This is a genomic window from Pseudoalteromonas sp. SWXJZ94C, assembly GCF_015864385.1.
Taxonomy (GTDB): domain Bacteria; phylum Pseudomonadota; class Gammaproteobacteria; order Enterobacterales; family Alteromonadaceae; genus Pseudoalteromonas.
The window spans coordinates 1-57,671 of record NZ_JADYXF010000015.1; the positions used below are offsets into that span (position 1 = coordinate 1).

Sequence of the window (57,671 nt, forward strand, 5' to 3'; positions counted from 1 at the left end):
CAGGTTCAATTCCAAAGAAATTAAGGGCAATGCGAGAACGAGTGAAACGTTATATTCTTCCAGAAAAAAGAAAACGGCCCAAAAGTAGGACCGTTCGGATTTCAAAAACTCGGTACACCATTAAGTCAAAGCATGCTTAACTGAATGGTGTTAACTGTAAAGTGGCTTTTTATTATCAAATCCAAGTCTAAATTAACCCAATCAAAATTAATTAAAACTTAAGTTGTTAGAGGGGTATTTATATATCTTTATTGACTACCCATCGCTAGTCACTACCCACATAAACAGGACCTATTTAAAAACCCAACATATTGCTACAAATTGAACCTCGAAAGACAAAACAACCCTCAAGTTATAGGTTTACATTCATTTTTAAATTATCCTTTACTCATTTCAACTCTATTTTTTGTATAATTTTTTTGCCTCGCTTAAAAGTAAGAAAGTGCTCTGTGTGTGTCTTTCAAGATAGATTGGCGTTATAAAGCATGCTAAATTAGCTGAAATTTATAAATGGAGAAAACAGTTGGGATTTTTATACGAATACGGTTTGTTCTTAGCTAAAACGCTTACTTTTGTCATTGCTATAGCGACTATTTTAATTTTAGTAGTAGGCGCTGCTGTTAAACCAAAAGCTAAAAAAGGTGAGATACAGATAGACGATATATCTAAGCAATTAAAAGATATTAAAGAAAGTTTTTTACTAAGTACCTTGGGTAAAAAAGAGCTCAAAGAACATCAAAAACAGTTAAAAGCACAAAGTAAAAAAACTGAAAAAGATGAACCTAAATCTCGATTATATGTAATTGATTTTATTGGCAGTATGGATGCTCATGAAGTAGAGAGCTTGAGAGAAGAAATTACGGCTATCATTTCAATAGCAGATCCTAGTAAAGATAAAGTACTCATTCGCTTAGAAAGTGGCGGTGGTGTAGTGCATGGATATGGTCTTGCAGCTTCTCAATTACAGCGTATTAAAAATGCTGGCATACCTTTGAGTGTATCAATAGATAAAGTGGCTGCAAGTGGCGGTTATATGATGGCGTGTGTTGCTGATGAAATACTAGCCGCACCTTTTGCTATTGTAGGCTCTATTGGTGTTATTGCTCAAATACCTAACTTTAATAAAATATTAAAGAAAAACGATGTGGAATTTGAACAAATAACTGCGGGTGAGTTTAAACGAACTCTTACTTTATTTGGTGAGAACACAGATAAAGCACGCGAAAAGTTTCGTGAAGAAATTGAGCAAACGCATGACTTATTTAAAACATTTGTGAGCAGTCAACGTCCTAGTTTAGATATTGATTTAGTAGCAACTGGTGAGCATTGGTTTGCAACTCAAGCGATTGAAAAAGGTTTAGTTGATATTATTAAAACGAGTGATGATGCTTTATTAGAGCAGCAACATGAGCGTCAAATTTATAAAATCAAATACAAAGTTAAAAAGGGACTAAGTGATAAATTAGCACTTGGTTTAAGCAGTGGAGTAAATAAAGTAGGTATTAGTTTACTTTCTAAGTTTAAAGCGCTTAATCCTTAACCCTTAATTTTTGACATAAAAAAACCTTGATGCTAACCATCAAGGTTTTTTTGTAACTAAAAAGAGAAGGTAGTTAGTCGAGTGACTTGTGGTAGTCTTCTAAATCTTTAGCTGCGTTAGGGTCGTTAAATACAGTTTCATCTAATTCCCCTTCAGACTTCGCTACAACACATGTAACCATACAATCACCAGTAATATTGACTGCTGTACGGGTCATATCAAGTAGTCTATCTACACCTATTATTATAGAGATACCTTCAACCGGTAAACCAACCTGATTAAGTACCATTGCGAGCATAATTAAACCAACTCCCGGTACTCCTGCGGTACCTACTGAGGCTAGTGTTGCTGTTAAAATTACCGTCAGATAGTCAGTCACACTAAGATCAATTCCATACACTTGGGCAATAAATACGGTAGCAACACCTTGCATAATAGCGGTGCCATCCATATTAATAGTTGCTCCCAAAGGGATGGTGAATGATGCTACAGAATTACTCGCACCTAATTTTTTAGTCGCTGTTTCGAGTGTAATAGGCATAGTGGCGCTGGAGCTTGATGTGCTAAAACCAAATAAACAGGCATGCTTCATCTTAGTTAAAAACTTTACAGGGCTTAGACCTGTAAATATTTTTAATAAAATACTGTAGTTAACAAACGCATGGATAAATAACGCAGCAACAACGACTAAAAAATACTGGATAAGCTTCACAATCAATTCAATCTCAATTGTAGTGAATAACTTAGCCATTAAGAAAAACACACCGTACGGTGCAATATTCATTAATAGAGTAACTAACTTTAAGATTACAGTATTCAAGTCTTCAAAAACTGCAGCTATGCGATTACCCGCTTTACCACTAAGCGCCATAGCTACACCAAATAAAAGTGCAAAAACAATTACTTGTAACATATTTCCTTTAGCCATAGCTTCAAATGGGTTAGTCGGAAACATAGCAATAATGACACTTGCGAGAGAAGGGGCTACTTTTTCGTCATAAACATTGTTTGTAGGTAATGGCACACCGTCACCAGGGCTAAACAATAACGCTAAACTTATTGCAACGGTAATCGCAATTGCTGTTGTTATTAAATACAAACCAATAGATTTACCACCTAAACGACCTAGTTTTTTTGGGTCGCTAAGACTACATGTACCGCAAACAAGTGAAACAAAAACAAGCGGCACAACTAACATTTTTAAACTATTGATAAATATTTCACCACCTACATGGAAAATACCATCTACAAAAAAGGCTTTAATTGGCAAAGAGAATAACCCAAGTGGAATTAGATAATCGTCTTCACCAGCTAAAATAGCCTGAAATATAGAGCCTACTAAAATACCTAGCACCATACCTATCATGATGCGAGTAGTTAAACCCATTGAACTAATTTTAGACATATACCTTAATCTGCTTTTATAATTTTTCCATAGACTACCAGTCTGGAAATATTTATACAGAAAAAGTTAGCATTTATTTAAAATTATTTTATAGAAAAAAGTAACAAAAAACTGAGATTTTAGACTAAGTTATAGGTTAATATTAGGTAAATAACGTTTGGTTAATAATAACAACACTAGGGAGAGGTTAATGCCTTTAACGCGACTGCTCAGTATTTCATTACTTAGTTTTTTACTCACAGCTTGTGGCGGCGGGGGGTCAATTGAAAAAGATGGCACCATTGGCGGCGATACAGGTACGGATACAGATGTTAGTACTTCTATTACTTTAGAGCTTACACTCGTTGATCAATTTGGATTGGTATTTACCGATTCGAATCCTGTAAGTAAAGATAATAAAGGGGTTGTGACTGCAACTCTAACAAGCGATGGTGAACCTTTAACGTCACAGTTAGTTACTTTTACAACTGAATTTACAGGTAAAATAACGCCTGAATTAGGTACTGCGCTTACAAATGAAACAGGGCAGGCTGTTGTTAGTTTAAGCAGCGGTGATTTTAAAGGTGCAGGAGAAATCACTGCTACTTATATTGGTGATGATTCAACTGTTATAAAAACTCTAGGTTTTATATCAAACGGTGACGACGCCTCAACTGAAGAAGCTGTCGTGGATGTAGATATTAAATTGCTCCAAGGTTGTGCTGATGGTTGGGATAATGACAGAAACCTTGTATCACTTGAGCAAACTTACTCTGCTTCTGGTTGTACTGTTGTTAATCAATTCTCTTCAGACGAATTAATTGATGTGCTAGTTAAAGTGACAGACACGAGCTCTGGTGATGGTTTCGTTGGTATTATTAGTGAAATTTCTACAGACTTAGGCAGTTTATTACCTGTATCTGGTAAAGCTTTAACAGATAACTTTGGTTTTGCAATACTTAAACTTCAACCTGGTGCTAACAGCGGTGCTGGCGAAATTACAGCAACATCTAAGCTAACATCTAGCCAAAAAGCATTTGAAATTTCTACAGCAGAGTTACAAGTTAACATCAGCAATGGTTTATTCAATGTATTAGATGCTAATGGGAATCCAATCGCCGGTGAGTATCAGCCTTTAGCTGCAGGCGCAACTACTGTAATTACAGTTGAAATACTAGACAGTAACTCTGAGCTTGTTGTATCAGCTTTAGACGTTGAATTTACTTCTAATTGTACACAAGCTGGTTTATCTGTAATGGATGCCACAGCAAAAAGCATAAGCGGTATAGCGACTGCAACATACCGTACAGATGGTTGTAGTGCATCATTGGGCGATACTGTTACTGCAACAGTATTAACGGGTGGTACACCGGTTATTAAATCTATAAATATTCCGGTATCAATTGCCGAAGTTGAATCAATAGAATTTATAGATGCAACACAAAATGTTATTGCACTTAAAGGGACTGGCGGTCAAACCCGCTCTGAAACGTCTGAAATTACCTTTAAATTAAAAGATAAAATTGGTAAATCTGTTGTTAGTAGCAGAATGGATTTTCGTTTAAGTTCGACTAATGGCGGAATAAGCTTATCGCACTCGAGTGTGTTTACAGATGCTGAAGGTTTAGCGCGTGTACAAGTAAATGCAGGCTTTGTTCCAATGGCTGTTCGAGTACAAGCTTGTTACATTCCTGAAAGTCAAATTCCTGAAAATCAAAATGATGATGTTACTTGTTGGCAAGATGTTTATTTAGAGTGTCAAAAAGATGCAGCAGATAGAAGTGACAATGTATCGTGTCCTGTAGGGGAACTTTCTTTAGTATCACTTGATGAGCAAGTCATTACGGTTTCTGATTTAGTATCGATTAGCTCAGGTCTTCCTGACGGTAACAGTTTTACTGCAGGTGCAGAGACGATTAATATTGAAGCACTTGACTATATTGGTGATATTAATGAGATTTCAGTTTACTTAGCTGATCACTTTAATAATCCTGTGCCAGATGGAACAGCTGTTTATTTGACTACTGAGGGTGGTACTGTTGGTACTTTAGATGGTACGGCATTTAATGCACAGCTTGAATGTAATACTGTTGATGGTGCATGTAATGCACAATGGCGTAATCAAAATCCTAAACCATTTACTGAAGCTAAGTGGGGTAACCAAATTGATTCCATAAACCCTAAAACAAACCTAATAAATTGTGACTTGTATTTCAACACCGCAGCACCTTGTATTAATGGGATTCTTAGCGCAGCAGACGATGTTGTTAACGGTGTACCTTTAGGAGGTCGTGTAACGGTGCTTGCTACTGCCAAAGGCCAAGAGTCATTTATTGATATAAATGGCAATGGGCGCTTTGACACCAATGAATACTACAGTGGCTATGACTTACCTGAAGCGTTTGTAGATCATAATGAAAATGGGTTTTATGATGGTTTAGCGGGTATTTATGATCCAGTTACAGCAACCGTTACTAAAGACGCTAGCTTTTGCCAAGAAGGCAGTTTGACTGACCCTTGTAGTCCTACAAATACGAATGGTGGTCACTTTGAAGAGAACTTTGATATTGACTTGAATGGTATGCATACTTTAGCTGATGGCAAGTACAATGGCCTATTGTGTACAGAAGCGGCAACTAATCCTCCAGCAAATGCAACATTTGCAAGTTTATGTACAAAAGACTTGATTGATATTAGAGAGTCATTTCAAATCATACTCTCAGGCAGTACGGTCTATAGTCGTTTTGTGGTTACTAAACAGGAACTTACTAATAAATTCCCTAATACTTCTACTCTAAATATAGAAAGCTGTAACGATGTTATAAGCGTTGCTACAGATGAAGATGGAGTCAGTACTGAAACATTAATTTTAGGATTAGAGCCTTCTGATACAGATGATTTTTGTGACGTTAACTTAATCGATATAAGTTCAGGTGTTGGGTCTAATGCTTTAGATAGCTTAACATTCGGTATTTATTACTCTGATAGATATAACAATCCAATTCCATCGGGGACAACGTTATCTATGTCGACGGCTAATGGTAAATTTGATGGGCGTAGTGACTATACTATGCTTGAAACTAGTTCTACTCGTGCTCTTTATGAGGAGTTAACGATTAGTCGTGAGACAGATCCAAACGATGCAAATACAGGTTTGTTAAGCGTTATATTCGAAACGCCTAAAGGGGTTCAGACTTCTGCAACAATAACTATTAGAGATGATGGTTAAGGTTTTTTGTTGTAATATTTTAAAAAATGCCAACCTTTAGGTTGGCATTTTTGTTTCTGTTCTATATATTCCACATCAATTATTCTAAAAACACTTGTTTGGCTAAATTAGCAACAAAAATTGTTCGTTTATTCAGTAAATACTGAAAAGTTTGAATTAAAAGCTTGTAACAACTAGTGTTTGTAGATATACCTATAAATATTCGCGCCGCTTATGTCGGCAAAACACATTTTTAATATTTGGTTAGAAATAGGCAACTATGGGCAAATCGCTAGTAATTGTAGAGTCACCTGCTAAGGCTAAAACAATTAATAAATATTTAGGTAATGACTTCATCGTAAAGTCCAGTATTGGACATGTACGAGATTTACCTACTTCAGGTTCGAGCAAAAACAAAGTGCCGGCAACTAAAACGCCTGCAGAAGTTCGTAAAATGGAACCTGAAGAAAAAGCAGCGTATAAAAAGCAACGAGATTATACCAATTTAGTCGCGAGAATGGGTATCGACCCTAATCAAGGCTGGGATCCGCATTACGAAATACTGCCAGGTAAAGAAAAAGTTGTTCAAGAATTGCAAAAATTGGCAGAAAATGCAGACCAAATATATCTCGCAACGGATTTGGATAGAGAAGGGGAAGCAATAGCTTGGCACCTTCAAGAAATCATTGGTGGAGAGCCTGAAAAGTATAAGCGTGTAGTTTTCAACGAAATTACTAAAAATGCTATACAGCAAGCATTCGAAACACCCGGTGAGCTAAATACCGATATGGTGTTTGCTCAACAAACACGACGCTTTTTAGACCGTGTTGTTGGTTTTATGGTATCGCCATTACTGTGGGCAAAGGTAGCGCGTGGACTTTCTGCAGGTCGAGTTCAATCGGTAGCTGTGCGTTTATTGGTTGAACGTGAGCGCGAAATTAAAGCTTTTATCCCAGAAGAGTTCTGGGATATTCATGCTGATGTTAAAAATACCGAGTCAGAGTTACGCTTAGAAGTAACCAAACAAGCTGACAAGCCATTTAAGCCAGTAAATGAAGCTCAGGCTAGTGCAGCGGTAAAAAGCCTTGAGAATGCAGAATACAAAGTTATAAGCGTTGAAGAAAAACCAAGTAAAAGTCGCCCAAGTGCACCTTTAATTACTTCAACCATGCAACAAGCAGCGAGCACGCGTTTAGGTTATGGCGTTAAAAAAACCATGATGTTAGCTCAGCGTTTGTATGAAGGTGGCTATATTACTTATATGCGTACTGACTCAACTAATCTGTCAAAAGATGCCGTTGCTATGTGTCGCGAATATGTAACAGAGCAATTTGGTGAAAATTACTTACCTAAAGATCCAATTAGTTATAGTTCTAAAGGTAATGCCCAAGAGGCGCATGAAGCTATTCGCCCATCTAGTGTTTCCGTGCTTTCTGGTCACATTGAAGGCGTAGATGCGGATGCTAAAAAGTTATACGAGCTTATTTGGCGCCAGTTTGTAGCGTGTCAAATGGTTCCTGCTGAATACGATTTAACAACATTAACTGTTGCGGCTAACGACTTTCAGCTTAAAGCGAAAGGACGTGTACTTCGTTTTGATGGTTGGACTAAAGTTCAGCCGGCAGTTCGCAAAAAGAACGAAGAAGATCAATCACTACCACCTGTTACATTAGGTGAGACATTGACGCTTGTAGAGCTAGACCCTAAACAACACTTTACCAAGCCGCCTGCGCGCTTTAGTGAAGCGAGTTTAGTAAAAGAGCTTGAAAAACGTGGTATTGGTCGTCCTTCAACGTATGCATCTATTATTTCTACCATTCAAGACCGTGGGTATGTGCGTGTAGAAAACCGACGTTTTTTTGCCGAAAAAATGGGTGAAATTGTTACTGACCGTTTAGTTGAGAACTTCACTGATTTAATGAACTTTGATTTTACAGCTAAGATGGAAGGTCGCTTAGATGACATCGCCGAAGGTGAGCGTGTTTGGACTGAAGTACTTGATAAGTTTTATGCTGATTTTTCAACACAACTAAATGTCGCTAAAGACGAACCAGATCAAGGCGGCATGCGTCTTAATGAAATGGTTGAAACAGACATTGAATGCCCTACATGTAGTCGTAAAATGGGTATTCGTACCGCATCTACGGGTGTGTTTTTAGGTTGTACAGGTTATAACCTGCCGCCTAAAGAGCGTTGCACGACAACAATGAACTTAGTATCGGGCGACGAAGCAGTTGCAGCTGATGTTGAAGATGTTGAAACCGAAATATTAATGCAAATGAAGCGTTGTCCAATTTGTGAAACAGCAATGGATTCCTACCTAATTGACGAAACGCGTAAACTACATGTATGTGGTAATAATCCAGCATGTAAAGGTCACGTTGTCGAAGAGGGCACCTTTAAAATTAAAGGTTACGATGGGCCAATTATCGAATGTGATAAATGTGGCGCTGATATGGAATTAAAGTCTGGTCGCTTTGGTAAATACTTTGGCTGTAATAACGACGAGTGTAAAAACACTCGTAAGTTACTCAAAAGTGGTGAAGCAGCTCCACCAAAAGAAGATCCAGTTCACATTACAGAATTAGAATGTGAGAAATCAGATGCGTATTTTGTATTACGTGATGGTGCTGCAGGTATATTCTTAGCCGCTAATACTTTTCCTAAATCACGTGAAACTCGTGCACCTAAAGTTGAAGAGTTGAAGCGTTTTAGAGAGCGTATATCGTCTAAGTTTTATTACTTAGCAGACGCGCCAGTAAAAGACCCTGATGGTAACCTTGCTGTTGTTCGTTATAGCCGTAAAAATAAGTCTCAATATGTAATGACTGAAGTTGACGGTAAAGCAACGGGCTGGACTGCACACTATGAAGCAGGTAAATGGGTAGAAGAGGCGAAGAAAAAAGCGGCGCCTAAAAAGAAAGCAGCTGCTAAAAAAGCCCCCGCTAAAGCAAAACCTAAGGCGAAAGCTAAAGCTAAAAAAGAAGATGAATAAGCAGGTAACTGCCTATTTATAACTTTTTATAAGTTATAAAAAAACCGGAACGCACATCTTGTGTCGATTCCGGTTTTTTTGTATCTATTCTATATGTACTTCGCAATGGCTTTGTTAGCCGTACATACAAATATAATTAAATTTTTACAGAAGATACTTTTTTATAGCCTTCTGATTCAAGCTCATCATTTACGCACTTTAATACATATGCATTTAGCTCTTGGTTGCTTACGTCGTCATCTTTAGCCCAGTTAACACACATTTCTGTGTATTCTTTTATTGTTTCGGCTGAAGCGTTTGTTGCATCGTCTGCTACTGCATAAGTTGCAGATACTGCAAATAAAGGTGCTACGATTAATGCTAGCAATGCTTTGTTCATTCGTTTATTCCTAAAAAAATGTTGTGACGACCGAATTACGCTGTTTAAGTTGGAGCGTAAAACAATAGTGCCCAATACAGAACCGTTCTGTTGGTATGCTGATTTTTAAACGAATTTGAAATAAAAGATAACGAAATATTTTTATCGTGAAGATGAGTAATTTACTTACCTGTATTCTCACACTATTGTGTAAAAATGGTTTATAAGCTAAGGTCGCTTTTTTAAACGAGAAGATGAACCAATGTCATCACCCATACCGAATAAAACCCCTCGCCAAGCTAATAAAATAGAGCATGCATTAGAGTCGTTTATTTTTAAAGGACGATGGCTTCTTGCTCCATTTTTTGTTGGTTTATTATTTGCAATTATTCTATTGTTAATAAAGTTTTTTAAACAACTTTATTTGATGGGCATCGCGACATTTACAGCAACAAATCAAGAATTACTCGTTGGTATTTTAACTTTAGTTGACACTGCATTATTAGCAGGGTTGCTACTTATTATTATATTTAGTGGTTACGAAAATTTTGTTTCTAAACTTAATGTGGATAACCACGAAGACAAACCATCTTGGATGGGGAAAGTTGGATTTTCAGGACTGAAAATGAAACTGATAAGCGCTATAGTGGCTATTTCAGCTGTTGAGTTATTAAAAGTATTTATAAACTCTGGGGCACTTTCAAGTGATGAGCTACTTTGGAAAGTTATTATCCATGTTACATTTGTTATGTCTGGCGTTTTATTTGCGTTAACTGACTATTTAAATAGTAAAACTCAAAGTCATTAAAATTATAAACAATAACTAAAAGCCCAAGTAATTTACTTAGGCTTTTAGAGGGTGCTGCTCTTTCAGGAATGTAATTTGTTCAATCTAGGGCGCGATTTTATCGCGGCATGTGGTTTGTAACCTAGTGAGCCCGATAACTGCCCCTGAGTTATCCTATTGGCTTACATGCATGAACGAATAAGTAAACACCGTAAATTTCCTCGTCTTGCTCACGCACTTTACTTACATTTTTGTAGGTAATAAAGAGTCAACCCCTTTAAGTCGAGGCCAAGAGGAGAGCATGTTTGGTATTAATCCCGCGTTATCGCCTAATAATGGGAATCTCCCTACCTTGCCTAAATACCATACAAGCAGCTGAAAATTCAACCTCGAAAGATAAACATACCCTAGTTTTAGCTAGTAATTTTAAAGTGGAACCTTAATCTATTGAAGCTATTAACATTGCGAGTAAAAGCATGCATAAGGCTCAAAAGTGATTTGATTATTACTAAATTTAGCATTGTGATGGCTAAGCTCGGTGTGTTCTTTAGTAATTGATAATGCCATATTAATTACTAATTGTTGGGAGCTAAGATTAAACATACAAAGCATTTTTTGTGCACCAAGTGTTCTATAAAAAGCAAGTATGGGTTCTGGCGTATCAATAAATTCAATATCACCTTCGATTAATGTAGGTTGTTTTTTTCGCCATATCATAAACTCGCGGTATGCATTCAGAATTGAATTACTGTCGGTTGTTTGAAGTGCTACAGATTGGTGCTTATGCGCGTCATCTATTGGTAACCAAGGCTTTGTTTCACTAAATCCGGCATATTGCGTGTCTATTTGCTCCCAAGGCATCGGTGTTCTACAGCCATCACGACCTTTAAAGCTGGGCCAAAAAGTTATTCCGTATGGGTCTTGTAAATCATCAAAGGCAACATTTGCTTCACCTAGACCTAGCTCTTCTCCTTGATACATACAGACGCTGCCACGTAGAGAAGCAAGTAGGGCGGTTAACATTTTACATTGCTTAGGGTTAATTTCGTCGTTTTCACTCCAGCGGCTTGCCACACGTTCTACATCGTGGTTACTAAAAGCCCAACACGGCCAGCCCTCAAGCATATGCTGTTCTAGGGTTTGAACCGTACTTCTAATGTACTCACTTGAGCAATCATTTGTTAAAAGTTCAAAACTGTAACCCATATGAAGTTTATCACCGCCTTGCGTATATTCGGCCATCGTGGCTAATGAATCCTCTGATGATATTTCGCCTAACGATACCGTACCAGGGTATTTATTAAGTAATGAACGAATATCTTGCATAAACTCAATATTTTCTGGCTGAGTATTATTGTGATAATGATACTGAAATGCATATGGGTTATCTTCGCTAAAACCTCGACCTTGGCGTTTTTCTTTTGGTTTTGCCGGATTATCGCGAAGTTGTGCGTCGTGGTAGCAAAAATTAATGGCGTCAAGTCTAAATCCATCCACTCCTTTTTTAAGCCAAAATTCTACATTATCAAGTACAGCTTGCCTAACATCCCGGTTGTGGAAATTAAGATCTGGTTGCTCGGTTAAAAAATTATGTAAATAGTATTGCCCGCGCCGAGGCTCCCATTGCCAAGCTCCACCACCAAAAATAGAAAGCCAATTATTTGGAGCTGTTCCATCTTCTTTAGCATCGGCCCATACATACCAATCAGCTTTATCGTTTGTTAAATTATTACGGCTATCTAAAAACCATTGATGTTGATCAGATGTATGGCTTAATACCTGATCAATAATTATTTTAATATTACGATCATGTGCCTGGCTTATAAGCTCATCAAAATCGTTTAAATCGCCAAATAACGGGTCAATATCGCGATAATCGCTAATATCGTAGCCAAAATCCTTCATTGGTGATTTAAAAAATGGTGAAATCCAAATAGCATCAACGCCTAAGCTTTTAATGTAATCAATACGATTAATTATCCCTTTTAAATCTCCAATACCATCGTTGTTGCTATCTTGAAAGCTACGCGGATAAACCTGATAAATAACCGCACCTTTGTACCACTGCTTTTGGACCATGCTTTTTTCCATCATTCCACACCGTATTTGTTTATTTTCTTGTGATTATGGATTAATCACCTTATTTGCAAAAAGCATACGTGAAGCTTGTGAAACTGTAAAAAGCCTGCATACGTATGCATTAAAATAAATACAATAAAATGATTAAAAATAAATACTTAGAACATCTTTATGATAATTAATTAATTCGATAATAGTTTACCAATTTAAAGTTTCAGTATTTCATTGCTAAAAAAAGAACATAACAGATTGTAATAAAAGGGGAATATATTTGAAGCTTTACACAAAATGGTCTGACCAATTAAGCATCTAGTTTATTTGGAATGTCTTACATTTAAAATAGTAGCGTTAGTTCATTTCATTTTGTTTACATATGAGCAAGTGAGCTATAAATATTATAATGAAGTAATTTAATCAGTGGTTGCTAATGCTTAGTTAAAATTAATTTTAAAAGCAATAAAATCAGTTGCTTAATTATAATTTTTTGATGTCAACGTTAATGTGAAAGCATGCTATTACTGTTGAATACGTATGCATAAATTTGTTAATAAAATAAACAAGGCGTTAATATTCATCCTGACAACAAAATTAACTCGCCTTGTTTGGCTATCACTCAAACATTAATCGCGAGTATCACAATATGGGTAACGGGAAAACATTATGTCTATGTTCAAACCAAGTATATTAACTTTGGCATTAACAGCTGCAGGCTTATCATGCTTTGCTACACAAGCTGCTCAAGAAGATACAATAAAAAAAGATGAATTAGAGGTTATTGAAGTTAAAGGCTTTCGTGGCAGTGTAGTTGAATCAATCAACACTAAACGCTTTTCTACACAAGTTGTTGAGTCTATATCAGCTGAAGATATTGGTAAACTACCAGACTCTTCGATTGCAGAGTCTATTGCGCGTTTACCTGGTTTAACAGCTCAGCGCCTTGATGGTCGAGCGAGCCGAGTAACGATTCGTGGTTTTGGCGAAAACGAAAGTGGCACTACATTTAACGGTCGCGAACAGGTATCGATTAGTGATAACCGTGGTGTTGAGTTCGATCTTTACCCATCAGAAATAATGAGTGGCGTAACTGTTTATAAAACGCCAAGCGCAAATATAGACGCTGAAGGTATTGCTGGTGTTATTAACATGCAAACAGTTAAACCTTTAAGTAAAGGTGAGCGTGTTATACAGGTTAATGGCCAATATGAGCAAACTAGTTTTGAAAAACTAAACCCCGATGGTAACGATGATGGTTTCCGTGGCACCATTTCTTATATCGATCAGTTTGCTGACGATACCATTGGTGTAGCAATTGCTTTAAATACGATGAGCTCTCCAAATCAAGAAAAACGCTGGAACTCATGGGGGTACCCAGAGTTTACAAATAACGGAAATGATTATTCAATATTAGGTGGTGCAAAACCTTACGTGCGTTCATCCACACTTGAACGTGACTCTGCAATGCTTGTATTAGAAGCAGCCCCTAACGATAAGCTACATATGACGTTTGATGCATTATATGTAGATTTCACTGATGAAAAAATACTTCGAGGTATAGAGATCCCATTTGCTTGGGGACAAGGTGTCATTGATCCTACAAGTATTGAAGTTGATGAAGCATCTGGCTTTATTACAAGCGCGACCTCACAAGGGCAGCGTGTTGTTGTTCGTAATGATTATGAAGAACGTAAAGCTGAGTTAACTGCATTTGGCTTTAATACTAAATATGATATTGATGATTCATGGTCTATAGAATTTGATGCAAGCTACTCACAAGTAGATCGTAAAATTTGGAGTATTGAGAGTTATTCAGGTACAGGACGTGGTGACTCACGTGGTGTTGCTGATAACTTAGGTTATATATTTAACGGCGGTAATACAGGGGCTACATTTTCACATGAACTTGATTACAGTGATTATAGCTTAATTCAGTTAGGTGGTCCGCTTTCGTGGGGTGCAAGTTCTGCACTTAATGATAAATACGGTATAACGGGTACTGAGTACGAAAATCAAGCGCAAGATGGTTTTATCAACGCGCCTACAATTGATGATGAACTAACAACGCTCAAATTTGCCGCATCTAAAGTACTTGAAAATGATTACTTAAGTTCGATTGAATTTGGCTTATCGTATCGTGAACGTGAAAAATCTAAGAGCTCTGAAGGTTACTTTATGACGCTATCTGGTTTCTCCCTAAACAATCCGGGTATGCTTGGCGTACCTGAACAATACCGTAATGGCAGTGTTGATTTAGGCTTTATTGGCATGGGCGCTATGATTGCTTATGACACCAATGGTCTTGTTGATGACGGTTACTACGATTTACTCGCAGAGAGCTTTACTAACCCAAGCCATGCAACTAAATCTTGGACAGTTAAAGAAGAAGTTACCTCAGCTTTTATTCAAGCAAATATAAATGCAGAAGTTAATGGGTTAGCGCTGACAGGTAATGTAGGCGTTCGTTATATTCAAAGTGAGCAATCGTCGCAAGGTAATGCGTTTGGTTCTGTTAATGGTTTAGTTTTAACATCACCAACAGATATTAGTCACGATTACTCAAATGTATTGCCTAGCTTAAACTTGTCATTAGCACTTGATGATCAGCAAACAGTTCGTTTTGGTGCAGCTAAAACTATTTCTCGCCCACGGTTAGATGAAATGAATGCGTCAGTTAACGCTTCATATAACCAAACACCAGACGAGAATGGTAACTACTGGTCTGTATCGGGGGGAAATCCAGAGCTTGAAGCGAAAGAAGCGACAGGTTACGACCTTACTTACGAAAACTATTTTAGTGATGAAGGCTACTTCTCAACTGCATTTTTCTATAAAGATTTAACACAGTGGATTTTTGACGGCACGTATGAAATTGACATGACGGGTGTTGAAGACCCTTCAACAGGTCAGTTACCAGCAACTTCAGCGGGTACTGGTAGCGGTAAAGTAAACGGTGGCGGAGGGGATCTTTGGGGCTATGAGTTATCGCTTGCGTTACCTTTTAAAATATTTCACCCGTCACTTGAAGGGTTCGGCATTATTGCTAGTCATACTGGTATAGAGTCAGATATTGAAGATCAAAACGGCAATGAATATGAGCTACCTGGGCTTTCAGATAAAATTCAAAGCTTAACTGTTTACTATGAAATGCATGGTCTGCAATTACGTACGAGTATGCGTAAACGTAGTGCGTTTAAAGGCGATGTGTATGGTCTTGGTTTTAATACTGATCAAGTTGATATTTTAGGTGAAACAATTTGGGACGTTCAAGCCGGTTATGATTTCAGCGAAGCTGGTATTACAAGCCTTGAAGGTTTATCTGTGCACTTCCAAGTACAAAATTTAACGGAAGAACCATTTACGTCGCTTTCTGGAGACAATGCTCTACAAGTTCGTGATTACCAAGATTATGGACGTACCTACTTATTGGGCTTTAGTTACAAGCTTTAATAAAATTGTGTATATAAGCTCTTGTAAATTACTACAAGGGCTTTCTTATCGTTACTTTACCTAACCGATTAATCATATTCGATTTAATAAAAACGTGGATAATAATATGAAACCAGTAAAACACGTCGTAATAGCCGGTGGTGGTACTGCAGGTTGGATAACTGCAGCATTGCTTAATAAAGTGTTAGGGAAAGTAATTAATATCACATTAATAGAATCATCTGCTATTGGTACTGTGGGTGTGGGGGAAGCGACTATCCCTCCTATTTTGCAACTTAATAATGCACTAGGTATTAACGAGCAAGAGTTTATAAACGCGACTAACGCGACAATTAAACTAGGTATTGAGTTTGAAAACTGGGAAAAAACATCGCACAGTTATATGCATGCTTTTGGTGCAATTGGAAAAGACTTCCCGTTTTGTGACTTCTATAATTTTTGGCTAAAAGGGCAAATACAGGGCAGTAAAGATGAACTCTGGGATTTTTCATTAAATTATCAGGCGGCAAAAAATCATAAATTTTCCCCTATTAACAGTATTCCTAATACACAATTGCCAGGCATTAGTTATGCGTATCATTTTGATGCAACCCTGTATGCTGAGTTTTTAAAACGTCTTGCTATAAAGCGCGGTGTAAATCATATAGATGCCAAAATAGGTAATATCACACAATGCCCAACAACAGGTAATGTAAAAGCAATCAGACTTGATGATAGCAAGCAAATAACAGGGGATTTATTTATAGATTGCACAGGGTTGTGCGCACTATTAATTGGGCAAACGCTAAATACAGGGTTTATTGATTGGTCACATTATTTACCGTGCGACAGGGCAGTTGCGGTGCAAACAAAATCAAACGACGAGTTAAAACCTTATACCCGCTCAATTGCGCATAATTCAGGCTGGCAGTGGCAAATTCCGTTGCAAAGTCGAATAGGCAACGGCTTAGTATATTGCAGTCGTTATTTATCTGATGATGATGCAAAGCAGTTGTTACTTAATAACTTACCAAGTGACCCAATAACAGAGCCTCGATTAATTAAATTCAAAACAGGACGTCGAATCAAACAATGGCACAAAAATGTAGTTGCGATTGGTTTATCGAGTGGCTTTTTAGAACCACTGGAATCTACAAGCATTCATTTAATTCAAACCGCAGTTACACGGCTCATTAAATTATTTCCGCATGATGAAATAAGTGATGTATTAGTGGATGAATTTAATAAACAAAGTGTGGCTGAAATAGAGCATATTCGCGATTTTATTATATTGCATTACAAACTAACTAAGCGGGAAGATTCTCTATTTTGGCGACAATGCATGCAAATGAGTGTCCCGGACTCATTGACCCATAAACTTAATTTATTCAAGCAAACCGGTAAGATAATACGCGAAAACGATGAGTTATTTGCTGAAATTGCATGGCAACAAGTGATGATTGGGCAAGGCTTAATACCTAGTGATTATTGCACTATTGTTGACTCCCTAACGGAAGAGCAGTTAATTGATTTATTCATTAACTTAAAAACCTTAATAAATTCGACCGTTGAAAAACTTTCGACTCACAAAGAGTTTATAAGCAGTATTAAAAGGGCATGATAATGAGACTTATAAAACAAATACTTTTACTGTTTTTATGTACTCTATCGAGCACTTCTTATGGACTGAGTGTCGAGCCATCGAATTGGTGGGTGGGCATGAAAAAAAACACAATAACTTTAATGTTACATGAGCCAAATATTGCAAATACCCAGTTTAAGCTTTTACCTTATAAAGAGGTTGAATTAACCAAAATTACGCGTACCAGAAATCCTAATTACATATTTTTACATGTAACCATAAGCGATAAAGCCCAAACGGGTTCTTTAAAATTTAATAGTCGTAATAATAATTTCAGTTTTCCCTTGTTGGATAGAAAAAAGCACAGTGCTGAGCGTCGAGGTTTTAGCAGCGCAGATACACTTTATTTAATTAACCCAGATCGTTTTGCTAATGGTGACAAAAAAAATGACACTGTGAACGGTATGTTGGAAGCGATAAATCCAACATTTAAAGGGGGGCGACATGGTGGTGACATTCAGGGTGTTATTAACGCGTTACCATATTTAAAGGATTTAGGCGTTACACAGTTATGGTTAACTCCTGTGCTAGAAAATAATATGCCCGATTACTCCTATCATGGTTATGCTATTACCGACTTTTATAAAGTGGACCCGCGCATGGGTTCAAACTCACTTTATAAGTCACTTTCTGCAAAGGCTAAAGAACAAGGGATTGGTCTTGTTATGGACATGGTGCTAAATCATATTGGCTCCAGACACAAATGGATGAGAGATAAACCAACACAAAATTGGATTAATTTTGGTGGTGAATTTAATAATGGTAAAAATGCGACAAGCCATGCTCGTCAAACAATCCAAGACCCACACGCAAGCGATTATGATAAACGCCAGTTTAACGATGGTTGGTTTGTAGCAAGCATGCCTGATTTAAATCAACGGCAGCCACTTTTAAGTGAATATTTAATTCAAAATGCTATTTGGTGGATTGAATACGCTGATCTAAGCGGTATTCGAGTCGATACATATTCATATTCCGACAATGTATTTTTAAGTGATTGGACTAAAGCCATTATGAACGAGTATCCACACTTTAATATTGTAGGTGAAGAGTGGACATCAAACCCAGCGATTGCCTCTTACTGGCAACGCGGGAAAGTAAACCAAAACGGGTATACGTCAAGCTTGCCGAGTGTTATGGATTTTTCATTGCAGGAGGCGTTAATACAGGGACTTAATGAACAAGAAAGCTGGAGCACTGGCTGGATTAAAGTATATCAATCTCTTGCAAACGACTTTTTATACCCAGATACAAATAACATTATGGTATTTGCTGACAACCACGATATGAGTCGTGTTTACACTGAACTTAAACAAGACTTAGCCAAAGCAAAAATAGCAATGACCATGCTATTGACGACACGCGGGATCCCACAAATTTACTACGGTACAGAGATACTGCTCGATAACAGACTGAGCAAAGATCATGGGGATATACGCATAGATTTCCTAGGTGGGTTTGAAAATCAGCAAGCCAATGTATTTACAGGTCAAGGGTTAACAGCTGATCAGCAAAGTATGCATAGCATGATGTCTACACTACTCAATTTTAGAAAAACCAGCCCAGCGATCATTCATGGTAAATTGATACACTTTAGCCCAAAAAATGGCGTATATAGTTATGCACGACTTAGTGATGAGCAAGTTATTTTAGTATTTTTAAATAAAAATACTGAAGCGGTTAACCAAAACCTTGATTACATGAATGAAGTTTTACCAATAAATGCAGAAGCTAAAAATATACTTAGCAACGAAATGCACATACTCAAAAGCAAAATCACACTAAAGCCAATGAGCGCTACCGTATTGGTGATTAACAAATAATGAATTACCCCGTGAATACGTATGCAGCCACTGTATGGTGGCTGCTGTTATCTTTAGTATAAAGCTATCACTGATATATAAATGACACACACAATGAAAAAAACAATGTATGCCCTCCTATTGCTCTGCAGTGCACTTTTAATAAATGCATGTACTGATGATGGAAAAAAAACGCAAGCACACGTTATTGTGCCAAAGAAAAATGAGCTAACCAAGCCTGTTGTTTATCAGGTTTTTACGCGTCTATTTGGTAATGTGAACACTGAAAATAAGCCTTGGGGAACGATAGAGCAAAATGGAATAGGTAAATTTGCTGACTTTAACGATGCTGCACTTAAAGGCATAAAAGAGCTAGGGACAACTCATATTTGGTACACCGGTGTATTACACCACGCTCTTGTGGGTGATTATACTCAATACGGTATAACACAAGACGACCCCGATGTTGTAAAAGGTCGGGCTGGTTCGCCATATGCAATTAAAGATTACTATGATGTAAATCCTGATTTAGCAATAGATGTTGTCAATAGACTCGATGAATTTAGTGCACTAATTGAGCGTACTCATAATCACGGTATGAAAGTTGTTATTGATATCGTGCCAAACCATGTTGCTCGAAATTATCATTCTGTTGCAAAACCTAAAGGTGTTAAAGATTTTGGTGAGCAAGATGATACCAGCAAAGTGTATGATAAAAATAATAATTTTTATTATGTACCTGATCAGTCTTTTCAGGTTCCTTCATCGGCGTCTTACCAGGTATTAGGTGGTAACAGTCATCCGTTAGCAGATGGTTTTTTTGACGAAACACCCGCCAAATGGACTGGTAATGGTGCTCGCTCTCCAAAACCAGATATGAATGATTGGTATGAAACAGTTAAAATTAACTATGGAGTAAAGCCGGATGGCAGCTATGATTTCCCGACATTACCTAAAGAACTAGAAAACCAAGATTACCGTGCTCATTATGCATTTTGGCAAAATAAAGAATTGCCTAATAGTTGGTATAAATTTAGAGATATCATTCTTTATTGGCTAGAAAAAGGTGTTGATGGCTTTAGGTATGATATGGCTGAGATGGTGCCTGTAGAATTTTGGAGTTTTTTAAACTCATCTATAAAAATGCAAAAACCTGATGCATTTTTACTTGCCGAAGTTTATAACCCTCAGATGTACCGCCCCTATATTTACCAAGGTAAAATGGACTACCTATACGATAAAGTTGGTTTTTACGATACGTTAAAAGCAATTATGCAAAATAGGCAGCCCGCAAAGACTATTTTTGATGCGCACACACAAGTTGCCGATATTGAACAGCATATGCTGCACTTTTTAGAGAACCATGACGAACAACGTATTGCGAGCCCTGACTTTGCAGGAAAAGCAATTTGGGGTAAACCTGCAATGGTGGTTTCAAACCTTATTAGTCGTGCACCAACCCTATTATATTTTGGTCAAGAAGTAGGTGAAGATGGCTCTGAAAATGCAGGTTTTGGCTCATCAACCCGCACCAGTATTTTTGACTACATTGGTGTACCTGCACATCAAGCATGGATGAATAATGGCAAATTTGATGGCGCTAATCTAACCCCTGAACAGTCAAGCCTTCGCCAATATTACAAATCAATTATGGCGTTAAATAGCATTCCCGCTGTTGTTGGCGGCGATATGCATAAATTAAGCGTGGTAGGAAGTGAAGCCGTGGTTGCTTTTGTACGTTCAATAGGTCATCAATCAATTTTTGTGATTAGTAACTTCAGCGAACAAACGCAAAGCATAACGGTGACTTTAAATAAAAATCAAATAAGTAAATTAAATACAACAGATGCTTTGCACGATTTACTTGAGGATCATAATGATATTTGGATAACAAAAAATGCTAATGGCGCTTCATTCACTCTCATTCTAAATGCACTTAGTAGCGCGGTATTAACAAAGAAGGCAAATGATGAATAACAATAATAATACTCATAACAGCAATAAACCAAATCTAAACTTTTGGCAGATATGGAATATGTGCTTTGGCTTTTTAGGTATTCAATTTGGTTTTGCGCTTCAAAACGGTAATGTGAGCCGTATTTTTCAAACCCTTGGTGCGCAAGTCGACGATATTCCTATTTTATGGGTTGCAGCACCGCTAACTGGTTTAATCGTGCAACCAATAATTGGTTATTGGAGTGATAAAACATGGGGACGTTTTGGTCGTCGTCGTCCATTTTTATTTTTAGGTGCAGTGCTAACAACTATTGCACTATTTATTATGCCGCATTCGCCAACACTTTGGATAGCCGCTGGTATGTTGTGGATTATGGATGCGTCTATCAACGTTACTATGGAACCATTTAGAGCACTCGTAGGGGATAACTTACCAGAAAAGCAACGTGCGACAGGTTATGGTTTGCAAAGTTTTTTTATTGGTATTGGTGCTGTTTTAGCGTCAGCGCTACCATGGATGATGACTAATTGGTTCGATGTTAGCAACACCACAGTCATCGGTGAGATACCAAATTCCGTTAAGTATTCATTTTATTGGGGAGGCGTTGTTCTATTAGCGGCAGTGCTATGGAGCGTTGCAACAACAAAAGAATATACCCCTGAGCAATTAAATAAATTTGAAGAGCAAAAAGGTCAGTATCAACCAATTGAAATTGCTGATATTAATTATAATAAAGGCGGCATTGTATTTATCGTATTAGGTTTTTCGATACTTGCGCTTGTTATGGGCTTGGCGCTTGAGAAAGAACTTTATTTATTAGCTGGTGGCTTACTTGTCTTTGGTATTGTGCAGTGGATTGCAGGTTTATTAAAAACTAAAAACCATACCCAAGGTGGCTTTTACCAAGTAGTACAAGATGTATTTACAATGCCAGCCGCCATGAAACAACTGGCTTGGGTACAATTTTTTAGTTGGTTTACTTTATTTGCTATGTGGATTTATACCACGTCGGCAGTGACTAGCTTTCATTATGGTAGTAGCGATACTACGTCAAAAGCGTTTAATGATGGCGCTGATTGGGTAGGTATTTTGTTTGCCGCTTATAATGGTTTTGCAGCAATTGCGGCTATGTGTATTCCATTTTTAGTTAGGTTGTTGGGGTTAAAAGGCGCGCATTGCTTAAATTTATTATTAGGTGCGTTGGGGCTTGCAAGCTTTATGTTTATAAGCTCTCCTCAAATGCTGCTTGTTCCTATGATTGGTGTTGGTTTTGCGTGGGCCTCTATTTTGTCACTGCCTTATGCAATGTTAAGTAACTCGTTGCCGAGTAACAAAATGGGCGTATACATGGGCATATTTAACTTCTTCATTGTTATTCCACAGCTACTTGCAGCCAGTATTTTAGGTCTTATTTTACGCCATGCGTTTTCTAATCAGCCTATTTATGCCTTGTTAATTGGTGCTGCGTCTTTTGTGTTGGCAGCAATTGCTGTTATGCGTGTTAAAAATTCTAATTAAGAGTAAAAAATGAAAAACTATAATTCAATAACAATCTCATTATTAGCTCTTGGGTTAACTGCATGTGGTGCTCAAGACATTGACAATTTACAAACATCTAAAGCAGCGGCGCCAGGTGCTCCGGGTAGCGACCCATTTTGGTCTTATGCAGGTAAAACGGGTATTGGTACATCTTATGAGCAATACCAAAATGGTCAATATACAAATGATGCATCTACTGGCACCGTATCTAAAGTTTGGTTTTCTATTGCAAAGGGCATGATCACCGAAACTATGTTTGGTCTTATTCACCAAGCGCAGATAAAAGATATGCAGTTTGTAGTAACAGGAGAAAATTTCACAGTTAGTGAAGCAGACGATCTTGATGTAACAATTGATTATTTATACAAAGACAAGCAAGGTCGTCCTTTATCACTTGCTTATAAAATAGTAAGTAAAGATAAACAAGGTAGATTTACACTCGAAAAACACGTATTCACCGATCCTGATGGGCAAAGCTTATTTGTTCGAAGCGTTTTTAATACTGAACTTAAAGATGTTAAAGCCTATGTTGTTGTAAATCCATATATTGATAATAACGGTCTTGATGATTTTGCAAAAACTACCGATCAAGGCTTAGTTGCTTGGCAAGATGACAACTACTTAACATTGCAATCAAGTACTAAATTTGGCATAAAAACGGTTGGCTTTACCGGTATAAGTGATGGTTTGAATGAGCTTAAAAATTCAAAATCATTAAATACCACTTACAGTAATACCGGTGAACAGTCAGGTAATGTCAGCATGCTTGCTGAACTTGGTAGCATTGAACGCAATACTACGTTTGATTTAGTGCTTAGTTTTGGACATAGCGAGCAACAAAGTGCGGAGCAGGGCACTCAAACATTAGCAAAAGGCTATCAAACTGTACTTGATAACTTTAACGGTAAAGGTGCGTCGCTAGGTTGGCAAGATTACTTACAAAGTCTGACACCTATTGATAAAATGGCTGAGCAAACAGCCGACAACGGCAAGTTACTTTATACCAGTGCAATGGTATTAAAAGCGCAAGAAGATAAAACACATGCAGGGGCACTTATTGCGTCACTGTCTAACCCGTGGGGCGAAACAGTATCGGCTAAAACAGGTTCAACAGGCTACAAAGCGGTGTGGGTACGAGACTTTTACCAAGTAGCGATGGCGTTTATGGCACTGGGTGATACCGCAACTGCAAAAACGGCATTTGAATACCTTGAAAAAGTACAAGTTAACAGTAAAACGCCAGGTAATAATGGTGATAGTGGCTGGTTTTTACAAAAAACACACGTTGATGGTGAGCTTGAATGGGTTGGTGTACAGCTTGATCAAACTGCGATGCCTATAATGCTCGCGTGGAAATTAAACAAAGCAAACGTACTTAGCGACGCAGAGCTTAAAGACTGGTACGCACGTATGCTAAAACCAGCCGCTGATTTTTTAGTAGATGGTGGGCTCGCTAAAATTTTATGGAATGATACACAAATTACGCCACCATCAACGCAACAAGAACGCTGGGAAGAACAAAGTGGCTATTCCCCATCAACCACCGCAGCCGTTGTAGCAGGTTTAATTACCGCTGCAGATATTGCGAAAATGGCAGGCGATACTAAAAATGCAAAACGTTACCTTGCAACAGCCAAGCGTTATAACGCAGACATAGAAAAAATGATGTTTACTACCAATGGCAATTTAGAATCAAAAGCCACTGATGGTGAATATTTTATTCGCATTGGGCAAGATGAAAATGCGAACTCAAATACAATCATTAACGCAAACAATGGGCGAGAGGGCTTTAACAAAAAACAAATTTTGGATGGTGGGTTTTTAGAATTAGTTCGCTATGGCGTTCGTGATGCACTGGCACCAAGTATTGTAAAAACACTGCCAGAATACGATGACGAAACACTCGCCGACAATTTACAAGTTAAGTATAGCTTTAAGTTTAGCGATGGTAGCGGTTCATTTGCAGGGTATCGCCGCTATGGCAACGATGGCTATGGTGAAGACGAAGTAACGGGTACAAACTACGCTGAAAACGGCAGTAATACGCCAGGGCAACGCGGTCGTGTATGGCCTTTTTTTACAGGTGAACGAGGGCACTATGAAATTGCAGCAGCTAATGCAAATAATACACTTAATAATGAAAAACAAGCCGAAATCAAGAACAACTATGTAAAAGGACTCGAACAATTCGCTAACCAAGGGATGATGCTACCAGAGCAAGTATGGGACGGTGTAGGAGTTAACAAATCAGGCTACACGCTTGGTGAGGGGACTAACTCAGCAACACCACTTGCTTGGACTCACGCCGAATATATTAAGTTAGTACGTTCATTAAGTGATATGCAGGTATGGGATTATTACCCTGTTGTAACAGAACAACTTAAATGATTGTTAAAATAATGCTCTTCAATCGCTGTAATTAGTAGGGTGTATTGACCTTTCACGATTGATTCTTCAGTTTTATGTTTGGCATTTAGGCAAGGCAGAGTCTATGTAGTGTGTTTGTTCCCTATAAAGAGGCAATAACGCAGCATAAATGCAAGACATGCGCTGCCCAAAGGGTCTTCCTAAGAGCGTCAACTCTTTGTTACCTACATGGATGTGGGTCTGTCTATTGAACACAACTTTTTTGTCTGTTGAATTGATATTAACAATTCGGCAGATTCGACCATTTTTTATCTAATTCACTTCTTTGCGCCATATTTTGCTGCTAATAACCCTGACAGGAATAAACGCTTTAATGATGGCAATTCGTAAAATATTATCACTGTGCTGCAAATGTAAATCTTCTACTTTGGTTGCATCTGTTTTCCATGTTTTCTGAAACTCCTCTGCACGTCACCGAAGTTCGTAGTACCTTACTAATTTATGGATATCTTCAGCTGTATTTACGGGCGCTGTCGTATATAAAGTCCAACATAATGGGGGGGGCGTAATTTTCCTGTCATCTGATCACATTGACGCTTAATGTAGATGACTCTTGCCCTTGAACTCACTTAGGCTTGGCTAGTGTTATATGTTGATAACTCAGTGTATTCGAGCCTAACGCGCTTTTCTTCCAGCGGGCTCTTGATTACGCCTATTGGCAAGCTAGAACATATAATAAGAGACTTGCTGTGGGCAAACAACATCCAGTAATGTGGTTCTAATGTTGGAAAGCCTAAACATCGACTCTAATGGTGGCTGGTATTATGTTCGGTAGTGTAAAGCTTTAACTAAAGAACAAAAAAGTAAGTACAAGCATTAAAACCAATTATACAATTTTAGCCCATGCTTACTCATATCCGAATTTTCTATAATAGTGTGTGTATTAATTTAAGAATTTCAATTAGAGTCAAAGCAAATTTAACTTGAACCTCTTGGGATTAAAATTGGGGGAAGTAGGGTACTTTTTACTTCTTCGCCGCGTATGAGTTTTAATAAATTCTCAACCAGCATTTGTCCTGCAATAGTTGTATTTTGTTCTACAGTGGTCAGTGGTGGATTTACATAACTCGCAATGGCTATATTATCAAAACCTATAATGGCTACATCTTTTGGTATGTCGATATTTGCTTCTTTAAGTGCACGAATTGCACCAATGGCAATCAAGTCACTTGCAGCAAACAATGCATTAAATTTTATATTATTAGCAATAAGCGAACGAGTGGCGTGATAACCAGATTCTTCAGTTGATATTGCGTTAGCCATTTTACGTTCGTTTATTTTTATTTTATTAGTAAGTAACTCATCTTTAAAACCCTGGAAACGGGAAAAAAATTCAGGACTATGATCGGAAGCATCGCCAATAAATGCGCAGTCGGTGCGGTTATGGGCAATAAAATGTGTAGCAGCTAATTTTCCGCCTGTGTAGTTATCGCAACATACAGTTAAGTCTGGACGGTTATCAACCGTTGCACCCCAGCATACAAATTTAGTATTTTGTTCTAGTAAGGTTTTAAACTTTGGTTGAAAGTCGATGTAATCACCATAACCGAGCAAAATAATACCATCTGCTCTGTGGCTATCTTCATAATCAGCTTGCCAATCTGCACTAGCGGACTGAAACGACACCAATAAATCGTAACCCTCTTGGGCACAAGCACGCGTAATACTACCTAACATTGCTAAAAAGAAAGGGTTAATCTGTGATTCGTCGGAAGTGGGATCTTCAAAAAGAAGTAATGCAAGTGTACTGCTTTGTTGAGTGCGTAAGTTACTGGCATTTTTGTCCACTTTATAGTTAAGCTTTTTTGCAATGTCGTAGACGCGCTTTCGTGTTTCTTCATTCACAAGATGGCTATTGCGTAAAGCGCGAGATACAGTTGATTGAGAGACCCCTGCATAGTGGGCAATATCAAATGAGGTAGCTTTACCTTTCATTGTGACAACTTAATTAAAGTGATAAATAATGGTGCCATTCTCGTTTATTAATTAATTTTTTCAAGCTTTTTATATTTAAACTGATTTTTTTATTGATTTGGCAATGACACCGGTGTCATAATGGTTGCGTTTTATCATTTTGTTGTCAAAACGTATTGGCTGCCTATTTTAATATAAGCAGTATTTTTTACTGTGATAGCTGCTTTAGGGTGATAGCCTAAAGTAAATAAATACCAATGGTTTACCGTTGTAGAATAATAAGCATTAGTCGCTTAAACAAAAGAGATAACACCATGAGCTTACACTCTTCTACCGAATTTGATCCCATCTTAGTTGCTGACGTCGGCGGCACAAATGCTCGCTTTGCGTTAATAACCGCTTTTGACGAAACAAACAATCAATTTATTATAGAGCATAACAATACATTTCCTAGCGCTGATTTTAGCTCACTTGAGAGCGCATTAGAGCAGTACTTATCAAGTGTTTCTCATATTACACCAAAACGTGCGTGCTTAGCTGTAGCCGGTCCTATAAAAGCAGGGCAGGTGCATTTAACCAACTTAGGTTGGCATTTTAGTGTAAATGAATTTAAACAGCATTTTAATTTAGAGCAGTTGGAAGTTATAAATGACTTTGCAGCATTTGCTTATGCAGCACCTTATTTAGATCCTCAAAAAAATATTACAGTTAAAACGGGTCAAGCTGATGAAAATGCAAACATTGGTGTTATGGGTCCTGGTACTGGTTTTGGTGCAGCGTGTTTGGTAAGAACATTACATTCTACTTCAGTATTAAGTTCTGAAGGTGGGCATATCTCGCTTGCTGCGGTTAATGAGCTAGATACTGCACTCATTCAAGAATTGCGAAAAGAACATCCTCATGTATCAGTAGAAACCGTGTTTTCGGGTCCTGGTATTGCACACTTATATAAAGCAATGGCGGCAGTTAAAGGCGTTAATGCAAAAAACCTTGATGCAGCACAAATTAGTAGTTTAGCTAACAGTGGTGAATGCGAAGTATGTGATGCTACATTAAATCAATTTTGTGATTGGATAGGCAGTGTAGCGGGTGATTTAGCATTGGCTTATGGTGCATTAGGTGGTTTGTTTATTGGTGGTGGTATACTGCCTCGTATGCAATCTCGTTTACTGGAAAGTCGTTTTGTTGAACGATTTTCACAAAAGGGTATTATGTCGCAATATACAGGGCAAATTCCTGTAACTCTTGTAACACAAGATAATATTCCACTAATTGGTGCCGCAGCGTGTTTGCACAACAGCAAATAAGGGTTTTTCCTTATTTGCTTCTGGAAAAATAGAGTGATGAAAAAAGTAACAATAAACAGTGTGGCAAGCCACGCTGGTGTTTCTAAAAAAACCGTATCACGCGTTTTAAATAACGAACCTAATGTAAGTGCGGCAACACGTGAAAAGGTACTTGCGGTATTTAAAGAGCTCGATTACACCCCAAATCCAATTGCTCGTGGGCTCGCCCAAAATCGCAGTTTTATAATTGGTTGTCTCTACGATAATCCAAGTAAAAGTTATATTACGCGTGTTCAAACAGGGGCATTGGAAGCCTGTCAAGAAAATCACTACAACTTACTTATTCATCCGTGTGAATTTAGAGGCGAAGAATTAATTAATAACGTTGAGCAGTTATTACAAACATCGCGTCTTGACGGTATTGTATTAACGCCACCTTTTGGTGATTTTGCAGAGCTGGTGAACCTTTTAAAGTCGAAAAACATTCCTTATGCCAGAGTTGCCTCTGCGGTATTACAAGATGATTCTATTTCTGTTCGCAGTAACGATGAGCAAGGGGCTTTTGAAATAACAGAGCATTTAATTAGGCTTGGTCATAAATCAATTGCGTTTATTAAAGGTCACCCAGATCACAGTGCTACACAACAACGTTTTAAAGGTTATAGGCGCTCATTAGCAAGCCACGGAATAGAATTTGACGAGCGTTTAGTAGAAGAGGGTAACTTTAGTTATCATTCAGGTGTAGATAGTGCGCGAAGTATTTTAGATTTATCACCAAGACCAACGGCTGTATTTGCATCGAACGATTACATGGCAGCAGCTGTATTAAAACTGGCTACTCAAAGGCGTTTAGCTGTCCCAGATGATATATCTATTGCTGGATTTGATAACGCGCCAATCGCTCGCCATATTTGGCCAGGGCTAACAACAATTGCACAGCCTGTTGAAGAAATGACTAAACAAGCCGTTACTCAACTTATCTCCCATATTTCGAATCCTCAAGAGCAACCATATCAAGTAACTCTTGAATCACGTTTGATAACGCGAGAGTCTACCGCGCAAGTTAAAAGTTAATATAAATATTTTTCACAGTAGCCCGAATATGAGTGACGCTTATTCGGGCTTTTTTATACTTAAAACTGGCTAAAAATACACTTATACCTAAAAATTAAAGCATTGATTAAAGGTCATGCTAAAAAGTTAGTTTATTTTTAATAGCTAGGGTTGACACCGGTGTCATTGCTATGCGTTAATACAGTGACACCGGTGTCAGGGTTGTTGTGAGAGGCTCCTTGGTAGCGTACCTTTGAACGGGTAAGTCAAAGATGCTCAGTACAGTTATTTACGTGGAGTCTATAATTGTTACTGAGCCTTTATCCTCTAACTAATAGAGATGAGTAAAATTATGTTGCATCCTCGAATCCAAGAAGTTACCCAACGCGTTATCGAACGCAGTAAAAACACCCGTCAAGCCTATTTAGATCGCATTTCGCACGCTAAAAAACAAACAAGAGTTCGTGCTGGATTAGGCTGCGGAAATATAGCTCATGTTATGGCTGCTTGTAGCACCGATGACAAAGCGCGCCTTAAATCTGATGAGCAACCAAACCTTGCTATCATCAATTCATATAACGATATGTTATCGGCACACGTGCCATACAAAGATTACCCAGATTTAATTAAAAGCATTGCAACCAAGTACGATGCTACAGCACAAGTTGCTGGCGGTGTACCTGCAATGTGTGATGGCGTTACGCAAGGGCGTGACGGCATGGAACTATCACTTTTTTCTCGTGATGTTATTGCTATGTCTACAGCAATATCGCTTTCGCACGATGTGTTTGACGGCGTTTTTTGTTTAGGCGTATGTGACAAAATAGTCCCAGGGCTATTAATTGGTGCACTTTCGTTTGGTCATTTACCTGTATTCTTTTTACCTGCAGGTCCAATGCAGTCTGGTATTCCAAATAAAGAAAAAGCCCGTATTCGTCAAAAATTCGCACAAGGTTTAGTAAGCCGTGAAGACTTATTAGAAGCTGAAAGCGCCTCGTACCACAGCGCGGGTACTTGTACGTTTTACGGTACTGCAAATTCAAATCAAATGTTAATGGAAATAATGGGCTTGCACCTTCCGGGTAGCTCGTTTATTAATCCTTACACTGAATTACGAGATGGCTTAACAGGTAACGCTGTAGAAACCATGCTTAAGCAGCTTACAGATGACAAAGACAGCCCATGTTTAGCTGACGTAATTAGTGAAAAAACAATTATCAATGGTCTAGTTGGTTTGTTATCTACGGGTGGCTCAACTAATCACGCAATTCACATAGTAGCAATTGCAAAAGCTGCTGGTATTCAGATTACATGGAAAGACATGTCTGATTTATCAGCAGAAGTTCCATTGTTAACACGTATTTACCCTAATGGTTCTGCTGATGTAAACCACTTTCAAGCTGCTGGCGGTATGGGTTTCTTAATGCGAGAACTAGCAAGTGCTGGTTTCCTTCATACTGATGTTAAAACTATGCTTGGTGATGGTCTTGCTCCGTATATGACTGAGCCTCGTCTTGATAAAGACGACAGCCTGATCATGAGCAACTCAACCGGTCCGACTAAAGTTAAATGGGTAGATTGCCCAGCAAATTCTCATGACGAAGAAGTACTTCGTCCTGTGAATAACCCTTTTAGCAAGCAAGGCGGTTTACAACTACTTACGGGTAACTTAGGTAAAGCAGTTATTAAAGTATCGGCTGTTGCTATTGAACATCAGGTTGTTACAGCACCTGCAAAAGTATTTAGCTCGCAAAGTGCTCTACAAGATGCATACACTCGTGGCGAATTAAACCAAGACTTTATTGCCGTGTTGAAAGAGCAGGGTCCTAAAGCGAAAGGTATGCCAGAGCTGCATAAATTAACGCCTGTAATGGCAACGCTTCAAGATGAAGGCTTTAAAGTGGCAATTGTTACCGATGGTCGTATGTCGGGTGCATCAGGCAAAGTGCCTGCAGCTATTCACTTAGCACCAGAAGCGGTAGAAGGCGGTATTATTGCTAAAATATTAGAGGGTGATTTAGTTACTCTTGATGCGCCAAACGGAATATTAAAAGTACACGTAAGCGAGGAAGAACTTGCTAAACGTGAACTACAACTAAGTGAGCCAAGTTTAACATTTGGTACAGGCAGAGAACTATTTACTGGATTTAGAAATATCGTAAGCAGCGCTGATTTAGGCGCGAGTGCTTTTGGACTTGAATAAATATTAGCCATACTGGGTAATGAGGAACAAGTAATGAGTATTGAAAAAATCTTAGCATCGGCACCTGTAGTGCCAGTGGTTGTAATCGAAAAATTAGAAGATGCAGCACCACTTGCAAGAGCGTTATACAACGGAGGCCTAAAAGCCTTAGAAATAACACTACGTACACCTATTGCAGCAGAAGCTGTAAAGCTAATGAAAGCAGAAGTACCAGAAGCTTATGTAGGTACAGGTACTGTTGTTGATAAAGCAAGCTTTGATCTTTCAGTAGCCGCTGGTGCAGATTTTATGGTTAGTCCAGGTGTAAGCGATGAGCTTATTGCTTTAGCTAAAACATCAGATATACCATTTTTACCTGGCGCTGCAACTGCAAGTGAAGTTATGCAACTTGCATCGCATGGTTTTAAGTATTTAAAATTCTTCCCAGCAGAAGCTGCGGGCGGAACAGCAATGCTTAAGTCAATCGGTGGTCCATTACCGCATATTACTTTTTGTCCAACTGGTGGCATAAGCCTAGCAACTGCACCTAACTATTTAGCGCTTAAAAACGTTATATGTGTTGGTGGTACGTGGATGCTAGATAAACAACTAATTGAAAATAAAGACTGGCAAGCCATTGAAGCGCTTGCTCGCCAAGCAAGTGAACTTAAATAGGAGTCTAAAATGATTAATGTAGCAATTAACGGTTACGGCCGTATCGGTAGAAATGTATTACGTGCACTTTATGAGTCAGCTCAAAACAGCGAAATTAAAATTGTAGCAATTAACGATTTAGCACCAGCTAACGTTAACGCACATTTAACGCAATATGACTCGGTTCATGGTCAATTTTCTAAAAAAGTAACACTTGAAAATAACACCATGTTAATTGATGACGACGTAATTACGTTAACGCAAGAACGTGATCCTGCAAATTTACCGTGGAAAGCACTAAACGTAGATATCGTTTTAGAATGTACTGGTTTTTTCACTAAACGTGATGACGCTGCTAAGCACATTGCAGCGGGCGCGAAAAAAGTAATCGTTTCTGCTCCAGGTAAAGATATGGATGCAACAGTGGTTCATGGTGTAAACAGCGATGTAATTAATGCTGATAGCCAAATCATCTCAAATGCATCATGTACTACTAACTGTTTAGCACCACTTGCAAAAGCAATTAACGACACAGTAGGTATTGAACAAGGTAGTATGACTACGATTCACTCTTACACAAACGATCAAAACTTATCTGACGTGTACCACCCTGATCTATACCGTGCTCGTAGTGCAACACAATCTATGATCCCAACTAAAACAGGTGCTGCGGCGGCTGTTGGTTTAGTATTACCTGAACTTGCTGGTAAATTAGATGGTATGTCGGTGCGTGTACCTACTATCAACGTATCTTTAGTTGATTTTACGTTTATCACTAAGCGCGACACTACTGCTGAAGAAATCAATGCAATCATGAAAGAAGCGTCAACGGGTTCAATGAAAGAGATTTTAGAATACAACGAGCTTCCGCTTGTTTCTATCGACTTTAATCATAACCCAGCGTCTTCTATCTTTGATGCAACGCAAACTAAAGCCAATGGTAAACTAGTTAAAGTAATGGCTTGGTACGATAACGAATGGGGTTTCTCAAACCGCATGTTAGACCAAGTTAAAGCATTAGGTGCGTTTTTATAATATAGCCCTAATGATGTAAAGTTTTAGCTTTATCCAACCAAGCCACGCATTGCGTGGCTTTTTTGTGTTTGGTTTATCTGTGAATTTGCAACTCAAAATGTGGAAGGAACTATTTGTATTTTTTATACCCTAAATTTTGTTAATATAAAGGCGTGTAAACCAATGGAAATTTCGTTGTACTTAATCAACTCAACGAAGCAAGGAATAACAACAATGATCAAAGCTTTATCACGAAAGATATTTCGTACTAATCACTTACAAATTGGCGAAGGTAACATAAGTGGCTACATAGCCTGCTTTTTAGCAATATTGAGTTGCTTAGGCGTATTAGCGTTTCACTTCCCAGAATATTTAACAACGCCAGAACTGCGCAAAAGCTACGATGTTAGTTTTTTGCGTCAGCTTATGTTTGCAGCATTGCTAATATCTGGCAGTTTAGGATTACTTAACTTTGTACGTAATACTAATAAGCGTTTAGGTGCTACAGCATGGTGTTTTATTACATTAGCTATTATGTTTGGCGGCCCTAACGTTGAGGTTAACGAGTTTGCAACGAATACACCCTATATAGGGCTTGATTGGTTTATTTTAGATTTACTCGGTTCAACACTTATATTTATTGTGATTGAAAAGCTATTACCGCATCGAAAAGAGCAAAAAATATTGCGTAGTGAGTGGAGAGGTGATTTAAACCACTTTTTTGTAAATCATTTAATTATTGGTTTTGTATTACTTGTTACTAACCATTTTGTACATTATGGTTTTGGTTGGGCTGTATCATCAACAATTCAAGGCGTTATTGAAAAAATTCCATTTGTTGCGCAGCTATTTTTAATAATACTCGTGGCTGATTTAATGCAGTACTGGGTGCATCGCGCCTATCACGAAATTCCTTTGTTATGGCGCTTTCATGGCGTACATCACAGCGCTAAAGAAATGGATTGGTTAGCGGGTTCTCGTCAGCATATTCTTGAAATACTAATAACACGCAGCTTAGTGCTAACACCGATATTTGTACTTGGATTTTCACAGCAAATAATTAGTTTGTACGTAATTATTGTGGGTTTACAGGCAGTGTTTAACCATGCAAACGTAAGAGTTAAATTTGGTTGGCTTAAGTATTTTATGGTTACACCGCAGTTTCATCATTGGCATCATGCGTCAGATAAAGCTGCAATTGACCGCAACTACGCTGCGCATTTCTCGTTTTTAGATTATGCGTTTGGTACTGCTGTTAAAGGTCAAAAGGAGTGGCCAGAAGCATATGGCGTAGTTGGGGATTACATGCCGGTAGGTATGCTTAAGCAACAGGTTTATCCGTTTAAGCGTACTAAATGAGTTTGCTTAATTGAATAAACACAAATTAAAAAGCGAGCAACGTGTTACATTTTGCTCGCTTTTTTTTAATATTAAATTTATTTTAGCTCTGCTAATAACCTAGTAAATGTAGGTCTTTGATTTAACAAAGGCTGCACAGCGCGGCTTACAATATCGGACATTTTAACAAAGAGCTCACTTTGTCTATCATCGCCCGTTACAGTGCCTAGTAAGTCTTCAATTAAACACCCTAATGCACGTACTTCAATTAACTCCATTTGCTTTTGTTGATAATCACTTAACATAGCTAAGTTTGTAGCTGCACCAAAATCACCAAATAATACATCAGCATCTTTGTTTATCATGGTGTTATGCGCATACACGTCGCCATGGCTTACTTTATGAATATGCAAATGGTGTAGGGTACTTACCATTTGCTGTGTAATTTTTAAAATAGCCTGAGTTGAGTAATGGCAATCATCATTAAAGGTGTCACGCGTACAGGTTTCAAGGCTTGGAGGTAAACCTAAGTTGCAAAAGCCTTCACCTATAAGCTCCATCACTAAACCAAGTTGCTCACTTTGCTCTATGTAGGCAAGTACCTTGATTAAGTTAGCGTGATCGCCTGCTTGTAAGCAGCAATTTACTTCATCAAGCGGGTAGCCGTCGCTGGTAATTGCGCCCTTGAATAGCTTAATCGCTACAGCGTTATCAACCAATTTTGCTAAATGAATAACGCCCGATGCACCTTGACCAATAACATGACTAAGTGTGTAATCGTTAAGAGGTTTATTTTCTAAGCTACATTTTGTAAGGCATTGGGCTTTATTAAAATTGTTACCGGCAAACGCAAGCCAAGCAAGTTTTGGTAATTCAAACAGCCAGTCGTCTACCTGCGTTAAGTTATTAGCAGAGAGCCTAACAAGCTCAAGGCTTTTACATTGCGCCATGCTACTAGGCAGTTGCTTAAGTTGATTGCCTGCAAGCGCGAGCTTTTTAAGCTGTGTAAATTGGCCAAAACTTTGAGGTAATTCAGTAATATTATTGTCGGTGAGTATGAGCCATTCAATATTTTTTGGTAAACAATAATCGCCAAATTCAGTTATTTTACAGCCCTTAAATGCAACCATTATCAGAGCAGGGCATTTAGCTAAAACCGCAGGAATATGCTTAAACTGATTAAACGATAAAAATACTCGCTTAAGGCGTGTTAAACAGGCAAATTCATCAGGTAGTGTTGATAAGCTATTATTTGATAAATCGAGTACTTCAAGCGTGTCAGCTAAGCTAAAAATCTCTTCAGGGAATATTGTTAACTCTTCTACTAATTGCAGGTGAGTAGCACCAGCAAGTTTGCCGCTTTTAAGCTCTTTAAGGGAGTTCATATTAATACCATGTTCTAAAAATGAAAAAGCCAACATAGCTGTTGGCTTAAAATAGTTCTAACTTAGTAAATCAGGTTTTAGAATTGCGCGTTATGATAAACGTTTTGTACGTCGTCGCAATCTTCTAGCATGGCTAAAAAGCGTTCCATCACTTCTACGTCTTCGCCTTCAATCGGCGTTTCAATTTGTGGAACGAAGCTAATTAGATCTTCATCAAATTCAGTCACGCCCATTTCTTCAAGCGCTGTACGTGTATTGTTGTACTCTGTATGAGGAGCAAAAACAGTTACTTTACCGTCATCTACTTCTACGTCAGTTACATCAACATCAGCCATCATTAATGCTTCAAGTACCGTTTCATCGTCATCACCGTCAAATACAAAAATAGCAAGGTGATCAAATAAATGAGAAACAGAGTTTTGAGCGCCAATTTTAGCGTTTGCTTTAGTAAAGCAAACACGTACATCAGCAAAAGTACGTTTGTTGTTATCTGTTAAGCAGTCAACAATAATCATACAGTTACCAGGGCCGTAACCTTCGTAACGAGTTGCTGCGTAGTCTTCACCACCGCCGCCTTTTGCTTTGTCTATTGCGCGGTCAATAACGTGTGCTGGTACTTGGTCTTTTTTAGCGCGTTCAATTAAACGGCGTAATGATAAGTTACCATCTGGGTCTACACCGCCGTTTTTAGCACAAATATAAATTTCTTTTCCGTACTTAGAATAAACTTTAGTTTTAGCACCCGCAGTCTTAGCCATTGAATCTTTTTTGTTTTGGTAAGCTCTTCCCATCTGCGTTTCGCCTTAATATATGTAAATAATAGAATAAAATTATACTGCGTATTCTAAAGGTAAATGCAACCAAGGGCTAGTAAGTATTAAAACAGATTAAAACGGTAACGTTTAAAATCCATGTAAAATGCATTTTATTAATGGGATCATCGAGGGTTCTAGGCGTTGGAATTATATCTATTATGTGTAAATTTAATTCAACAAAAAAGGCAACCTGTATAACAGGTTGCCTTACTAAGTAATAAAAAGTAAGTGTTACTTACCAAATACGTACACGCTCGTCTTCAGGAAGGTATAACGCATCGCCTGGTTTTACATCAAACGCTTTATACCATGCATCGTGGTTACGTGGTGCTTGTGCTCTAAAGCGACCTGGTGCATGTGTGCCACTACGAAGTTGGTTAAGCATGCTTTGCTCAGTACGTTTTTCTTTCCATACTTGTGCCCACGCAAGGAAGAAACGTTGATCGCCAGTAACACCATCAATAACAGGTGCTTCTTTACCATTTAAACTGAGTTTGTAAGCGTGATAAGCCATTGATAAACCACCCACATCACCAATGTTTTCGCCAAGGCTATTTCGACCATTTACAAAGTTACCTTCGATTGGCTCGTATTTACTGTACTGGGCAGCCAGTTGATCGGCTTTTTCGTCAAATGCAGCGCGATCAGCATCAGTCCACCAGTTACGTTGCACACCGTTTTCGTCTGATTTTGAACCCTGATCGTCAAATCCATGACCCATTTCGTGACCAATTACAGCGCCAATACCACCATAGTTTACAGCCGGATCGGCATTTGGATCGAAAAACGGCGGTTGTAATATGGCAGCCGGAAATACAATTTCATTAAACGAGCTATTGTAGTAAGCGTTTACGCGTTGTGGCGTCATGCCCCAGCGGTTACGATCTGTTTTTTGTAGCTCTTTTTCAACACTTTCTGCATGAAAATATTCACGCATGTTTTTCACATTACCAATCAAATCATTTTTAGTAATACTTAAACCTTCATAAGACTGCCATACATCGGGGTAACCAATTTTTGGTACAAATGCAGCCAGCTTAGCGCGCGCATTTACTTTAGTTGCATCGCCCATCCATTCTAGATTATCAATACGTTCACCAAGGGCTATACGAAGGTTTTCAACCAGCTCTGACATTTGTTGTTTTGATGATTCAGGGAAGTAACGTGCTACGTATATTTTACCAATAGCAAAACCAAGCGAACTTGTGCCAGACATTTCACTTATTGCACGTTTCCAACGAGGGCGAGGTTCTTGTTGTCCGTTTAGTTCTTTGCCAAAAAAAGCAAAGTTAGTATTAAATACTTCCTCTGATAGTAAACCTGCGTTACCGCTAATTGCGTGATACGTTAGGTAGTCTTTCCATACTGCAATATCTTCTTGATTGATTAGCTCAATCATCGCTTTTATTGGCTCAGGCTGAGATACATTTAACTGAGGTACTTTATAACCTGTTTGCGCAAAGTATAAATCCCAGTTAAAGCCAGGATAACCAGTGCTTAAATCGGCACGTTCAACTTGGTTCAGGGTTAAATCGCGATTACGGCGCTTTTCGCGAGGCCAATGACCTTGTGCAATTTTGGTTTCAAGGTCTAAAATAGCTTGAGCACGTTCAGTTGCATTTTCAGTGCCTGCAAACTCAAGCATGTCAGCAATGTGGGCAATATAAGCTGTACGGGTTTTAACAAAACGCTCAGCGTCTTCAAGGTAGTAAGAACGATCTGGTAGGCCTAAACCACCAGCACCTAGCGACATTTCATATTTATTAGGGTCTAGGCGATTAAACCACATGCCGCCACCAAAAGGGGCTTTATTACCGGTTAACCAAGACTTACCAAACATTTTAGCTAAATCATCAGTCGACGATACATCACTAATTTCACTTAATAATGGCTTGATAGGCGCTATACCTAGTTTATTAAGTGTTTCGGTATCCATATACGCATTGTAAAAATCAGCGACTAGTTTTTCTTCTGCGTTTAAATCTTTACGTGCGGCTATTTCTTCAATAATAGCTTTAACATCATCTTCGCTGCGCTCTGCTAATCCTGAAAATGCACCATAACGCGTTTTATCTGCAGGCATTATATAGTTGTCATACCAAGTACCACTGGCATACATAAAAAAATCATCGCCTGGTTTAACGGCTTCGTTACGTGCTGTTAGGTCAACACCAAAACTACCTAACTCAGCTTTTTCTGCCGCTACTGTTGTAGTTACTTTAGGTTTTTGCTCGTCTGTTTTTGTTGTTTGCGGCTCTGAACAGCCGGTAATAAATGTGGCAGCTAATGCAGCTGCAATTAAACTCTTTTTCATTACTTACTCCTGAGTATCACTGATTGAATTAAAGCTGCAGTGAATCATTTTTATTGTTACGAATATTTAACTTATCGATTGTTATAGATATCAATCATACAAACAAACCTTTTGAGGTGAATCACCACAGTGCTCGATAAAACTAATTTAGAAGAAAAGAGAAAGGCTAGTAGGCGCTTTAAAACCTTTTTTTAGCTCTAATACCGGTAAGCATAAGAGCTAAAAGGTGTTACACATTATTTATTTTTTATGCTGTAGCTCCCACATACGGGCATATTCTCCGGCGAGAGTAAGTAACTCATCGTGCCTACCTTGCTCAATAATCTCACCAGCTTTGAGTACAATAATAGTGTCTGCGTCGGTAATAGTAGAAAGGCGATGGGCAATAACAATACTCGTGTGGTTACTGGCAACTTCACGCATTGCTGCGAGTATTGCTTGCTCAGAATGAGAGTCGAGTGCAGATGTAGCTTCGTCAAAAATTAAAATAGGGGATTTTTTCAAAATGGCGCGCGCAATGGCAATACGCTGTTTTTCACCGCCTGATACTTTTAAACCACGTTCGCCAACCAGTGTTTTATCGCCTTTATCAAGTGTGCCTATAAAGTCTTTTAAGTGCGCCATTGCAATGGCTTCGTCAATTTCAGTATCGCTTGCTGATGGTCTGCCGTAAGCGATATTTTCACGAATAGTGGTATTAAACAGCACCGTATCTTGTGGGACTATTGCAATGGCTTGTCGAAGGCTCTGAAGTGTTACGTTATTTATAGCTTGGTTATCAATACTAATTTCACCAGCGTTTGTATCATAAAAACGATAAAGCAGTCGCGCTAACGAACTTTTACCAGCACCACTGGCGCCAACGATGGCTACTTTACTGCCTGCTTTAACACTAAAGCTAAGATTATTAAGAATAGGGCGATGCACATCGTAACTAAAACTTACATTTTTAAATGCAATTTCACCATGTTGAATATTTAACACTTTAGCGGTTGATGAATCAGTAATAAGTGGTTTTTTATTAAGTAGCCCAAGCATGTTTTCAAGGTCGGTAAGGGCGCGTCTTATTTCGCGATATACAAAGCCTAAAAAATTGAGCGGTAAAAACAACTGAATCATATATGCGTTAATCATCACAAGCTCACCAATAGAAAGCTCACCGGTAACCACTTCGCTTGCACCAAGCCACATTAAAGCCGTAATAGCACAAGCAATAATAAGTGCTTGGCCTGAGTTGAGCGCAAGTAACGACATTCTATTTTTTAAACGAGCTTTTTCCCATTGTGCTAAAAAGGTGTCGTAAGTCTGCGCTTCAAATTCTTCGTTATTAAAATATTTTACAGTTTCATAATTCAGTAAACTGTCAATTGCACGGGTATTACTTTGATTATCGGCAGCATTTGCTTCTCTAATAAAGCGGTTACGCCACTGAGTTACCGTAACTGTAAAAGTAATGTATATAGCCACAGCAAGAAGCGTTACTAGCGCAAACCAAACAGAAAACAACGTACCAAAAATAATGGCTACTGTGAGTATTTCAAATAAGGTAGGCACAATATTAAACATTAAAAAGCGCATTAAAAAGCTTAACCCGCTAGTTCCGCGCTCTATATCACGGCTTATACCACCAGTTTGCCTGTCTAAATGAAAGGCAAGCTCAAGCGAATGTAAATGCTTAAATACCTTTAAACCAATATCACGCATGGCGTGTTCGGTAACGCGAGAAAATACAGCATCTCTTATTTCACCTAAAAACACGCTAGTAAAACGTAGAGCACCGTACATCAATAATAATAAAACGGGGATAACTAAAAGTGGGTTAATCGACTTATCAACCGAGTCTATAATTTCTTTAAGTGCCCACGGCATTAACAAAGTGGCACCTTTAGCACCAATCAATGCTATTAACGCTATAAATACTCTGCCCTTAAACTTTGTAAGGTAGGGCCAAAGCGTTTTTACACTTTGACGTAGGTTCATAGCATCTGGGTTTTTTGTGGAGGTTTGTCTGGAGCGCATTAATTATCTCAGAGTCGGTTAGTTAGATAAATTACTTACAAATATAAGCTAAGCAAGCACAATAAATTAAAACAAAGGGTAGATATTTAATTCAAAATTAAAGGCTTCGTTCTTTGAAATATTAATTAACGTATGCACTTTTAGCTATGGCTGACAGAAGTTAATTTATGGGGTAAAACCTAAAAATCACAAAACCTACGAGCATTAAAATTAATAGCCGAAATAATTAGCGAGCTACTTTTTAATTAAATTCATATTCATCGTTTGGTGAGGAAGCTATTTTTATAAATAACGAGTTAAAACGTAAGCTAGTTAAGTAACGCTAACATTTAAAAACCCCCTAACATGATAATAGTAAAAGGTATTGCAGCATTAAAGGGAGTTACAAAAATTAATGCTTTTTAAAGTAGCAGTATAAGTTTTCTGGTAGTAGGTATCTCATATAGCGTTTTCTAAAACCAGCTTTCCATAATGATTTACTATAGGCTTGTTTAAATTTGATCGGATTAATAAACATTTTTAATGGATCTGATGTTTTAGCAAAGTAACTTTCATGGCTATTTGCACCCACATACTCAGAATGTTTGAGGTTACCAAAATTTACAGATTCGCTATAGGTAGGGCTATTTAATAACCGAGATATAGGTTTTATGGCTGTTTCAGGTGCTATATTCATTGTTTTATAATCTCTCTCAGTCGCCATAAAGTCAGTAATAAAATCCATAGCACCTTTTTGAAATTCGTTTATCGTATCTAACTTACCGCTAGAAAAATCATTAGGTTCAAAAACAGGCTCAGCTTTATCATTCTTTTTATCAAATTTAATTACAGAGCCGTGAGGCGCCGAAAAAATAAACTCAAACATGTGTACACCTTTAGATAAAACCTGATGATTACTTTTAGGTTCCGAAAAGTTACACATATAACCAGACATCGGAAACCCTTTTTTAGCAAACTTCATTGCAGTTTGAAATGTGCCAAGATAATAGCCATTAATATCTATTTCTTTATTTTCTAGTAGCATTAACTTATTTAACGAATTCTGAATTGTTCCTTGCCACCCAATATCAACAATAGCGACTTTTTTTGCATCCATAAATCCAATCTGATGCAAGTAAGTTAATAGGTTTTCTCTTTCGACAGCCGCAATATTGCATACATCGTTAGCTAATAAATTAAATAGTTTAGCTAATTTATTCTTATCGTTATCTGTTTCTATTGTATGTTTTTGATCAGAAAACCCAACTTCTTTTATTTGGTCAATATGTTTTTTTGCATCTATATCGACTCTATCAAGGTAATTTTCAACGCTTAAATTAGGAACGAAATGACACAGTACTTTTATTGAATGCTCGTCTATACCATTGTATATAGTAGGGATATTTATAGCCCTTCTCGATGCATACATGTATTTACTAGGAGGTGTACTCGTTCCTTGGTTCATAAGGGTATAAACTTTATTCATAATATAGCCGTCGCGAGCAAGAAAAAATATATGTTCTATTTCTTGGTGCATAACCTGACCAGTAAACCAGCGAGTTAAGCCAAAATATATTATTCCGCAGTAAACATAACCAAAGTCGTACCAAATATTCTCATTGTTATTATTTCTTTGGGTAAAGGTTTTATTAATGATCGTCGCAAAATAAATAGATTCTTCTATGGATAACTTCGGGGGATATAGCTGTCTTAGTCTTTTAAACGAATTATGGCTTAGCGCATATTCACTTGTTTTTTTGTAATAATAAGGCTTTATGCCTTCTTTCATCGCGTTGATCACATCGGCGTAATAATAATCACCAACATGTAAAAGCTTAGATGGTTTACAAGATAGGTCATTAAGAATATGTGAGTATAACCCACCTTTAGACTTCGATTTACGAATTACAGATGATAAGTATAATTGATGGAACTTTGTGTACCCATTATCGTGAAGGATTTTTTTTATTACATACTCAGGTAAGTACATATCCGAGGTAAAAATAACTTTTTTCCCATTATCAATACAATATTGATAAAAAGAGTACATATATTCGTTTTTAACACAAAATTTTAATTCTATTTCGATCTCTAGTGCTTTTAGTACATTTATTATTTTACTGTCTAAATTTTGTGTTTTTTGTATATGTGCGTATATTTCATCTAAGCCAATCGATTGAGTGCCATTTACCTGAGCTAGTATTTTAGTTGCTTCTGGTTCGGCTTTACTTCGGATACTTTTAAAGTCTATTTCTAGCTTTTTATATTCATCATTATATAAATTTTCAACAATTGTAAAAATATCAGCAGGTTCAAGGACTTTTCTGAGGATCACTGTATCAAAAATATCAAAAGAAACTATTTCGCTATTGTCTATCAGCTTTTTTAGGTCAGTGTCATTACTTAAGGTGTTTATTAGCTTTAAACTTTTATTATAAAATTTTGAGGCTATTTTATTAAATATGTTTTGTTTCATAATGACTCTTTTTGCCTAATATTTACTAGCCATAACATAATTAAGAAAAATAAAAATTTAGCTATTTGTTTACATTTCATTATACTAATTTCGTATAGTCTATGCAACTTGCACATTTATTGTGTGAACTGTTACAGGTTTTCAGTTATTTTACCAAAAAAATCATTAAATGAATGTTAAATGAATAATAAATTACCAATAATAAAATAAGCCTAGTTATAAATGATTGGTTTTTTATAATCTAGTAGGGCTATAGTCTATTTATTGTTGTTGAAATAGCCGGTTTAAACGCTGTGTATTTTATATTAAAGATTATTTAAAAATATATTTGCGTAATACACTTTGACTAAAACCGCATTAATATTTTGAAAGGTAGGGTGAATAAAAAATTAAACTAAATACATATCAGGCTATTGTATTTTAATTGACTGCCCTTATATAATAGCTACTTCTTATTTAAGATTTTAAATTAATGTTTAAATTTCGCGTTTTTTTAACTACTTTTTTGCTTATAGCTGCACTTTTTAGTGTGCAAGGCCAAGCTGCGAGTGTTAAACATGATTTAAGTATTGATACGGCTTCACAAATTTCATCTATCAGTTTTGTTGATTTAACCAAAGCGCCATTAGTTGTAAAAAAAATGAGCGATGGACAACATAAAAAAAATCATCAAACTGATTATTGGGCGCATCAGCCTAGGTTTACTGCAAATAATTCATCATTGTTCTTATATAACGAGCAAAGCGAACCTCAGTATGATGTGATATTTGAATTTTTTGCACACACTATTACCGAGCAAATATATTTACAGTCGCAACCAGTAAATAAACCCAAGCCTTGGTATACCCTCGTTTCAAAAAGTAAAAAGTCACGGCTAAGTGGTTGGAAAGACGCCAACTTACTGTATACAGCGGTAACGACTTACCACGCTTAATTTTTCCTATTTAATTTTAATTGGTTTTTGCTTAGTTAGAGCTCAAGCCTGTAAATTAATTGTGCCTTGATTTATGTACACCTAAATAAAATACATAAACAGGCATGTTACTCACTATTTAGTGGGTAGTAAGGATTAGACATGTTAAACGTAAAAAATACCAAAAAGCCGTTAACGGCAAAATTTAAGTTAAGTTATATCGCCATGCTTGTAGTGCTGGTTTTACTTGCTATAAGCGCATTACCAAACTTATATCCAAACAAATCGTGGTTGAATATTAGTGCGGCACCGCATAGCGAAAATCAAACACTTCCAAGTACAAATAAACTTGTGTCGTTTTTAAACGATAACGGCTTAACCGTAGCGCAAGGGCTTGATGATCAATCATCAATTAATGTGTTACTTAATGAGCCAACAAAAAGTGCTCAGGCACAAGCTGATATAAAAGCACAATTTCCTACTGTGCAAGTTAAAATTGTTGAGCATGCAACAAGCCCGTTATGGTTACAAAATATTGGTCTTTCACCAATTAAGCTAGGGCTTGATTTAAATGGGGGTGTGTTATTTGTACTTGATGTAGATCTTGAAAAAGCAGTTGATGAACAATTAGTAAGTGCGTATCAGCAAGCAAAATCAATCATCATTAAACAAAAGGCACATGGTGTAAAAGCACAGCAAACCCAGCATGGCTTTGAAATAAATGCATTAGATGGCACAAGTGACAAATTAAGTGCAGTTGTAGATGAAATAAATAGCCGCTTTTCTAACTTAACCACAACCAAAAGCAGTAACGGTAATGTAAGCATTGTACAATTTAATTACTCAGAAAAAGGACGTAGCGCGTTCGATAAAGAAGTAATGGGGCAAACGCTTACAACGCTTCGTTCACGAATTGAAGAACTTGGCATTACCGAAGCCGTAACACAGCGCCAAGGTAAACAACGTATTCGTATTGAGTTACCTGGTGTGCAAGATCCTACCGAAGCAAAACGTATTATTGGTGCAACGGCATCACTTGGTTTTTACCAATTAAAAGAAATTGGCGGGCAAACTTTTAATATGCAATCGGGCGGGACTATAAAGCTCGATCCTGTGCCTATTTTTACCGGTGATCATATTAATAATGCGAACCTTGGTCGCGATGATTGGGGCAAGCCGCTTGTGCAGTTAAGCCTTGATGGGCAGGGCGGCGACGCAATGTCTACTTTTTCTAAAGCTAATATTGGTAAGCCAATGGCAACCGTTTACTCTGAGTATTCTCAAAATGCCAAAGGCGAAGTAGTTAAAAAAAGTGAAGTAATAAATGTAGCTAACATTGCTCAGCATTTAAGTTCTCGCTTTAGTATTACCAATATGAAAAGCACACAAGCGGCTGCTGATCTTGCTTTATTACTAAGAGCGGGCTCGCTTACTGCACCTGTCACTATTGTTCACGAACAAACAATTGGTCCAAGTTTAGGAAGCGAAAACATCAGTAATGGTTTAGCTGCACTTATGCTGGGATTGGGTATTACACTTGCGTTTATGGCTATGTGGTATAAACGCCTTGGTCTTATTGCAAACGTTGCACTTATATTAAATTTAACGTCACTTGTAGGGCTAATGTCTTTATTACCAGGTGTAGTTTTAACACTGCCAGGCATTGCCGGTTTAGTACTAACCATAGGCATGGCAGTAGATACAAACGTAATTATATTTGAACGTATTAAAGAAGAGCGACGAAGAGGACGAGGTCCGTATCAAGCAATTCAAGAGGGCTATAAACAAGCAGCAAATACAATATTTGATGCCAATATAACCACCATGATCACCGCGCTTATTTTATATGGAATAGGCTACGGACCAGTAAAAGGCTTTGCTATTACCTTAGCGCTAGGGCTATTAACCAGTGTGTTCACCGGTGTATATGTATCAAAAGTATTGAGTCAGACATTGTATTTAAAATTTGGTAAAAAAGGTGGAGTAAGTGCAAATGCTTAATTATTTTTTAAAAGGCGAAAAGGGCACTCGTTTGCGTTTTATGGGCTTAGTATTAAGCGCCACTCTTGTACTGCTATCGGTATTTACACTGACTCAAAAAGGTCTTAATTTTGGTTTAGATTTTACGGGTGGCTACTTAACAGAGTTTACTACCAGTCAAAGCGTAGAGCTTAAAAACCTAGAGCAGTTTATTGCTAAAAATCATAACGGCGATTTTGAATTAACCAGCCAAGGTAATAACCACTTTCAATTAAGAGAGGCACCTAGTGCAAATAAATCATCGGTCAATAATAGCAGCGACTGGCAAAGCGCAGTAACGCAAAACACCGATATAGACGCAACCGTATTATCATCAGCTTATATTGGCTCACAAGTAGGGGATGAATTATTTGACCAAGGGTGTTTAGCTATGTTTGCCGCCATGATTGCAGTAATGCTTTACCTTGCAGTGCGTTTTGAATGGCGCCTAGCTGTTGGCTCAGTGGTTGCACTAGTACACGATTTAGTACTAATACTTGGCTTGTTCTCATTGTTACAACTTGAGTTTAACTTAACCGTACTTGCAAGTTTACTAGCCATTATTGGTTATTCACTCAATGACTCTATTATTGTAGGCGACAGAGTGCGTGAGTTACTGCGAGTAAAGTCTAACGCAAACGTATCACCTGCCATTATTATTAACGATGCAATAAAAAGCACGTTTACACGTACCTTAATTACATCGGGTACAACCCTTGCTACAGTTGCAAGTGTTTGGCTTTTAGCTGGTGCGCCATTACAAGGGTTTGCTATAGCCTTGTTTACAGGCATTGTAGTAGGTACGTTTTCATCTATTTGTATAGCGGCAACATTACCTGAATTAATGGGGGTAAGTGCAAAAAACTACGAAGTAAAAGTAGACGTAAAAACCCAAACATTAATGGATATGCCATAAAACGAGAATTAATAAGTAAAGAGTGGTTTTTCAACCAATAAATATGCAGCTCTTTATTTTTAATTACTTGATTGGGGCTTTAAAAGCACCCAATAACTACTCAATAACTATTCAATAACAACATCAACCAGTCACCCAACCTCCAACAAATGTGCAGGGCTTAAAATAATGGTTTTAAGCCCTGCAAAAATGTTAAACTAATCGCCTTATTTTTACTGCCAGTATTGTATTAACCCCATGAATAAAGCCCACGTTATAGAACACCTTCGTTTTGCGTTAGAAGCGCAGCTTACAACAGCAAAAGTTGCGGCAAAAACTGCGCACGACACAGCCACACATGAAGAAAACATAGCTGAAAATAAATACGATACCTTAGGGCTCGAAGCCGCTTATTTAGCACAAGGTCAAGCCCAGCGCGTAAACGATTGCTATAAAAGCATAGAATTGTTCGAACCTGCCTTTAACGAAAAACCAACCGACAAAATAATAGTCGGGTCGCTTGTATGTTTAGAAGATGATAAAGCAGCCCAAAAATGGTTTTATTTAGGCCCAGCCGCTGGTGGTTTAACAGTAAACGTTAAACAGCATTCCATTGCCGTTGTAACACCCGGCGCACCAATGGGTAAGCAGTTATTAAATAAACAGATTGATGATGAAATTACGTTAACAATTGCAGGTAAAGCCCATGAATACGTGGTGGTAGAGATTTTATAAGGTTTTGGTTTTTTAAGAGAACACCATCTGACAAAGCTAATTTTTTCATAACATTATTAAAAGTCGTTTTGGTATTTTTTAACAACGTGGATTTTATAACATACGTAATTACTTGTTTACATTAGAGTTGTTTGGTGGAATTATTGAGCCAAGAAATATACGCCGTTTTGGTGTTATAAAGCATCAAAGTGGTGTTTAATATAATGCTATATGGTAGTTGCTGGATTTAAGCTGCGACGAATCAAAAGATAAGGGAACTATATGAGTCGTTGGATTCAACAATTTGAAAATCATGCTTTTAAACTAGTATGGGAAGAAATACTTGATGTAACTGATGAGGTGCTTGTTGACGATGAAACTGTCGTAACGAGTGTGGAGGAAATTGCAAGATTTAAAAAAGTAGTTAATTATTTAAATTCTTTATTAGAAGCTTGTGATCCAGAACTAATACCACCTTCAACTTGGGATAATTATCATGGTCAATGTAATTCGTGCTTACAGCAAATAAAAAGCTATCAAAATAATCGGAACATTGGGCATATTACAAATGCTAATAAGCATCTAGATAATTTATTAACTTATATTAGGCCTTATCAAGTTGTTGCAGGTAAAGCAGCAAAGTCTGCAAGTGCCTCATTCGTAGCGTACACGAAAACAATTAATTCAAAGTTAAATTCATTTCAGACTGAAGCAAGCTCTATTTTGGATACAATTTCTAAGTATAAGGAGAGTGCGTCAAGCCTTGTTTCAGAATCAGAGGTTTCAAATCAACGTATTAAAGAATTAGAAACACATTACTTTGATGACAGTGAAGAAGAAAGCTTAAGTACCAGAATTAATAGTTTTGAGGAAAAACTCGAAGAAAACTATGAAAAAATTCAACAGTATAAAAGCGATTTGCTTGATGGGGATAGCGTTAACGAATCAATTGCGTCTGAAATAAATAGTGCATTGGAGTTAGCAGAAACCGAATCAGAAACCATTAAAAGTTTACTTAGTGAAGTTAAAGGTAAGCTAAAGGATTTTAGAGAATATCATTTAGATGTATTTGGAACTAAGAATGATGAAGGGAATTTCGAAGGAGGTTTAAAGGCCGAAATTATTGCTAGAGAAAAACATTTAGAAGAATTTAAAAAGCAACAAGAATTAAAATATAAAACTCTAAATGATGAAATTGAAAGCCTATTACCTGGGGCAACAAGTGCAGGATTAGCCACGGCCTACCACGATCTTAAAGAGTCTTTTAATAAACCGATTGAAAATTATTCAAAGCTATTTTATAGCTCAATATCCGTATTAGTTTTGGTTGCTCTTTTATCTATTACTCAAGAAGTTGGGCTTTTCTTTATTAAGTTTGTTGAAATTACAGACCCAAGTAAGCTAGCTTCAAGCATTTTGTATAAGTTACCTATTGTGTTACCTATTTTATGGCTTACTTTATTTGCGTCTAAGAGAAGAAGTGAAAGTCAGCGATTACAACAAGAGTATGCTCATAAAGAGGCATTAGCTAAATCATATCAAAATTTCAAAATGCAAATTGAAGCATTGGGTCAATCAGATCCTGACTTAATGAAAAAGCTACTTAGCTCAGCTATTGATGCAGTATCGAAAAATGCATCAGATACGTTGGATAAAAAACATGGAGATAAATCTCCTATGCATGAAGGTGTCGATGGTTTTTTAAGCGCAATAGAAAGAACAAAAAAAGCAGTTACATAATAAGCCAATAAAGGCGTATAAGAACACGCCTTAAAGTGGGCGACTAGTAAAGATTTAGGTATTGCCTAATTTTAAAAGAGGTTTAATTAGGATGACACCCGTCCTAATTACCAACACAATAAACGCTTATTTTTATTCATGAATTAATTCTCGGATGACATGGCTTCTCCATTTATCCGACCTACTCAAACTAGTTAGCCTTTTTCACAAACTTTGCTGTTACCATCATTTCGCCAATGCCTTCTACTTTACAATCTAGCTCGTGATCTTTTTTATCAAGCACTTTTCTAACTACCGCTTTGGTGCCAATTTTAATTACTTGCGAGCTGCCTTTAATTTTTAAATCTTTGGCTACTGTCACTTTGTCGCCATCATTTAGCACAGTGCCGTTGGCATCTTTAACTAAAATAGCGTCGTCATCGTTTGTATTATTTGGGTTCCACTCATGAGCGCACTCAGGGCAAACAAGCAGTTGTTGGTCTTCGTAAACATATTCACATTGGCACTTTGGGCAAGCAGGCAGCGACATTTTTAAACTCTTATAAAGTACTGTTTTGCGTATTTTAATCTGCATTAGGTGGAAAATATAGTTAATCAATATTTTTCATCTTCACGCTAAAAATATCTCGTTTGTGCGTTTTTAAAAAAGGGCATATAAAGCACATGTCGCTTAAGCAATTTAAGCGCTAACGTGTACAGTAGGTACCTGTTAAAGCACCCATCGTATTAAGTGATTTGCAATAATGCGCCACTTAGTACGATGGGTGTTTCTATTTATAATGCTTAATATTTTACTAGGCATGCTTTTATATTTTGACTTAACTAGGAAAAGTCGTGTTTAAAACCTTAATTGTGGTTGATAACAACGAGCAAACGCTTGCTCAATCGTTCGAAAATGTAATTACGTTTAATACCTACTTACGTGATTACCCAAAACATAACGAACCAAAAACACGCATTATTAATCTGTGCGACTCAAGCCAATACTTGAGCAAAGGTTACTATTGCTCGTTACTTGCTGAGGCGCGCAAACACCAAGTTTTACCCAGTGTAAAAACCATTAATGCACTTCGCAGTGGTCAAGCACCTATGCTAAATTTGGGCCAAATAGATGGCGCACTTTACTTTGGTAATGCCCAAAACGATTTACAGTCAAAAGCGGCAAAGTCGGTATTTAAACAATATCCTGCGCCTATTTTATTTGTTGATGAACAAGGCTTATTACAACAAGGGTCTTTGTCGTCTTTAAGTGAGCAGCAGTACAGTGACTTTGTTGCAAAGCTAGATAACTTTACTAAAACTCAGTGGCGTATTAGTTCGGTACAACGTCGTTTTAGATGGGACATGGCAATACTTGTTGATCATAACGAAAAAGTGCCGCCGAGTGATAAAGACGCCATTGCGCGTTTTATTAAAGCAGCGGCTAAACACGGTATTAATGCACAAGCATTAAGTTTTGACGAAATTGATAACATTGCTCAATTTGATGCGTTATTTATTCGCCAAACTACAGCGATTGACCACCCAACGTATCGCCTTGCGAGCAAAGCGCAAAGCCTTGGTTTAGTGGTTATTGACGACGCTGAGTCTATTTTACGTTGTTGTAATAAAGTGTATTTACACGATGCATTTAATTATCAAAAAGTGCCAAGTTTAAAAACGGTTGTAGTGGCTGATCAATCAAGTGAAACGCTTGAGCAATTAGAAGAAGCGTTTACGTATCCGCTTGTTTTAAAAATGCCTGAAGGGTCTTTTTCAAAAGGTGTTTTTAAAGTTTCAAACCGTGATGAGCTTGAAGCTAAGCTTACAGAGCTGTTTGAGTTTAGCGCATTAGTGCTTGCACAAGAGTACATGTATACCGAATACGATTGGCGAGTGGGTGTGTTAAATGGTCGTGCAATTTATGCATGTCGTTATTTAATGGCGCGTAACCATTGGCAAATTTATAACCACGATGCTAAACGATTTTTCTCTGGTGGCTTTGAAACATTGCCAACCTTTGAGTTACCAAAAGCGGTATTAGATGCAGCTTTAAAAGCATGTAAAACAGTGGGTAAAGGTTTATATGGCGTAGATGTTAAAGAGCATCAAGGCAAAGCATACGTGCTTGAAGTAAACGACAACCCAAGTATTGATCACAAAGTAGAAGACGGCTATTTAGGTGACGAGCTATACATGATCATTATGGATGAATTTAAACAACGCTTAGAAGCACGAGGCCGTGGGTAATAACATGAGCAACCTTGTTATTCGAAAAGCGCTTAGCAGTGATTTAAATGCACTGATTGACGTTGAAAATGCCTGCTTTAATAATGATAAATTGAGCCCGCGCAGTTTAAAGCGCTGGCTAAGTGCTAAGCACGGTATTTTACTCGTTGCAGAAAATGGCGAGCAATTATGCGGCTATGGGCTAGTGTGGTGCCATAAAGGGACTCGTTTAGCGCGTTTATATTCGCTTGCTGTTTTACCAACTATGCAAGGTAAAGGTATTGCAAAAGCACTGCTTACTAGCCTTGAAAAAGAAACGTATGAGCGCGCTCGGCTGTACTTGCGCTTAGAAGTGGCTGTAAATAACGAAAGTGCGATTGGGCTTTATACAAGTTTAGGTTACAGGGTATTTGGTCAATACAGCGATTATTACGACGATCACAGTGACGCACTACGAATGCAAAAAAACATTCGACAAACAAGTGAGTTAAAAGTGGCGCGTTTAACGCCGTGGTATCAGCAAACTACAGAGTTTACGTGCGGACCTGCTGCGCTATTAATGGCAATGGGCGCACTTGAGCCTACTACTGAGCTTACTCAATCACATGAGTTAGCACTTTGGCGTGAAGGTACCACCATTTTTATGACATCGGGTCATGGAGGGTGCCATCCGTTTGGTTTGGCACTTGCGGCTAATAAGCGTGGTTTTAAAAGCGAGGTAATGGTTAATACCACCGAGCCTTTATTTTTAGATGGCGTACGCAACGAAAACAAAAAATTGGTACTTGCCACAGTGCATCAGCAATTTGTAGATAGTATTGCACAGGCAAATATACCCCTTACACATAAAGATGTAGAACTTGAGCATATTGAGGAGTGGTTAAGTAAAGGCTTTAGCGTGCTGTTATTAATTAGCACATACAGTTTTGATGGTAAAAAATCGCCACATTGGGTGTGTGTTACGCACCTTGATGAGCATTGCGTGTATGTCCACGATCCGTTTTGTGAGCCCGGTAACGACAAACAGCTCGCAATAGATTGCCAATATGTACCTATTGCGCGAAGTGATTTTAGTAAAATGTCAGCGTTTGGTAGCCAACGTTTAAGAACGGCGGTGGCTATAGCTAATAAAATATAAGGTTAATAGTGACTTTTTTAGATTTAATTGATGTAGCCCCGTATTCGTGGGCGGCTATTGGTACTGCGGCTTTTTGTGGTGCCATTATTGGTATAGAGCGCCAATTGCGTGGTAAACCTGTAGGCATTCGTACTTCAGCGTTAATAACCTTGGGTACGTATTTGTTTTTATCCACTGCGTTTAATTTACAAGGGGATGTGATAGATCATTCTCGTGTAGTTGGGCAAATAATTACAGGTATTGGCTTTTTAGGTGCTGGCGTTATGCTTGCAAAAGATGGTGCGGTAGTTGGTGTAACATCTGCTGCAACCATTTGGGTGCTTGCATCAATAGGCGTTATGATAGCGACCGAAAACCTTGGCGCTGCTATTAAACTCTCGGTGCTGGTGGTCGGTATTTTATACGGTGTTGACGTACTTGAGGCTAAATTTAAAAGCTTAAGCAAAGGCGTACACACTAAAGTAAAAAATTATCAAAAACGTTACTATCGAAAAGAATTTGATGAAACAAAACGCCACGATTAGTGGCGTTTTTGTTTTATACACTTTTTATCGAACTCATTTAGCAATAAATTAGTTTAAGCAGTATTGAGGAAAATGCATTAATCTGCATTTCAGCGTAACCATGTTTATGTTTAACTCAAATATATTGCAGTAAAAGCGTGCTTGGGTAATGGTATGAGTTCAAATAATTAGGAGTCATATTTATGCTTAGCACACGTATTAAAATTACGAGCAAGGTTTTGCAATACAGCACACTTGCAGTAGCGTGTTCTTTTGTTCTGACAGCAAATGCGTCAGAGCTTAAATTTAAAGACCAAGAAAAACTTCATAACATTGCAGCTGAAATTTCAGCTAAGCGTATTGGCAGCGATATTCAAACGCTAGTGGATTTTGGTACGCGTCATACATTATCAGAAACAAAGTCAGACACCCGAGGCATTGGTGCAGCAAGACGTTGGATAAAAAAAGAGTTTGAAAAAATATCAGCTGATTGCGGTGGTTGCTTAGAAATAATAGAGGTAAAAGAGACTATATCGGGCGAAAAACGTATTCCGAATCCTGTTGAAGTAGTAAATATTGTTGCGATTCAACGCGGTATGAGCGAACCAAATAGAATGGTTATGATGTCGGGAGATATAGATTCACGTGTAAGCGATGTTATGGACTTTACCAGCGATTCGCCAGGCGCAAACGATAACGCATCAGGAGTGGCAGGCGTTATAGAAGCGGCTCGCGTATTAAGTAAGTATAAATTTAATGGCTCGGTTGTTTATGCTGCGCTTTCGGGCGAGGAGCAAGGGTTGTTTGGTGGTAAAATATTAACAGCTTATGCGCAAAAACATGATTGGCAAGTACATGGTGTTTTAAACAACGACATGATTGGCAATATTAGTGGTATTAATGGCGTAACGGATAATACAACCGCTCGTATATTTTCTGAAGGTACGCGTGTTGTAGAAACTAAAGAGCAAGCAAAAACACGTCGTTTTACTGGTGGCGAGGTTGACTCAGCGAGTCGTAACTTAGCACGTTACATAGACACAGTTGCCGACAGATACATTCCTAATTTAGATACTATGTTGGTTTACCGATTAGATAGATTTGGTCGAGGAGGGCATCACCGTCCGTTTAATGATGCTGGATTTGCCGCAGTCCGTATTATGGAAACTAATGAAAACTATAATCATCAACACCAAGATTTACGCACTGAAAATGGTGTTGAGTACGGTGATACTATTGAGGGCGTTGATTTTGATTACACCGCAAAACTAACATCGCTAAATGCGGTAACTATGGCATCGATGGCTTGGGCGCCGGCGCCACCTAAAAAAGTCGAAATAGAGGGCGCAGTTACTGCCGATACTACATTGTCGTGGCAAGAATCTAGCGATAGTAATGTTGCTGGCTACCGTATTTACTGGCGCTATACTAGCGAACCGCAATGGCAATATAGTAAAGCTGTTGGCAAAGTTACAACCGCGACGCTTAAAAATGTAGTGATTGATAATTACTATTTTGGCGTTGCTTCAATAAACAAAGAGGGTATTGAATCGCCGGTAGTATTTCCAGGTGATGTGGGCTCTTTTGACCATAATATAAAATAACGTTCAAAAATAGAGCAAACAGAACATTTTGAGGCGCTAAGTACCGTTTTTATACTTGCGCCTTATTTGTTAAGCCCTTAAAGTGGTGAAAAAGTAGTAAAAGGTTATTAAAATGGAACAACAAAAACAAAAGCCGTTAACACTAGAAGAGCAAGCCGCAGCAGAACAACAAAAAGTATTATGGCAGCGTGAATGTTTTCAAAATGCTCAAAAACATTTAGCTGAAAAAGGCATTATGCCTAAAACAGTGATTGAAAAGGACAGTCGTTTTTTAGCGCCTCTTTGTGCTATGTGGAAATTTAAAGCTCAAAACGGTAAAAACTATTGGGTTATAACGGGTCGCTTACCAACAGATCATGTTGAGGCAACCGCCGCGAAAGACGCACGAGACGCAATGCGTTATTTTTCTTTGCAGTGGCAATTAAAAGCCGATCAAATAATGAGTACAGGATCGCGCGATAAAACGCAGGTAGATTTTGCTAACTTACTAATAAATCGTGCACATGGTTTATATGAAATGCATGAAAATGAACCGCTTTGGGCCCACGAGCCAAAATAATTACTAGGGCAATAACTAAGTTATTGCCCTTCTTTCATTTTCGAACAATTATTAAATGCTAATAACTTAAGAAAATGCTTTTTCAGAAAGCGCTTCTTGCATTTGTTCTCGCATTTTAAATTTTTGTACTTTACCGGTTACAGTCATTGGGTAGCTTTCTACAAAGCGAATATAACGAGGCATTTTAAAGTAGGCGAGTTTATCTTTTAAAAATGCACGTATTGCTTGCTCATCCAATATGGCGTCTTCTTTTGGCTGGATCCACGCGCATATCTCTTCACCAAATTTTTCATCACTGATACCAAATATTGCAGCGTCTTGAATACCAGGGTAAGTGTATAAAACCTCTTCTATTTCTCGAGGGTATACATTTTCACCGCCTCTAATAATCATGTCTTTAATTCGACCAACAATGCTTACAAAGCCATCATTGTCCATCACACCTAAATCACCAGAATGCAACCAACCTTCTTTATCTATCGTGGCTTTGGTTTTTTCATCATCGTTCCAATAGCAGCGCATAATACCAGCACCTCTACTACATACTTCGCCAGGTAGACCTATTTTTTGAATATTACCTAACTCGTCAATTATTTTAACCTCAGTATGTGCAAGAGCCCGACCAACCGTGGTTACTTGGCGTTCTATTGATGAATCGGTTTCGGTAATATTATTAATTGGACTGCACTCAGTTTGTCCGTATGCAATAACAACTTGGTTCATGTTCATTTGGGTTTGTACTTTGCGCATTACTTGCTCTGGGCATGTGGAGCCTGCCATTACACCTGTGCGCAGCGTACTTAAGTCGTAATCGTTAAAGTTACTAAGTTCAAGTTCGCTTATAAACATAGTAGGTACGCCATGAAGTGCAGTACAACCTTCTTGTTGTACTACTTCTAAAGTTGTTTTAGCGTCAAAAGCGTCGCCAGGGTAAACAGCTGCAGCTCCCTTACTAACACATAACAAACTGCCTAGTACCATGGCAAAACAATGATAAAGCGGTATAGGAATACATAACTTATCTTTATCAGTAAAATGCATTGATTCAGCAACAAAAAGCGCATTGTTTAAAATGTTCTTATGGGTGAGTGTTGCCCCTTTTGGATTGCCGGTAGTGCCAGAGGTAAATTGGATATTTATATCTTGATCAGCGCTTAAAGTTGCACCAATACTTTTTAATTGATTGCTGTATTCGGTGTTTGCCATGGCAGTAATCTCAGTAAATGAATACATACCGGGGCTTGCTTTATCACCTATGCGAATTACATTTTTGAGTGTAGGTAGTGCTTTGGCGTTTAGTTTTCCTTTTTCACTATTAGCTAACTCTGGTGCTAAACTTTGTAGCATTTCGATGTAATTACTACTTTTAAAGCTCGATGCGGTGATTAAGGTTGAGCATTCAACGCTATTTAACGCGTACTGTAATTCGTTAGGTCGGTATGCTGGATTAATACACACCATAATTGCACCAATTTTGGCTGTTGCAAATTGAGTTAAACACCATTCAATATTGTTAGGAGACCAAATACCAACACGCTCCCCAGGTTTTACGCCCAGTGCTATTAGCCCCATAGCAAGTTTATTAACTTCTTTTTGAAATTCTTTATAAGTCAGGCGAATATCCTGATGGTGTACAACTACGGCAAGCGACTCTGAGTATTTGTCGACAATAAGGTCGAAATACTCACCAATAGTATAATTGGTGAGTGGCGTACTTTGTATACCTTTAAAATAGCTGTGTGATAGCGGTAAGTCATTTATTAGTTCTACTTCTTTTACCGCTGTTGTGTGTGTAAGCATGTGATTCT

37 protein-coding genes and 1 pseudogene are annotated in these 57,671 nt (G+C 37.9%); 27 read left to right on the top strand and 11 right to left on the bottom strand.

Features of this window, described 5'->3' with window-relative positions; translation table 11 throughout:
• Together I6F65_RS08240 and sohB are read left to right on the top strand one after the other, a co-directional pair.
• A pseudogene (locus tag I6F65_RS08240) lies at positions 1-140 on the top strand (IS4 family transposase); the annotation flags it as partial.
• Between the two features lie 383 nt (positions 141-523).
• The gene (sohB, locus tag I6F65_RS08245) at positions 524-1,540 is read left to right on the top strand and encodes a protease SohB (protein ID WP_166113357.1); all 1,017 of its coding nucleotides are present in this window, start codon (positions 524-526) and stop codon (positions 1,538-1,540) included.
• A gap of 73 nt (positions 1,541-1,613) precedes the next feature.
• Here the strand turns inward: sohB and I6F65_RS08250 are convergent, their stop codons facing one another.
• Positions 1,614-2,945 carry a dicarboxylate/amino acid:cation symporter gene (locus I6F65_RS08250; RefSeq protein WP_197112382.1) on the bottom strand — a complete coding sequence of 444 codons (1,332 nt, stop codon included), beginning with the start codon at positions 2,943-2,945 and terminating at the stop codon, positions 1,614-1,616.
• A 190-nt stretch (positions 2,946-3,135) separates the two neighbouring features.
• Here I6F65_RS08250 and I6F65_RS08255 point away from each other — a divergent pair, with 190 nt between their 5' ends.
• Both I6F65_RS08255 and topA read left to right on the top strand, forming a co-directional pair.
• Positions 3,136-6,153: a hypothetical protein gene (locus I6F65_RS08255; protein ID WP_197112384.1), complete on the top strand. Its 3,018-nt coding sequence runs from the start codon at positions 3,136-3,138 to the stop codon at positions 6,151-6,153.
• 259 nt (positions 6,154-6,412) lie between these two features.
• Positions 6,413-9,127 carry a type I DNA topoisomerase gene (topA, locus tag I6F65_RS08260; protein ID WP_166113348.1) on the top strand — a complete coding sequence of 905 codons (2,715 nt, stop codon included), beginning with the start codon at positions 6,413-6,415 and terminating at the stop codon, positions 9,125-9,127.
• A 136-nt stretch (positions 9,128-9,263) separates the two neighbouring features.
• Here topA and I6F65_RS08265 read toward each other — a convergent pair whose 3' ends face one another.
• On the bottom strand, positions 9,264-9,506 hold the full coding sequence (locus I6F65_RS08265; protein WP_024611338.1) for a hypothetical protein: 243 nt from the start codon (positions 9,504-9,506) through the stop codon (positions 9,264-9,266).
• Positions 9,507-9,747: 241 nt separating this feature from the next.
• On the opposite strand from I6F65_RS08265, the gene I6F65_RS08270 reads away from it, so the two are divergent.
• Positions 9,748-10,293, top strand: coding sequence for a TIGR00645 family protein (locus I6F65_RS08270; protein WP_024611337.1), 546 nt, complete (start codon positions 9,748-9,750; stop codon positions 10,291-10,293).
• A 435-nt stretch (positions 10,294-10,728) separates the two neighbouring features.
• On the opposite strand, the gene I6F65_RS08275 is transcribed toward I6F65_RS08270, so the two are convergent.
• A complete protein-coding gene (locus tag I6F65_RS08275) occupies positions 10,729-12,351 on the bottom strand; it encodes an alpha-glucosidase (protein ID WP_197112386.1) in 1,623 nt (540 codons plus the stop codon).
• Between the two features lie 660 nt (positions 12,352-13,011).
• Here I6F65_RS08275 and I6F65_RS08280 point away from each other — a divergent pair.
• The 6 genes from I6F65_RS08280 (at position 13,012) to I6F65_RS08305 (ending at position 25,102) form a co-directional block, all read left to right on the top strand.
• A complete protein-coding gene (locus I6F65_RS08280; protein ID WP_197112388.1) occupies positions 13,012-15,795 on the top strand; it encodes a TonB-dependent receptor in 2,784 nt (927 codons plus the stop codon).
• A gap of 106 nt (positions 15,796-15,901) precedes the next feature.
• On the top strand, positions 15,902-17,395 hold the full coding sequence (locus tag I6F65_RS08285) for a tryptophan halogenase family protein (protein ID WP_197112390.1): 1,494 nt from the start codon (positions 15,902-15,904) through the stop codon (positions 17,393-17,395).
• Positions 17,396-17,397: 2 nt separating this feature from the next.
• Positions 17,398-19,239, top strand: coding sequence for a glycoside hydrolase family 13 protein (locus I6F65_RS08290; RefSeq protein ID WP_197112392.1), 1,842 nt, complete (start codon positions 17,398-17,400; stop codon positions 19,237-19,239).
• 93 nt (positions 19,240-19,332) lie between these two features.
• Positions 19,333-21,195, top strand: coding sequence for an alpha-amylase family protein (locus I6F65_RS08295; protein WP_197112394.1), 1,863 nt, complete (start codon positions 19,333-19,335; stop codon positions 21,193-21,195).
• A complete protein-coding gene (locus tag I6F65_RS08300) occupies positions 21,188-22,693 on the top strand; it encodes an MFS transporter (RefSeq protein ID WP_197112459.1) in 1,506 nt (501 codons plus the stop codon). The genes I6F65_RS08295 and I6F65_RS08300 overlap by 8 nt, the downstream gene beginning before the upstream one ends.
• A 9-nt stretch (positions 22,694-22,702) precedes the next feature.
• Positions 22,703-25,102 (top strand): glycoside hydrolase family 15 protein, encoded by a 2,400-nt coding sequence (locus I6F65_RS08305; protein ID WP_197112396.1) that lies wholly within the window; start codon positions 22,703-22,705, stop codon positions 25,100-25,102.
• A 957-nt stretch (positions 25,103-26,059) separates the two neighbouring features.
• Here the strand turns inward: I6F65_RS08305 and I6F65_RS08310 are convergent.
• A complete protein-coding gene (locus tag I6F65_RS08310) occupies positions 26,060-27,076 on the bottom strand; it encodes a LacI family DNA-binding transcriptional regulator (protein WP_024611331.1) in 1,017 nt (338 codons plus the stop codon).
• Positions 27,077-27,369: 293 nt separating this feature from the next.
• On the opposite strand from I6F65_RS08310, the gene glk reads away from it, so the two are divergent.
• The 6 genes from glk to I6F65_RS08340 all read left to right on the top strand — a co-directional run bounded on the left by glk (position 27,370) and on the right by I6F65_RS08340 (position 34,603).
• Positions 27,370-28,362: a glucokinase gene (gene glk, locus I6F65_RS08315; protein WP_166114075.1), complete on the top strand. Its 993-nt coding sequence runs from the start codon at positions 27,370-27,372 to the stop codon at positions 28,360-28,362.
• A gap of 36 nt (positions 28,363-28,398) precedes the next feature.
• The gene (locus tag I6F65_RS08320) at positions 28,399-29,415 is read left to right on the top strand and encodes a LacI family DNA-binding transcriptional regulator (protein WP_024611329.1); all 1,017 of its coding nucleotides are present in this window, start codon (positions 28,399-28,401) and stop codon (positions 29,413-29,415) included.
• Between the two features lie 331 nt (positions 29,416-29,746).
• Positions 29,747-31,597, top strand: coding sequence for a phosphogluconate dehydratase (gene edd, locus I6F65_RS08325; RefSeq protein ID WP_024611328.1), 1,851 nt, complete (start codon positions 29,747-29,749; stop codon positions 31,595-31,597).
• Positions 31,598-31,630: 33 nt separating this feature from the next.
• Positions 31,631-32,251, top strand: coding sequence for a bifunctional 4-hydroxy-2-oxoglutarate aldolase/2-dehydro-3-deoxy-phosphogluconate aldolase (eda, locus tag I6F65_RS08330; RefSeq protein ID WP_166114066.1), 621 nt, complete (start codon positions 31,631-31,633; stop codon positions 32,249-32,251).
• Between the two features lie 9 nt (positions 32,252-32,260).
• The gene (gene gap / locus I6F65_RS08335; protein WP_197112406.1) at positions 32,261-33,265 is read left to right on the top strand and encodes a type I glyceraldehyde-3-phosphate dehydrogenase; all 1,005 of its coding nucleotides are present in this window, start codon (positions 32,261-32,263) and stop codon (positions 33,263-33,265) included.
• 213 nt (positions 33,266-33,478) lie between these two features.
• Positions 33,479-34,603 (top strand): sterol desaturase family protein, encoded by a 1,125-nt coding sequence (locus I6F65_RS08340; protein ID WP_166114060.1) that lies wholly within the window; start codon positions 33,479-33,481, stop codon positions 34,601-34,603.
• Positions 34,604-34,680: 77 nt separating this feature from the next.
• On the opposite strand, the gene I6F65_RS08345 is transcribed toward I6F65_RS08340, so the two are convergent.
• The 5 genes from I6F65_RS08345 to I6F65_RS08365 form a co-directional block, all read right to left on the bottom strand.
• Positions 34,681-36,003, bottom strand: a complete 1,323-nt coding sequence (locus I6F65_RS08345; protein WP_231613136.1) for a leucine-rich repeat domain-containing protein — start codon at positions 36,001-36,003, stop codon at positions 34,681-34,683.
• A 41-nt stretch (positions 36,004-36,044) separates the two neighbouring features.
• The gene (locus tag I6F65_RS08350) at positions 36,045-36,758 is read right to left on the bottom strand and encodes a YebC/PmpR family DNA-binding transcriptional regulator (protein ID WP_007582629.1); all 714 of its coding nucleotides are present in this window, start codon (positions 36,756-36,758) and stop codon (positions 36,045-36,047) included.
• Between the two features lie 259 nt (positions 36,759-37,017).
• Positions 37,018-39,096 (bottom strand): M13 family metallopeptidase, encoded by a 2,079-nt coding sequence (locus I6F65_RS08355; RefSeq protein WP_197112408.1) that lies wholly within the window; start codon positions 39,094-39,096, stop codon positions 37,018-37,020.
• A gap of 240 nt (positions 39,097-39,336) precedes the next feature.
• Positions 39,337-41,115, bottom strand: a complete 1,779-nt coding sequence (locus I6F65_RS08360) for an ABC transporter ATP-binding protein/permease (RefSeq protein ID WP_197112410.1) — start codon at positions 41,113-41,115, stop codon at positions 39,337-39,339.
• 391 nt (positions 41,116-41,506) lie between these two features.
• A complete protein-coding gene (locus I6F65_RS08365; protein ID WP_197112412.1) occupies positions 41,507-43,570 on the bottom strand; it encodes a hypothetical protein in 2,064 nt (687 codons plus the stop codon).
• Between the two features lie 472 nt (positions 43,571-44,042).
• Between I6F65_RS08365 and I6F65_RS08370 the strand changes: the two genes are divergently transcribed.
• From I6F65_RS08370 to I6F65_RS08390, 5 genes are all read left to right on the top strand, one after another.
• Positions 44,043-44,504, top strand: a complete 462-nt coding sequence (locus tag I6F65_RS08370) for a hypothetical protein (protein ID WP_197112414.1) — start codon at positions 44,043-44,045, stop codon at positions 44,502-44,504.
• Positions 44,505-44,645: 141 nt separating this feature from the next.
• The gene (gene secD, locus I6F65_RS08375) at positions 44,646-46,484 is read left to right on the top strand and encodes a protein translocase subunit SecD (protein WP_197112416.1); all 1,839 of its coding nucleotides are present in this window, start codon (positions 44,646-44,648) and stop codon (positions 46,482-46,484) included.
• Positions 46,477-47,418: a protein translocase subunit SecF gene (secF, locus tag I6F65_RS08380; protein WP_197112463.1), complete on the top strand. Its 942-nt coding sequence runs from the start codon at positions 46,477-46,479 to the stop codon at positions 47,416-47,418. The genes secD and secF overlap by 8 nt, the downstream gene beginning before the upstream one ends.
• A 237-nt stretch (positions 47,419-47,655) precedes the next feature.
• A complete protein-coding gene (locus tag I6F65_RS08385) occupies positions 47,656-48,132 on the top strand; it encodes a GreA/GreB family elongation factor (protein ID WP_197112418.1) in 477 nt (158 codons plus the stop codon).
• A 261-nt stretch (positions 48,133-48,393) separates the two neighbouring features.
• Positions 48,394-49,851 carry a hypothetical protein gene (locus I6F65_RS08390; protein ID WP_197112420.1) on the top strand — a complete coding sequence of 486 codons (1,458 nt, stop codon included), beginning with the start codon at positions 48,394-48,396 and terminating at the stop codon, positions 49,849-49,851.
• 190 nt (positions 49,852-50,041) lie between these two features.
• Here I6F65_RS08390 and I6F65_RS08395 read toward each other — a convergent pair whose 3' ends face one another.
• Positions 50,042-50,380: a zinc ribbon domain-containing protein YjdM gene (locus tag I6F65_RS08395; RefSeq protein WP_197112422.1), complete on the bottom strand. Its 339-nt coding sequence runs from the start codon at positions 50,378-50,380 to the stop codon at positions 50,042-50,044.
• 305 nt (positions 50,381-50,685) lie between these two features.
• Between I6F65_RS08395 and I6F65_RS08400 the strand changes: the two genes are divergently transcribed.
• From I6F65_RS08400 to I6F65_RS08420, 5 genes are all read left to right on the top strand, one after another.
• On the top strand, positions 50,686-52,080 hold the full coding sequence (locus tag I6F65_RS08400; protein ID WP_166113070.1) for a RimK family protein: 1,395 nt from the start codon (positions 50,686-50,688) through the stop codon (positions 52,078-52,080).
• A 4-nt stretch (positions 52,081-52,084) separates the two neighbouring features.
• Positions 52,085-53,197 carry a GNAT family N-acetyltransferase/peptidase C39 family protein gene (locus I6F65_RS08405; protein WP_197112424.1) on the top strand — a complete coding sequence of 371 codons (1,113 nt, stop codon included), beginning with the start codon at positions 52,085-52,087 and terminating at the stop codon, positions 53,195-53,197.
• Between the two features lie 8 nt (positions 53,198-53,205).
• A complete protein-coding gene (locus tag I6F65_RS08410) occupies positions 53,206-53,721 on the top strand; it encodes an MgtC/SapB family protein (protein WP_166113076.1) in 516 nt (171 codons plus the stop codon).
• 182 nt (positions 53,722-53,903) lie between these two features.
• Positions 53,904-55,304: a M28 family metallopeptidase gene (locus I6F65_RS08415; RefSeq protein ID WP_166113079.1), complete on the top strand. Its 1,401-nt coding sequence runs from the start codon at positions 53,904-53,906 to the stop codon at positions 55,302-55,304.
• A gap of 112 nt (positions 55,305-55,416) precedes the next feature.
• Positions 55,417-55,863, top strand: coding sequence for a DUF4826 family protein (locus I6F65_RS08420; RefSeq protein ID WP_197112426.1), 447 nt, complete (start codon positions 55,417-55,419; stop codon positions 55,861-55,863).
• Positions 55,864-55,929: 66 nt separating this feature from the next.
• Here I6F65_RS08420 and I6F65_RS08425 read toward each other — a convergent pair whose 3' ends face one another.
• On the bottom strand, positions 55,930-57,663 hold the full coding sequence (locus I6F65_RS08425; protein ID WP_197112428.1) for an AMP-binding protein: 1,734 nt from the start codon (positions 57,661-57,663) through the stop codon (positions 55,930-55,932).
• Between the last annotated feature and the right edge of the window lie 8 nt (positions 57,664-57,671).

Bases quoted from the DNA above. Each gene is read 5' to 3' on its own strand.
- topA (WP_166113348.1), top strand. From the start codon at position 6,413: ATGGGCAAATCGCTAGTAATTGTAGAGTCACCTGCTAAGGCTAAAACA.
- I6F65_RS08425 (WP_197112428.1), bottom strand. From the start codon at position 57,663: ATGCTTACACACACAACAGCGGTAAAAGAAGTAGAACTAATAAATGAC.
- I6F65_RS08285 (WP_197112390.1), top strand. From the start codon at position 15,902: ATGAAACCAGTAAAACACGTCGTAATAGCCGGTGGTGGTACTGCAGGT.
- I6F65_RS08275 (WP_197112386.1), bottom strand. From the start codon at position 12,351: ATGGTCCAAAAGCAGTGGTACAAAGGTGCGGTTATTTATCAGGTTTAT.
- I6F65_RS08420 (WP_197112426.1), top strand. From the start codon at position 55,417: ATGGAACAACAAAAACAAAAGCCGTTAACACTAGAAGAGCAAGCCGCA.
- I6F65_RS08390 (WP_197112420.1), top strand. From the start codon at position 48,394: ATGAGTCGTTGGATTCAACAATTTGAAAATCATGCTTTTAAACTAGTA.
- secF (WP_197112463.1), top strand. From the start codon at position 46,477: ATGCTTAATTATTTTTTAAAAGGCGAAAAGGGCACTCGTTTGCGTTTT.
- I6F65_RS08395 (WP_197112422.1), bottom strand. From the start codon at position 50,380: ATGTCGCTGCCTGCTTGCCCAAAGTGCCAATGTGAATATGTTTACGAA.
- I6F65_RS08360 (WP_197112410.1), bottom strand. From the start codon at position 41,115: ATGCGCTCCAGACAAACCTCCACAAAAAACCCAGATGCTATGAACCTA.
- I6F65_RS08290 (WP_197112392.1), top strand. From the start codon at position 17,398: ATGAGACTTATAAAACAAATACTTTTACTGTTTTTATGTACTCTATCG.
- I6F65_RS08280 (WP_197112388.1), top strand. From the start codon at position 13,012: ATGTCTATGTTCAAACCAAGTATATTAACTTTGGCATTAACAGCTGCA.
- I6F65_RS08345 (WP_231613136.1), bottom strand. From the start codon at position 36,003: ATGTTGGCTTTTTCATTTTTAGAACATGGTATTAATATGAACTCCCTT.
- I6F65_RS08250 (WP_197112382.1), bottom strand. From the start codon at position 2,945: ATGTCTAAAATTAGTTCAATGGGTTTAACTACTCGCATCATGATAGGT.
- eda (WP_166114066.1), top strand. From the start codon at position 31,631: ATGAGTATTGAAAAAATCTTAGCATCGGCACCTGTAGTGCCAGTGGTT.
- I6F65_RS08340 (WP_166114060.1), top strand. From the start codon at position 33,479: ATGATCAAAGCTTTATCACGAAAGATATTTCGTACTAATCACTTACAA.
- I6F65_RS08355 (WP_197112408.1), bottom strand. From the start codon at position 39,096: ATGAAAAAGAGTTTAATTGCAGCTGCATTAGCTGCCACATTTATTACC.
- I6F65_RS08350 (WP_007582629.1), bottom strand. From the start codon at position 36,758: ATGGGAAGAGCTTACCAAAACAAAAAAGATTCAATGGCTAAGACTGCG.
- edd (WP_024611328.1), top strand. From the start codon at position 29,747: ATGTTGCATCCTCGAATCCAAGAAGTTACCCAACGCGTTATCGAACGC.
- I6F65_RS08270 (WP_024611337.1), top strand. From the start codon at position 9,748: ATGTCATCACCCATACCGAATAAAACCCCTCGCCAAGCTAATAAAATA.
- I6F65_RS08255 (WP_197112384.1), top strand. From the start codon at position 3,136: ATGCCTTTAACGCGACTGCTCAGTATTTCATTACTTAGTTTTTTACTC.
- secD (WP_197112416.1), top strand. From the start codon at position 44,646: ATGTTAAACGTAAAAAATACCAAAAAGCCGTTAACGGCAAAATTTAAG.
- I6F65_RS08385 (WP_197112418.1), top strand. From the start codon at position 47,656: ATGAATAAAGCCCACGTTATAGAACACCTTCGTTTTGCGTTAGAAGCG.
- I6F65_RS08365 (WP_197112412.1), bottom strand. From the start codon at position 43,570: ATGAAACAAAACATATTTAATAAAATAGCCTCAAAATTTTATAATAAA.
- I6F65_RS08370 (WP_197112414.1), top strand. From the start codon at position 44,043: ATGTTTAAATTTCGCGTTTTTTTAACTACTTTTTTGCTTATAGCTGCA.
- I6F65_RS08295 (WP_197112394.1), top strand. From the start codon at position 19,333: ATGAAAAAAACAATGTATGCCCTCCTATTGCTCTGCAGTGCACTTTTA.
- I6F65_RS08320 (WP_024611329.1), top strand. From the start codon at position 28,399: ATGAAAAAAGTAACAATAAACAGTGTGGCAAGCCACGCTGGTGTTTCT.
- I6F65_RS08310 (WP_024611331.1), bottom strand. From the start codon at position 27,076: ATGAAAGGTAAAGCTACCTCATTTGATATTGCCCACTATGCAGGGGTC.
- gap (WP_197112406.1), top strand. From the start codon at position 32,261: ATGATTAATGTAGCAATTAACGGTTACGGCCGTATCGGTAGAAATGTA.
- I6F65_RS08405 (WP_197112424.1), top strand. From the start codon at position 52,085: ATGAGCAACCTTGTTATTCGAAAAGCGCTTAGCAGTGATTTAAATGCA.
- I6F65_RS08300 (WP_197112459.1), top strand. From the start codon at position 21,188: ATGAATAACAATAATAATACTCATAACAGCAATAAACCAAATCTAAAC.
- glk (WP_166114075.1), top strand. From the start codon at position 27,370: ATGAGCTTACACTCTTCTACCGAATTTGATCCCATCTTAGTTGCTGAC.
- I6F65_RS08305 (WP_197112396.1), top strand. From the start codon at position 22,703: ATGAAAAACTATAATTCAATAACAATCTCATTATTAGCTCTTGGGTTA.
- I6F65_RS08415 (WP_166113079.1), top strand. From the start codon at position 53,904: ATGCTTAGCACACGTATTAAAATTACGAGCAAGGTTTTGCAATACAGC.
- I6F65_RS08265 (WP_024611338.1), bottom strand. From the start codon at position 9,506: ATGAACAAAGCATTGCTAGCATTAATCGTAGCACCTTTATTTGCAGTA.